This is a genomic window from Dethiosulfovibrio russensis (assembly GCF_021568855.1).
Lineage (GTDB): Bacteria > Synergistota > Synergistia > Synergistales > Dethiosulfovibrionaceae > Dethiosulfovibrio > Dethiosulfovibrio russensis.
Map to the genome: position 1 here is coordinate 230,687 of NZ_JAKGUG010000005.1, position 53,148 is coordinate 283,834.

Below are 53,148 nucleotides of genomic sequence, written 5' to 3' on the forward strand. Positions count from 1 at the left end.
CTGTCCGTTCCGATAACCCTGGTGAACGGAGAGAACATCGGGCAGTTCCAGGGGTGGAAATGATCGATGAAACTCCGCAAAATAGCTATTCTTTTCTGTGATCAGGACAACCCGTTCTGGTTGGAGACTATACGCATGTACCGGGAATCCCTCCCGGTACATGGTTTTTATGGAGACTTTCTCTTTCCCGAGGATCCGAGAGACGGTCTATGTCAGGCCGAACTCATGGGCAGATACCTGTCGGCGGACTACGACGGCATGATAATAAACCCCCTGACGGCGGAAAACCTCCTGCCCCCGCTTGAGTCATCGTCCAGAAAATTTCCCGTCTTCGACGTAGGCCCCAAGTGCGACCAAGAGATGGTAGCCGGCATATCCGGTTATATACCGTTACAGGCGGCCGACTTCGAGGAACAGGGCCGAATGTGCACGGAGGCCATACTGGGAAACTGCGACGGTCCTCTGGGCTGCATCGGCGGCCCCATCGACACCAGGCAGGGCAGGATGAGGATCGAGGGGGCCGTAAAGGCGGCAAGGCAAAGAGGCCTAACGGTCCTCGACGTGGAATGGAGCGACTTCACCAGAGAGGGCGGCAGAAGGGCGATGGAAAAGCTGATTCCCCTAAAACCCGGGGCCATCTTCTGCGCCAACGACCTTATGGCCCTGGGGGCCATAGAGACCGCCGCCGAAAAGGGCGTCGAAATTCCCATAGGCGGCGTAGACCTCATACCGGAGGCCCTTTCCGCCATAGAGGAGGGATCTCTGACCGCTTCCGTAGGGCTCGATCCGGCAGAGCTGGTAGATGAAATACTGAAATCGATCGGTTTATTTATGAGAGATAAACTTGTCCCCACGGGAACTCTTGCGAACAATATATTGAAAACTCGATAGCATAAATGTTTCGATCTTGTCGCGTAAATCCTCCACGTGTATACTGCTATTGGGCATAATTTTTATGCTTAATAGTTACAAGGGGAGGGACTACAAGATGGAGAAAGAAAATATGCTTAAAGAACTGGCCAGATCGGTGGTCGACATGGACGAGGAGACGTCGGCGGAGCTATCCAAAAGTTACGTCGAAGCGGGATTCGACGCCTACGACGGCATCTCCTCGGGACTTTCCGTAGGTATGGACGAGGCGGGAAGGCTGTACGAAGAGGAGGAGTACTACATACCGGAACTGCTGCTGTGCTCCGACGCCATGTACGCCGGTCTGGACGTGCTTAAACCCCACCTTCGCAGGGACGATTCGTCCGAGACCTACAAGGCGGTGGTCGGGGTGGTCGAGGGCGACACCCACGACATAGGGAAGAATCTTTTCAAGGTGATGCTGGAGACCGTAGGATTCGAGGTCTACGACCTGGGAAGGGACGTTCCCCCCAAGGAGTTCGTCGACAAAGCCATGGAGGTGGGAGCTCATCTGGTAGGGATGTCCACCTTGATGACAACCACCATGCCCAACATGCCGATTGTCATAGACCTGCTCAAGGCGGAGGGCATAAGGGATAAGACTATCGTCATGGTAGGAGGAGGCCCTATCTCCAGGAGCTTCGCCCAGAAGATAGGTGCCGACGGCTACGAGCCGGAGGCATCCGCCGGAGCCAGACTGGCCAGGGAGCTGGTGACGACGAAGCTGGAGACGATGTCCCATGCCGCAGTTTAAGGATTTAATGACCCCGCTGGAACGTGCCAAGGCTATGTCGACGGGACAGCCGGTGGACCGGTTACAGTGCAACCCCAACCTCTCCAACGGGATCGCCCGCATATCGGGATGCAGAATATCCGAGTTCAACCACGACCCGAGAGCCCTGGCCGACGCCGTCATCGCCACCCACAGGAGATTCGGAGGCGACGGAGCCAAGGTATTCACCGATCTCTTCACCGTAGCCGAGGCGATGGGAGCCAAGATCAAGTTCCCCGACGACGACACGGCGGACCTATTGGAGCCCGCCATAGACGACGTCTCCAGGATAGACGAGCTGGAGCCAATAGATCCGGAGAAGGCCTGTAGAATTCCGGTCCACCTGAAGGCGATGGAGATGGTGGTGGACGAGATAAGCTCCGAGGTACCCTGCACCGCCTTGGTGGTCGGCCCCTTCACCACCGCCTTCTTTCTGATAGGCGTAGAGAAAATGACGAGGCTGATGGTGCGAGATCCTCAGTCGGTGGACAGGCTATGTCAGGTCTCGCTGGAAAGCACACTGCGCTACGTGGACGCCGCCGCCTCCAGGGGCATGGGCATATCCATAGCAGAACCCCTCTCATCCTGCACAGTCGTCAGCCCCAAACACTTCAGGCGCTACGCCGCCCCGGCGGTAGAAAAACTGCTGAACCACATCAAGGACAAGGGCATGGGCACATCGATGCACATCTGCGGCAAGACCGATGGAATCTGGGAGGATCTGGCCGACATGGGGCTGAACGCCCTCAGCATAGACAACGTGGTTCCCCTGCCAGGTTGCGTATCCAAGGTGGGAGACAGGATGAAGATAATGGGCAAGGTGGACCCCTCGTCGGTTATGTTCGCCGGAACCAGGGAAGAGGTTCGAAAGGCCTGCCTGTCCGACATTCGAGACGCCTATCGATCGCCCAAGGGATTCGCCCTCATGTCCGGATGCGGCCTTCCGGTGGAGACGCCGATAAGGAATATCGACGCCATGATGGACGCAACCAGAGAGCTCGGATGGCCCATAACCGAGGAAAAGCTGGAGAAGGCTCTGGCGATCGACAGGTATGACGACTGAGATGACGGAGCTGAAAAGGTTGATCGATGCTCTAAAGAGGGAGCCGGTGGACCGCCCTCCCTGCATATGTCCAGGCGGGATGATGAACATGATCGTAGAGAACGTTATGGACCTGACGAACAGGACCTGGCCCGAGGCCCATCTCGACGGAGAGGCCATGGCCGAGCTGGCGGCGGGACAGCCGGAGAACGGAGGGTTCGAGAACTACGGGGTTCCATTCTGCATGACAGTCGAGGCCGAAGCCATGGGAGCGCCCGTATCGATGGGAGACAGGATCCACGAACCGAGGGTCACCGGATACGTCATGTCGAACTCCGACGACATGGCTAGCCTGAAGGAGATGGACCTATCCTCCGGACGTACGACCCAGGTATGTCGGGCGATTTCCCTCCTGAAAAAAAGAAACGGCGACATACCGGTAATAGCCAACCTAACCGGTCCGATAAGCCTCGCCACATCGCTCGTGGATCCCTCGCTTTTCTATAAGGACATGAAAAAGAGCCCGGAGAAAGTCCAGACTCTGATGGATTTCGTGGTGGAACAGCTCGTTCGATTCGGAAGGGCCCAGGTCGAGGCAGGAGCGGACGTCCTCACCATATCGGACCCAAGCGGAACTGGAGAGATCCTGGGACCCAAGGCATTCGAAAGATGGGCGATCCCCGCCCTCAACGGCATACTGGACCGACTCTCCCCCTCCGTGAAGGGCACCATAGTACACATATGCGGACGTCTAGGTGGGGTGGCCCATCTTCTGGACGACATAAGGAGCGACTGCATCAGTTTCGATTCCATAACCTCCGCCAAAGAATTGGCCCTCAGGTTGAGCACTAAATCCCTTATGGGAAACGTGAGCACCCTTGCCATAGAGACGGCCTCTCCAGAACATCTGAAACGGATGGCGAAGGTGTGCATGGACCAGGGAATCGATATTCTGGCCCCCGCCTGCGGCATTGGAGCGGGGACGGCACTTAGCCAGGTACGGACTCTGGTGGATAGCGCAAAGGAAAGGAAGTCTTCATGACGTCGAGAATTACCATCGATGGAGGCAAGGTCCTGGAGTTCTCTCCGGGGCCTACCCTGTTGGAGATATTGCGAGAAGGCGGAGTCAAGACAGAGGCTCCCTGCGGAGGCAAGGGAATCTGCGGAAAATGCCGGGTCAGCCTGAAAGGAGACGGAGGCCCCGTGACGGACGAGGAGAAGGCCTTTCTCTCGTCGGAGGACATCGCAGAGGGAGTCCGACTGTCCTGCCTGTGCCGCCCGGTCGGCGACGTCGCTGTGTCCCTGTCCGATCAGGAGGAAAAGGGTTCGGCCATCCTCACGGACGGGAACCGCCCGGATTTCGAGATATGCCCCGCCATAGGCTCCGTGCCTATCTCGATACCGAGACCGGAGATAAGAGACGGAATGTCCCTTCTGGACCATCTCGAATCGGTCGCAGGGCCGCTTAAACCGGACGCATCTCTGGTCAGGAGGATTCCCCAGGCGTTCAGATCGAAGGAAGTAACCGCGGTCTTCCACAAAGACAGCCTGATAGACCTGATACCGGAGAGAGACCCCGAGCTTTACGGACTGGCGGTGGATGTAGGTACCACGACGGTGGTCGTGTCGTTGATATCCTTGAAGACCGGGGAGACCGTCGGATCCGCCAGCGAGATAAACCCCCAAAAGGACTTCGGCCTGGACGTGATCTCCCGAATAGAGAGATGCGAGACCTTTCCTACTGGTCTGGAGGACCTCCATGACGCCATAATCTCCTGCCTGGACCGCCTCGTGGACAAAGTCTGTTCCGATAAAGGGACCTCCAGAAAAAGAATATACGAGATGGCGATCGGCAGCAACGCCACCATGACCTCTCTGCTGCTGGGGGTCCATCCCTGGTCACTGGGCAGGGCTCCTTTCAGCCCTGTTCTTCGAAGGGGGATGACCGTACCCTCGGTAGACCTGGGGGTAGAACTGGCTCCGGGAGCCAGAGCCTACGTCCTGCCCGGAGTCTCGGCCTACATTGGTTCCGATATAGTGGCGGGAATGGTGGCTACCGAGCTTATGGAAGACCGGGGCATCAGACTCTTCATAGACATAGGCACGAACGGTGAGATCGTCCTGTCCGACCGGGGCAGGCTCAGCGCCTGTTCTTGCGCCGCCGGGCCCGCTCTGGAAGGGATGAACATAAGCTGCGGCATGAGGGCATCGGACGGAGCGGTGGAGTCGGTTCGCCTGAACGAATCCTTCGCCGAACTGGGAGTCATAGGCGGAGGAACGCCCCGAGGGCTATGCGGCAGCGCCATACTGGACGTGTTATCCGAGGTGGTCCGTCTCGAGATGGTGGGTAAGACGGGGAGACTGAAACCGGGGCCCATGATCGCAGAGGAAAACGGGAAAAGGGCGTTGGTCCTGAGAGAGAGGGATCCTAGGCTCACCGTGACCCAGGGCGACCTGAGACAGGTTCAGCTGGCTAGAGGGGCCATTCTCTCCGGGTTCATATCCCTTCTGGAGGCCAACGACCTGACCATGGCCGACATAGATCAGGTACTGGTGGCTGGACAGTTCGGACGTCATCTGAGCGTCGACAGCCTGACGGGGTCGGGGCTCATTCCGATGGAGCTAAAGGAACGAATAACCTATTGCGGCAACACCTCCGGAGCCGGAGCCGCCATGTGCCTGCTTTCCAGGAAAGCCAGAGACGACGCAGAGAGGCTTTCCGACATGGTGGACTACGTCGAGCTGTCCGTGCTGGAGAGTTACGACCGCCTCTTCTCCAGATGTCTCCAGTTCGAGGTGTCGAGATGAAGGGCTGCCCTGTGTCGAAGAACGGGGCCATGCCGGACGCCATAGGCGCTCGTTATTCCTTCCCCCAGGTACACCGCAACGGGGAGCTCATGGCCCAGGTGGCGGAGGAACTGATGCGGGAAGAAGGGGACGTCTACTGTTCCGTGCCTTTCTGTTCCACCGTGGAGGCCGAGGCCTTCGGGGCGCAGGTCAGGATGGGGGACCACAGGACCACCCCCCTCATACCCAAGTGTCCATGGGACGACCCCGACATGATCCCGAAGGAGATCCCGTCGCCTGACTCCGGCAGGATGGGTGAGGTCATGAAGGCGGTGTCCATTCTGAGGGGAAAGGGATTCCCCGTAATATTGAAGGTTTCCGGGCCCTTCTCCACCCTGATGGGGCTGCTGGATCCAAAGGCCCTGTTCCGAACCGCCAGAAAAGACCCCGGCAGAATAGAGACCGTTCTGGAGAGGATCTCGGCCTACTCTCTCGCCTGTGCAAAGGAGGCGGCGAGACGGGATGTCTCGATAATCTCCCTGGCGGAGCCCTCTGCCACCCCCGACCTTCTAGGCCCGAAACGGTTCGAAAAGCTGGTCTCCCCCGCTCTGACCAGGCTGTTGAGGGATATGGACCGATTGGACGGACCGTGGAGCGGGTTTCTGTGCGGACGGCTCTCGTCGTCCATGGAGGATATAGGGGCCATATCGGGACATACCGTGGAGATGGGATCGGGAAGATACGGAGATCACCTCGAGACCCTCAGAGCTCGGGGGATCCGGTGGTTCGGAGGGGGCTGCGTGGCACAGACTCCCGCCGACGCCTGTAGGATACGGACCATAGACGTGACGGACTAAAAAAATCTCCGGGGCGCACCTAACGGCATTTCTGCTTTATACTTTAAGGACGTTAGTTAAACAGGAGGTGCGTCCTTTGCATTTAGACAGCTTTCAGATATTGGCGCTTGCCCTGTCGGGACTTATAGCGGGGCTTTCCAAGTCGGCTCTGCCCGGGACGGCCATCCTCATGGTCCCGCTCATGGCATCGGCCTTCCCGGCCAAACTGTCGGTCGGGCTGTCTCTGCCCATTCTGATAGCGGCGGATATCGTCTCCGCCCCGAGCTACAGGTTCGAGGCCGCCAAGGAAAGGAGACTGATCCTCACCCTTCTGGCTGGGGCGGTCGTAGGAATCGGCCTGGGATGCCTTTTGATGGAGAGGATAGACGGGGAGCTGTTTCGATCCGTCATAGGCTGGGTGGTTCTGTCCATGCTGGGGCTGAGGATTCTGTCGTCACGACGGAAAAAGGAGGGATCCACCTCCGAGGGGATGAGACCCTCCCTAAGGTTTATTTTCGGGCTCGCCGCCGGAACGGCGACGGCCCTGGCCAACGTGGCGGGACCGATCATATCGCTCCACATGATAATGTCCGGTTTGCCTAAACGACGTTTCATCGCCGCAAGCGTCTGGTTCTTTCTGGTGGCCAACGTCTTGAAAGTCCCGTTCTACTGGTCCATCGGGATCGTAAACCCGAACACCCTTAAGGCTGATCTTATCGCCGCGCCTTTCGTCGCTCTAGGGGTCTGGTCGGGGCTGAAGTTGGTGGGAAGAATAAAGCAGAATCTCTTCATAACGGTCGTGACGGTACTGACTTTCGTCGCGGCGATACGTCTAATACTGAACTGAAGCGACTTCAGCGCATTTCGACTCTGTTTCTGCCGTTTTCCTTGGCGTCGTAGAGTGCCTCGTCCGCCCTGGCGACAAACTCGTTTACCGGCTCGCCGATCCTGTACTGGGTAACCCCGAAACTGGAGGTTACCCTTACATTCTCTTCAAATACGTTGCACTCCACGGCACGCCTCATCCTCTCAGCGTACTCCAGGGCGCCCTTGACGTCGGTCTCAGGCAGAACCACCAAAAACTCCTCTCCACCCCACCTTCCGACCGAATCGCCTGCACGGGTGCAGTCCTTCATCAGAGCCGCGATAGAGCTCAACACAGTATCCCCCACCTCATGTCCGAAGTTGTCGTTGACGCTTTTAAAGTGGTCTATATCCACCATCACGACGGAAAGGGAGGCCCCATAACGGCTGGACCTCTCCGTCTCTGAAAGAAGAATCTGGTCCATCTTCCGGCGGTTCCAGAGCCCCGTAAGGGAGTCCCTGTTGGCCAGATATTCCAATCTGTCGCTGTAGGACTGGATGTTTTCCATCTTATCCTTCAGCACCAGTATCATGTCCTTCAGCGCCTCACATATGTAGGAGATCTCATAGTACGCCCCCGAGGATATCTCGGACACCACGTCCAGCAACCCATCCAGGTCGGTCTTTCTCTCCGAATAATCCACCAAGGCCTCTACCATCCTGGTATAGGGCTCGAATCTCTTTTTCAGAAAGTACAGCAGGAAAAAGACGGATCCTCCGGTCACTGCCAGAAAGGCGAGTATCAGGCTGTTCTGAAGCCTAAGCAGTTCCCTGTATTCGGGACTGGGCAAAAAGTCGAGGGAGAAGAAACCCCCTCCGACCTCTATAATACGATGGGCCTCCCGGGAAGAGCTATCTTCCCGGGATAGATCGGCACCCATATCTTCGGAGAAGGTCAGTTTCATGTTGTCCTGCGGGAGCAGCGCTTCCAGAAATGAGGAGGTTATGGTTTTGGACACGATCAGATAGCCTACCGGGACGTCGTCGTACTTGAGCACGGGACGACAGGCGACGAAGCTATCCCTTCCGTCCACCGGAGCTATTCCTAAGAAGAATCCCTTCTTCCCTGCCTCCTCGAAGTAGATATCAGAGTAAAGCGAATCGGCAAATCTGAACTCGTCGGGAGCCCTGGCGATGACGACCCCGTCCAGGTCGGTGAAGACCACGGAACTGACGGTCTTAGTGAAAGCCTTGCCCCAGTCTGACAGCACCTCGCTATCCGATTCCTCGATGGACTCCACGATATCTTTGGGACGGGACAGGTTGGTGGATAACTCCATAAGATGATCTAGTTCATAGGTCAGATTCCTGCGAACTATGGCAGTATATCTGTCATGATCAGCAATTCTAGATTCTCTATAGTCATCTATCACCAACTCCAGCAAAACGCCGTAGATCAGGCTTAAGACGGCGAAGGAGGCCATGACGATGGTCAAGATACCGTTTCTAAGAGAGGACCTTCTCCTAGAGGTCACGGTTCGCCACCTCCCTCACCGAATCGTAGAAGGGATCGTTCGACGGGGATACCCCTAGGAAACATTCCGCCTCATGGACGTCGGTAGAGATAAAGGAAGTACCTATTGTCTTCACGTCCACGCCCCCTTAAGATGACAAACTTTTCCATCATTTTAACACCTTAAAGGGCTTCTGAGAAAAGCATCCGTAATCAGCCTGATCGATAAATAGGGAAGATCAACGAGCCTCTACTCTGTCTCTTCCCTTTCTTTTAGCATCATAAAGGGCATCGTCAGCTCTGGCCACAAACTCGTTGATCGGCTCACCCGGACGATACAGAGTTACTCCGAAGCTTGAGGTTATTTTCATTCCGTCTCTAAAAGTATGGTTCTCCATCGTCGACCTCATCTTATCGGCATATTCCCATGCCCTCTGAGAATCGACTCCGGGGAGAACGGCTAGAAACTCCTCTCCGCCCCATCTCCCCGCCGAATCACACTTTCGGAGACAGCTTTTCATCAGTATGGAAATGGAGTTCAGGACGGCATCTCCCATTTCGTGACCGTAAGTGTCGTTTACTTCCTTAAAATAATCCACGTCCAGCATAATCACCGACAGGGGTGTGCCGTTAACTCTGGAGTTTTCCGTCTCGGTCATCAAGACCTGATCCATCTTTCTACGGTTCCAAAGCCCCGTCAAAGAGTCGCAATTCGCCAGATATTCGAGCTGTCCACTGTAGCTTTGGATATCATCCACCCTGTTCTTCAAAACCTTTATCATATCGGTCAGGGCTTCAGCTATGTGCCTGATCTCCTCTACTCCGTTGGAAGCGGCACCGGAGGTCACATCGAGAAGACCGTCCAGATCGATCCTTTTATCCGAATAATCGACCAATCCCTGCACTAACTTGGAATAAGGCTCAAATCGTCTACGAAGAAAAAAGATCAAAAAAATCATCGTAGAGATCGTTACGATCGCAAAAGTTATGATGATATTCCTCTGAAGCTTTATAAGCTCCCTCTCGCTTTCATCAGAGAGAAAATAGAGGTCAAACAGACCATCGTCGACGATTATAGATCGATATCTTCCAGAAGGAGAGTTCGCCCTCAGTCTTTCAGAAAAGCCCCGTCTTCCTTGAAAAGTCAGAGTCATATGCCCGACCGGTAAGAGGCTCTCCAAAAGGAAAGGGGTTATCGTTTGAGATACCGCCACAAAACCCACGACTAGATCGTCGTATTTACGTATGGGACTACAGGAGAGAAAGCTGTCTCGTCCGTCCACTGTCGTTATTCCGGAGTATGACCCTTTTTTTAGGACCTCGTCGAAAAACGGCTCAGAGCTCACGGAATCTCCGAAACGATATTCATCGGGAGCCCTGGCTATGACAATCCCGTCTGTATCGATAAAGAATACGGAGCTAACTGTCTTGCAGAAGGCCTTTCCCCAGTCGGACAGGAATTCGTTGTTCATCGAAGTCACGGCTTTTGAAACATCCTTAGGGAGAGATAGGTTTGTACTCAATACAACGAGGTTATCCAAAGCTACCTGAAGTCTATCGGTCACCGTATCGAAAATTCGACCTCGCTCATTCGCCCTCGCCGTTTGATAGTCGTCCACGACTTGTTTCAACATGACCCCGTACATCAGGCTCAAAAAACCGAAGGAAATCATTACGATTCCCAGCACATCCCTTTTTAAGGATCGTCTTTTAACCTTCAAAGTCCAGAACCTCTCGGGCCTTATCGTAAACGGAATCGTCAAGAACGCAGAAGCCCTCTACATACCAACCGAAAAGCTCCTCCATCTCGATACGGAAATCCGAATTCGACGATAATCGAAGCAGGGCCTTTACATATTCCTCTACCTTAGTCGCAGGCACTTTCTCCGAAGCTACAATTAAATCCAAAGGTATGGGGTCCGACACTGCCAGCACGGAAAATATATCGCCGTACATCTCCACCGCCTTACAGTACATACCGTCCGAGATAGCTCCACCGTCTACGGATCCGGCCAACAGAGCTTTCACGACCCTATCGTGACGGCTCAGATAATATACTTTCTTAAAAAAATCGTCAGGTACGATTCCCATTTTTCCCAACATATATCGGGGGTAGACGTATCCCGAGCTGGAGCTCCTGTCCACGAAGGCGAAACTTCCGTCCTTCAGATCCTGAACGGAAGAAAAACCTCGATTCTTCAAGGATACGATGTAGGAATAGTAGTAGCCTTCAGCGATATTCTTCGCATCCGTCCTCTTCATAAGTGTTACCATATACTTGACACCGAGCATCTTGTTTTTAAGCTCGATATAATTTACGGTGTTGATGAAGGCAAAGTCGAGGGAGCCCTCCAGCATTCGGCTCAGAAGCTCACCGTAATCTCTCGTCACTACTATCGATATATCGTCGTCTCCTACGCGGTTCATGCAATCCGCAAGATAGCCCATGGCTTTTTCTATTTTTGAAGGATCCGACCCTGGGAAGACGCCGAAACGATAATGGGCGCCGAAGGCCGGAGAAAGTATGGAATAAATAAAGACGAAAACAAACGACATCGCCGCAATCGCGACCTTTCCCTTGGTAAGGCTCATGTTCTCTCCTCCTTAAACCAATACATTCTAGCACCTGGAAAAGAGAAAAACGCGGGACGGAGACCCTATATCATATCGAGGACTCTAGTAAGGGAGTCTCTAAAAACGCTAGCCCTAGAACGTAAGTTTTTAGAGGTACCCATAGGCAATTTCAGGAGGGACGAAGATGGACGAAAAGGATTGGCTTATTGTAGAGGCGCTATGGAAGGAGAGGAACGTCACCCAGGCGGCGAAGAGACTGTATATGTCTCAACCCGCCGTGACCAGGAGGATACAGCATATGGAAAGCGAGTTCGGCTGTCGCATCCTGATCAGAAGAGGCAGGGGAGTGGATCTCACCCCTCAGGGAGAGAGGTTGGTGGACTACGCCAGAAAGTCACTGAAAGGTCTGAGAGACCTCAAGGACTCCTTGGACGGCGACGACTACCGAGTCAGAGGGACGCTTCGCATAGGATGCGCCAATATCTTCGCCAAATACAGACTCCCGGATCTGCTGAAGTCCTTCTGCGGCAAGTACCCCGACGTGGAGGTAAAGGTTCGAACCGGCCACAGCCAGAGGGTTTACGACATGCTGTTGTCCGACGAGGCTCAACTGATAATCGCCAGGGGAGATTTCAAGTGGCCGGAGCTCAGCCATCAGATGGACGACGACGGCCTCTATTACGTCGTAAGCTCCGAACCGCTGGACATTGACAGACTGCCGGAGATGCCGAGAATCCACAACCGCACCGACGGACCGCTGGAGACCGACATAAGAAACTGGTGGCAGAGTCGCTACTCCGTCCCTCCCACAGTTTCCATGGAGGTGGACACAGTCGATATATGCCTACAGATGGTCAGGAAAGGGCTGGGATATGCGATACTTTCCGGTCTATGCCTGGAGGAGGCGACGGAACTCCACGGAGAGATGCTGGTGTTCCCCGACGGAAATCCGCTCCGGAGAGACACCAGATTGTATTGCCGGGAGAACGCCGTAGGGCTCAAGGCCCTGGCGGCCTTCGTGGAATTCGTCAAAGGCGAGGTAGCGTTTAAACGCCCCCTCGCCCGGTAGGCTACTGTCTGTCCGAACAGTCTCTGTAGTAGTTCATAAGACATCCGGAGAGGATTATATCCCTGTCCTCCTTCTCCAAATCGACCAGTTTCAAAGTCACGGGCTCTCTGTCATGATCCCCTAGGAGAAACGCCTGAATCTCGGTAGCACCCTCTTTCACGGCCCTTCGGATTCCCGGCACGTAAAGCCAGTCTTCCGCACGGAATTTGCCCTGTTCCTCAGGCTCGACCACGTAGGGAACCATGCCCCAGTTTATGAGGTTGCTGCGATACCGTTTGGTGGCGAACTCCACCGCCACGTTGGCCTGACCTCCCAGCATCTTCTGGGACGAAGCCGCCTGTTCCCTGGCGGAACCGTCGCCGGGCTTCACGGCGAATACCGCCGACCCGATACCGATCCTTCCGACATCGACATGCTCTCCCACCAGAGATAGTATCTCGGCAAGATCATCGGACAGGGGAGTTCCGTCAGCGACAGACTTTTTGCGGCAATCCTCCAGGGCCTGAGCCACCTTGGCCCGGCCTACGAAACGGGGCTCCTTTCTGGATAGGGTGAACTCGGCCAGCTTCATCGGGTTGGAACGAAGCGACGACGTCTCGCCGGACGGTATCAACTCGTCGGTTGTCGTGACGGGATCTTCGATGACAGCTGCCATAAAAAGCAGCTGATCCTCGGGAAGAGGGGATATCTCCGGCCAGGGCTTTATGTTCGGCCCGTAGACCAATTCTTCCTCGGGATGGGGCCTGCCCACGCCGCGATATACTCTTTTGTCGTAGACCTCGCCGTCGAAACGGTAGGGAACGGGCTCGAGTCTGTCGGCAAACTCCGTTCCGGGGGTCAGAATTCCGCCGTTTGCCGCCGTGGCCGCTATGGAGCGAGAGTCCATGAGAGCCACCGCCGATATCTGTCCCTCTCCCGGCTTTGAGCCCTCACGGTTAGGGAAGTTTCTGGTCGTGTGACGGATGCTGAAACCTCTGTGACATGGCGTATCTCCCGCCCCGAAACAGGGTCCGCAGAAGGCTGTCTTCACTATGGCGCCGGCGGCCATGAGCTTTCCGATGGAACCGTTCGCCACCAGCTCCATGTTTACCGGCTGGCTGGCCGGATAGACGCTCAGTGAGAACTCACCGGCCCCGGTGTCGGCTCCGTCCAGTATCTGAGAGGCGGCGACTACGTTCTCGAAGGTTCCTCCGGAGCATCCAGCTATGATTCCCTGATCCACGGTGAAACGACCGTCCACAAGCTTATCCATGAGCCCCAGCCTCAGCGAGCTGTTCTCCATCACCCTGGCGGTCTCCGTCTCGACGGCCTCTATCATATCCACGGGGTTCTCGACGAACTCTCTTATGGTGACGGCGTTGCTCGGGTGATAAGGCAGGGCTATCATGGGCTCCACCTTGTCCAGATCCACCACCACTGCTCCGTCGTATAGGGCCACGTCGTCCGGATCGATCCTTTTATAGGCTTCGGGACGACCGTGTACGCCGTAAAACTCTTTTATGGCCTCGTCGGTACGCCATATGGAGCTCCAACAGGCTGTCTCGGTGGTCATGACGTCGATACCCAGCCGAAAATCGACGCTCAGAGAACCGACGCCGGGCCCGACGAACTCCATGGCCTTGTTCTTTACGAAACCGTTCTCGAAGACCGCTCCTATGATGGCAAGGGCGACGTCCTGAGGTCCGACGCCAGGACTGGGAGCGCCTTTCAAATATATGCACACCACGCCGGGCCGGGCCATGTCGTAGGTCCGACCTAAAAGCTGCTTGACAAGCTCCGGCCCGCCTTCGCCTACGGCCAGAGTCCCGAGGGCTCCGTAACGGGTGTGGCTGTCGGTCCCTAGGATCATGGCCCCACTCTCGGCCATCATCTCCCTCATGTACTGATGGATCACCGCCACGTGTGCGGGAACGTACTCGCCGCCGAATTTTCTGCAAGCGGAGAGGCCGAAAACATGGTCGTCCTCGTTGATGGTCCCCCCCACGGCGCACAGGCTATTGTGGCAGTTGGTAAGAACGTAGGGAACGGGAAACTCGGTAAGTCCGCAGGCTATGGCGGTCTGGACCACCCCCACGTAGGTAATGTCGTGAGAGGTCAGCTTGTCGAAGCGAAGCCGCAGACCGCCCTTTCCACCGCTAGTGTCGTGAGAATCGATGATACCGTAGGCCATGGTCCCGACTCCCGGCACGGTAGGCAGAGCTTTCGCATCGGGCATCAGCCCCGCCTTCGACATGAGACTCTCCACCTCTGCCTTCCCGACCTTTTCCGACCTCTCGCAAAGCACATCGCCGTTGAAAAGATATACCGGCCTATCCACCAGGGAAATCAAAATGCTCCAGCTCCTTCCGGGAATTATCTGTCTTTCTATTTGAGTATATCCCCTGCAAGCCATCACATCTAATGCCGTATTTTTATGCTGATCGATGCAAAGATATCATTGCAGGGGATGCCGATCCATAGTCCAGAGAAACGCCGTATTCCTTGAGCTTGAATTAAAAAATCCCCGACCATCTCTAACAGGAGATGATCGGGGACGTTTATAGATCGAGATGTCATTGCTTTCTACAGTATGGACAAAATCTTTCCTACGATAAGTCCGCCACCGGTTCCTACCACGTAGCCCATCATCGCCATGAGGACTCCGATCGGGACAAGTGCGTCGCTGTAGGCGGCAGCAAGGATCGGGGCGGAAGCCACCCCTCCGATGTTGGCCAGGCTCGCCACACCGCATGTAAACAGGTCGAGCTTGAAGAGCTTGGCTATTATGGAGAGACTCAAGGCGTGGATACCGAGTATGACGAATCCGGCGAGTATATACATGGGAGCCTCGGTGAGCTCGGCGAAGTTGGCTCTGGAGGCGATAAGCCCGACGATCATATAAAGCATGGTGTTCGCCATCTGAGAAGCACCGGGAAGACCGTACATGGGGGTCATGGCGCAGAGCACCCCTATCACCGTGGCCAGAAGAACCGTCCAGGTAGTACCGGACATGAAGGCCGATTTCGGAAGGAAACCGGAAGCCCACTGACAGGCGGCGGATACGGCCAAAGCGGCGCCGAGGAGGAAGATCATGTCGCTAAAGGTGGTCTCCTTGCGCAGACTTTCGTGATGCCTGGAGAGCTCGGCTCCCACCTGATCGATGGCGCTGGTGTCCGACTTTGTCCACTTGTTGAACTTCATAGCGTAGGGAACCATACCCAGAAGGACCATGACCCAGATCGAGTAGTCGATTGAGTCGATAAGAAGAGTATAGCCCATATCGGCATCGGCGATATTCAAGGCTCCCTGGATGGCCACCATGTTGCCGGTACCGCCCATCCAGCTTCCAGAGAGGGCGGCGAAGGCTCTCCAACCATCGGCGGGCAGGTTGCTCTTGAAAAGCAGATACATGACGACAAAACCGAAGGCGATGCTGGTGGAGGCGGCGAAAAATCCAAGCAGCATCTTCGGACCCAGCTTCATAATCTTCCTCAGGTCGCATCGAAGAAGCATGAGAAATATCATCGCAGGAAGAAGATTGCCCTTTACTCCTTTGTAGACTGCATTTACGCTGTCCGTCTTGCTCCACAGGCCGAAGGTGGAGAAAAGCATACACACGAAGTAGATAAGGACAACCGCAGGAACGTACTCGAAAAACTTCCCTTTCGAATGCCGCTCCGCCAAAACCACTAGCCCCGCGAAAAACAGGATAAAAGCGAGATAAGAAAAACCATTGGTGATCATAAAGTCCCCTCTCCTTCAGCATTAAATTCATCATATATTTTTTTGCCTATATCACGACAGAATTCAACCCCATGCTCGGGAGAACCAATCCCCTCCGTCAATACCACAACTATGACGGGATTTTCTCCCCGATGAAAAATCACGCCGCAGTCGTGCTCCGATCCTGGTAGCTCCCCTGTCTTGTGGGCCAAAATCCCCTCAAGATCGTCCACATCCGATACAGGGATATCGCCAGGTAGTTTAGACCTCAGCTTCTGACAGGACATCATGCTCAAGACCCTCTCCCTCGCAGAGAAATTACCGGTCAGGGAACCAATCAGTCTCTCCAGATCACGAGGAGATGTATAGTTATCCTTGCCCATTTTTTTTGCCTCGAAATCCATCATCTTACGGCCTAGAACTGTGTCTTCAAGCCCTAATGACGAGATATCCTCGTTGATCCTCTCCATGCCGATATGGTCTATAAGGAGGTTTGCGGCGGTATTGTCGCTCACCGCGATCATGAGCAGGGCCAGATCGTCGAGTCGAAGACGACCACCATGAGCCCAAAGGTGCAGAAGTCCTCCCTCCACAACCTGATCTTTAGGTATATCCACCTCATCCTGGAGGGACCAAAGCCCAGCATCGTCGCCCTTAAACAGGGACCACAACACCGCTAGTTTTATAAGGCTAGCGGATGGAAACTGACGAAAGTCGTTATGGCTCCACCTGAAATCGGACCCAGTGGCGGAGACCACCACCCCAGCGGTGGCCCCAATCCCCTCGAAAGACGAGACCAATGAAGCCAAATCATCCGAGATAGCCAACTACATCACCGTTATCATGGCTCTTATAATGACGTATATGGTGGTGCAGAGGACTATCAACCACCCGTTACACAGCACCGACTTGAGATCACTGGATCTTGCCAACCCCATCTGCCCCTGCATGTCCCCCTCTGGAATGGCGAAAGAGGTCATCTGAGACCCTATAAGGAGGACGGCGACCCAGAGGGTCATAGGGATGTTCAAACTCTGCACCAGAGGTAGGAACATTTTATTCAGCACCTCTGCCTGGGCTACGGCTGCTCCTGGAACCCCAAAGATACCAACCATGGTTGAGAAAGCGACGAAGCCCACCGTCCCACCATCCTGAACCATGGGCTCAAGAAGAGCAGCGAGGGCCTGGAAAGCACCGGTCTCCTGGATGAAGTTGATAAAAGGATCGAGAAGCACGAAGAAGAAGAAAAGCCATATGAAGTTCTTGGCACCATCGCATATAGAGTCAATGATTTCCACCGGCCCAAGCTTTGCAGCTATACCGGTCAAAGCGGCTGTAACGAGCATTATTGCGACGACAAAGGTCGATCCACCCTCTATCACAATACCGTAACCGACCATGGAGAACATGGTAACCAGAAAAACCAGGGTAGCCCTACGAACGGAGGCGTCGGGCTTCCAGTTAGCACTCTCTTTAGCGATATCCTCCTCAGAATAGCGATTCTTACCTGCCGAGATTTTTTGAACCCTCCTGGCCCAAAAAAAGGTAACAAACCACATTATTATCGAGACAGGTAGGCCTGCGTTCAATAGAACCTGAGGATAGGACAGCCCAGTGAACTCCATCAAGGCCACCATGGGAGGAGTGAAAGGTCCCAAAAAGAGCCCTGATGCACCGGCCCCGTGGAGGAGCACCGCCATAGCATTCGGTGTAACTCCGACCGCCGCCGCAATCGGGATAAGGATAGGCGCGAGTATGGCGTTACCGCCCGCCATAGTACCAAGAAAGCTCACTATGATAACGGAACAGGACATGACCACCAGGAAAGCCCTGTTTTGAGAGTTGATGTTCCATCTCTCAGTCACCATAAAGACCAGATGTCTGACTACCCCCGTTCTTTTCAAGACCTGCCCTAAGCCAGCCCCAAGGAGTATGATCATGCCTATATAGCCTAAAAACGAACCCAATCCGCCTCTCAGCGCCGCAGCGATGTCCATAATACCGTGATGACCTATAACTGCAGCCACCAGCATCCCCGCGATGACGGCAAATATTTGGCCAAATCTGGTAAAACAAAGAACGATGTAGACTGCCAGCGGTATAAGACCTAAAAGACTCCCCTGCTCCATAAAAAAAACCCCCTAATAATGAGATAAGAATAAAATCAATGCCACTTTATTTCGTCGAAGGACATCACCCCCAGACCGGGAGCTTCGGAGACCCCGATATCCGGTCCTTTGAAGTCCGCTCCGCCCACTATGGGGTCGGAGGCGCAGAGCAACGGACCGTCTATGTCTATTCTCGTTATCGCCCCATAAGCCGCCGCCAGATGCACCGCAGCGGAGGCGCATATTTTTCCCTCAAGCATACTTCCCAGCATGACCTGAGCCCCGAATATCTCCGACACCGCAACTATCCGTCTCGCCTCGGCTAGGCCGCCGCACTTCATAAGCTTTATGTTGACCATGTCTGCCGCCTTGCGACGGAAGATCTCCAGGGCATCCGAGGCGCTCCATATGCTCTCGTCGGCCACGACGGGGATGGACGTACGGGCCGTGACGTAGGCCATCCCGTCCAGGTCTTTGCCCTTAACTGGCTGTTCCACCAGTTCCAGGTCGAAACCAGCTTTCTCCATCCGATCGAGAATATCCACTGCCTCGGTCGGGGTCCATCCCTGGTTGGCGTCTATCCTTATTTCAACGTCCTGTCCGATTGCCTCTCTTATTGCCTTGAGACGATCGAAGTCCTTGGAAGACTCCTTGCCGACCTTTATCTTGATCACCCTGTAACCGCTCTCCACGGCGTTCAAGGCATCCTGAGCCATCTCGTCCGGCTCGTTTACGCTCACCGTGACGTCGGTCTCCACCGATTTCCGGCTCCCTCCGAAAAGCCTGTAGAGAGGGGCACCGATCGACTGGGCCCACAGATCGTGAAGGGCTATGTCGAGGGCGGCCTTGGCGCTGGTGTTGCCTACCATACAACCCTGAAGAACCTCTAAGTTTCCCTCCAGATCTTCTCCGTCGCGCCCTAGCAAAGTCGGCCTTATATGGTCGTCGATGGCTCCGAGAATGGCTCCCGTCGTGTCACCCGTTATGGCTCCCGTCGGTGGGGCCTCGCCGTAACCGATCGTCCCCGAATCGGTCTCTACCGCTACTATGACGTCTCTTACGGCATCCACCGATCTTACCGCCGTCTTGAAAGGTTTCTTCAGGGGAACCGATATGGTCCCTGTTTTAATTCCGGTTATCCTCACCTGATCATCTCCTCCGATCTCGTTTAAAACAAAAAGCGGACACGGACCTCGCTAGAGGTCTATGTCCGCTGGATTTCACCTTCCTCGCTGACCGGGAACACCGATCAGGCCGACAGGCAAAGCAGCTATTTAGTTGTCTCTCTCTTTACATGAAGGCGGCGACGAACTTCTTCACCGCATCCTTGTAGGCTACGGCAATGGCCTTCTGAGATGACCCCAGATATCTTGTCCTCACCGCCTCGAGAAGCCCCTCGTCCACGGCCGCCAGAGATCTGCCTAGGAACAGGTCTCTCAAAAACCTGTTGGTCAAGGACAGGGTGAAGGAGGCTTCCATGTCGAGTATCTCTCCCGTATCGGGGTCGGCGATGAAGGTTATGAAGAAATGAGAGTAAGTATGGGTGATCGGGTTATCGCTGGCACTTCTAGCGTTGCCTATCACGCATACCGGACAATCGCCAGACAGATCGCTCACCTCCACTTATCTTACTATTATAACTCTTTTCGTCGATTACCTCAAGTCTGTCTGACAGATTAGACCGTCTTTTTTCTCAGTTCCCTGTTTCTCATCCAATGCTGGAGGAAGAGAAAAGCGAAAAAGGCGAGACTCATCAGACGAACCGTCTTAAGAGGGTTGACCAAAGCTATACCGTTGGCGGCAAAAAGCACCCTCTCCCACAGGGGCATATGGGCCCTCAACATCCCTATGAGCCCGGCGGACAGAGAGAAAACCCCCACCACGGCACAGAGGATGGTCGGAAGAAACTTGGCCCATGTGAAGTCGACGAAGAGCAGCACCGGGTTGTAGACGAACAGGAAGGGCAGAAGCAACCCGGACATCGCCAGTCCGAAACCGACCACCGCCACCTTCGTCGGAGCTGCCTTGGCCAGTCCAGCGGCTGTATAGCTGGTGAGAGCGACAGGAGGAACCACCGCCGACATCGTCCCGTAGTAGAAGGCGAAGAAATGGGCCGCCAGAGCGGGAACCCCCATCTGCTGCAGGGCCGGGGCCGCGATGGTGGCGGTTATGATGTAACAGGCCGAAGCGGGAAGCCCCATGCCCAGAACTATGGATGCCAGCATACACAGTATCAAGGCCGCCCAGAGCTTGCCTCCGGCGAACATTATTATGTTCATCGCTATGACCTGCCCTACGCCGGTCATGCCGACGGCTCCAACTATGAAACCTACTATCCCGCAGGCTATTCCGACAGGAGCGGCGCTTCTGGCCCCTCCGTCCAGCGCCCCGATAAAATCCTTGACACCCATTCGGGTGGATTTACGGCAGGACGAGAGGACGATTATAGCGATCAACCCCAGAAAAGCGGAGAACAGCGGGGTATAGCCGGCGACAAGGAAATAGACTATCAGTACGAGAGGTATGGTCATGTGCCCCTTGTCCAACATGGTCGTCTTCATGGAGGGGATTTCCTCCTTGGGCAATCCCTCCAGGCCATTGCTCTTGGCCCTGAGGTCGACCATGGTCAAGATCGCACCGTAGTACAGCAAGGCGGGGAATACGCCTGCCAACATTATCTTGACATAGGGAATCCCCAGGAAAGTGCTCATTATGAAAGCGGAGGCTCCCATGATCGGAGGCATCAGAATTCCTCCGGTACTGGCGGCGGCCTCCACCGCTCCGGCGAAGAAAGGCTTATATCCTACCTTCTTCATGAGAGGTATGGTGAAGGCTCCCGTAGTGGCCACGTTCGCCTGGGAACTGCCGGAGATACTGCCCATCAAAGCTGACGCTATCACCGCGACCTTGGCAGGACCGCCTCTGTAGCGTCCCGCCAGGGCCAGGGCGAAGTCGTTGAAGAACTCGCTGGTCTTGGTGGCCGCCAGGAAGGACCCGAACAGTATGAACATGAACACGTAGGACGACGAGACCATTAGGGTGACGCCATATATCCCCTGGTCGGTGAGGGCCATACGGGTTATTATCCTGCTCCAGTCGAAACCTCTATGGGCGAAAAGACCTGGAAAATACGGACCGAATTTGGTGTAGACCAGGAAGAAAACGCACAGCAGGGTCAAGGGCAAGCCAACCGCCCGACGAGATGCCTCGACCAGAAGACACATGGTCATGACCGAAATTATGAGGTCCAGCTGGGTAACCTCCAGCTTGGTCGCCAAAAGACGGTCATAACACATGACCACGTAAAGACCGCCCAGCAAAGCGAGCCCGGTAAACAGCCAGTCAAGGGCGGTAGGTTGATCTCGTCTGGACCTGGCTGTTCCGGGGAAATAGAGGAACACCAATGCCATCATAGTGGCAAGGTGGATGGCGTTCATCTTTATGGTTATCATCAGACCTACGCTGTTCATCCAGCAATGTATAAGAGACGTGAAAACCGCCAGTGCGACGGCGAAGGTTCTGACATGACCGGAGAAATCCCTGTTAGGGATATGCTCCCCAGGCTTGAAGACACTCAGAATATTCAACTAAACCACTCCCTCCAAAATCCAAAAATGCGGTGCTGGCATGAGCCGGCACCGCACGGTGTTGTCTACGTGGGACCTATTTCGCCTCGGGCGGAAGAAGGGATCCGGGAATCTCGAAGCCCTGTTCCTTGAAGAACTTGACGGCACCGGGGTGAAGAGGAGCGCCGTAGAGTCCAGCCATGGGGTGGTCGTAGTCGACCTTGGTGAAGGCGGCGTGAGCCTGCTTCATAGCTTCGCGGTCGTTGTAGATGACCTTGAGGGTCTCGTAGACGATCTCGTCGCTGACCTTTTCGCTGACGATAAGGGCAGACTTGACTCCGACCAGGTTGAGAGGCTTGGTCTGCTTGGGATACACGTCGGCAGGGATTACCACCCTGGCATAATAGGGGGCCTCCAGCTGAAGCTCGTCAAGCTCGTCGTCGGAGAACTCCAGCATCCCCACTGGAACCCGTCCGGCGTAGAGCTCGGACACGGCGGAAACGGGGTATCCCGTCTCGGCGTTGAAGGCGTCGAGTCTGCCGTTCTGAAGAGCCTGAGCGGCCTCGCTGTAGCCGATGTACTCGGGCTGTATGTCCTCGAAGGTCAATCCGGCCACGGCTCTCAAAACCAGCTTGCTGGTGAACTCGGTCCCGGAGGCGGGAGGTCCTACCGCCATTCTCTTGCCCTTGAGGTCTCCCCAGGTCTCGATTCCCGCTTCTTTACGGACAACGATCTGGGTGACGTCGGGCCAAAGCCCCATAACGTAACGAAGGGACGGGATCTGATTTCCCTCGTAGGTGCCGACACCCTTGTAGGCGAAGCCGGTGAGGTTGGACATAGCTATGGCCATCTCAGCCTCATCGTTCTTGAGCATCTTGAGGTTCTCGATCGTACCGCCGGAACTCTGAGCCGAAGCCTTGACTCCCTTGGACATCATCTCTTTGTTCATGCTGTTAGCTATTATGGTCCCTACCGGATAGTATGTACCGCCGGTGGAACCGGTGACGATCGTCACGAACTCGACGGCCTGAGCCGTTCCAGCCACGGCGGCAGACAGTGCAAATACCGCTAGCAACGCTGCAATGAATCCCTTTCTCATCATGAAACCCCTCCTTGAAGTTTATATCGTAGGGTGAAACACCCTTTTTATATAATACATTCCCGTCGTATGGGATGTCAAACATTATAAAGAATACCTTGGTCTTCAGAAAAAAAAGAAGGTGGGCCCTTGGGGCCCACCTTCACGATGGTCTGTCTTTCGGGATAGGAACCGATTACTCCGTCTTGTCCCCGGAGGAGACCACGTCGGAGGAAACTGCTTCGGCCTTCATATCTTTAAGCTCGGAACGAGCCTGGGCAACCTCTTTCTCCATTACCACGAGCTTCTGTTCAAGGGCCTTCTGTCTCTCCTCGTGAGCCTTGATGCTGCTCACAGCCTCGACCAGTTCGGCCTGCTTGGCCTCTACCGCCTGTTTAAGGGCCTCGATCTCGTCGCTGGCCTTTACGGAGAGCTCGTCGGCGTTCTTGAGCTTTCCTGCGAAAGCGTCGATCTTGGCCTTGGAGTCGGCGATGAGCTTATCCTTCTCGGCTACAGCCTTCTCGAGCTGCTCCTTCATCTTGGAGGAAGCGCCCTTCATCTCCTCAAGGGCCTTTCTGGCACCTTCCAGAAGACCGGACTTCTCGGAAAGTTCCTTGGCCTTGATAACAGCTTCGTTCTTTACCTTGGTCAGCTCTTCCTTGACAGAGGAAAGAGCTCCTTCCTTTTCCTCAAGGGACTTCTGAAGCCCTGCGACCTTGGCCTCCAGATCCTTGACCTGCTGCTCTTTCTCGGCCAAAGAGGCGCGGAAACGATCGAGCTCGGCGGTCTTCTCGGTGAGGACCTTCTTGGTCTTCTCGATCTCTTCCCTCAAGGAACCCTGGGTCTTGGAGATCTCTAGTTTCAGGTCCGAGGCCTCCTTCTGGGTTACCGCAAGGTCGGCCTTCGTCTGAGACAGGTCGAGAGACTGATCCTTGTATTTTCTCTCCACCTCGGCGAGCTTGGCCTCCATATCGAGCAACTCTTTTCTAGCCATCCTGAGATCGGAGGTAAGGGCGGCGTTGTCCTTTTCCTTCTTCATCAGGTCGGCACGGGCCTTCTCGAGGGAATCCCTGGTAATGGCCAGGGTATCCCTGGTGATGGAAAGGCTGTCCTGGGTTAGCTGAAGAGTGCTCTTGACAGGTCCGACCGGCTCGGAGTCTCCCTGAGAGACCGCCGCTCTAACGACGGGGATCCTGGGCAGAGCCACAGAACCGCCCTCGGTCAGGAGAGCCTCGTAAACCCTGAGATCCCTGGCGTACCTGCGAATCTCGCTCTTCTTGTCCGAGATGGACTTACGCAGATATTCCTCGTGTCTAGCCAGGAGGAAACGGTCATCGCTGACCTTGCCCTCCAGTTGGGCCATGTCCTTCTCGAAGCCGGAGACGACTCCTTGGATTCCCTCGATAGCCGATCCGGCTCCCTTGAGAGCCTCGTCCATGGCGGCGATTTTATCGGCCATGGAAGACTTCATGGCGTCCAGGTCCTTTCTGAGGGCCTCTATCTCGGCGGACTGCTTGGAGATATCGCCGGAGACCGAGCCTATGCGGCTGTCCATCAACGTCCAAACCACGTTAAAAAGAATCAAAAGGACAAGACCTACTACAGCGTATTTTTTCCAGTGTTTTTTGAAATCAGGCATACCATTCTCTCCAGTTCCATCGTCCTTGGAGTTGCCGGAGCAACATCCCTTTCCCTCGTCGTCGTCACCGCCGTTCAGCCATTTGAGGCCACTGAACCAGTTAGTGATGGAGGCAAACGGAGACTCCTCCCCCTCGGAGACCTTTTCGCCACTATCCTGCGAGGTGGAGACGTTATCCTGCTCCTCCCAAACGGACTCCTGAAAAGAGTCACTGGACATGCCCTTCGGGGCTTTCTTTTCCTGTGCCCCTTCCTGCTGAGTTCCCTTCTTCCCGTCAAGACCGTCGTTTTTGTCCTTTTTCAACGAGAACTCTCCTCCTTCCGTCCTCTGTTACAGATGATTGTCTAAAGCGTCTCGTACAGCTTACCACTATACGCTTTATTTTACCATTTCGAACCTGACTTCTCCGATCCCGAGAAAAATTTTTCCAAAAACGGCGAGAGGTGGTGGTATTATCGGGACTTAGGGAGGTGTCTAGATATGGTGTCTATGAGAAAAACGATCCGAAAAAAAGCCCTCAGAGGATGCATCCCGGTGGTCGTTGTATTGACGATCATAACCGTCTTTATGTTTTTCAAGCTGACGGAACACCTGGTCGATGAGAGGGAAAAAATCATCTCCCAATCGATCTCGGGTTACTCCGATCTGGCCTACCAGACCTACGCCTTTATCGAAACCCATTGGGGAATGCACCTGTCGGCATTGATCCGTTCCGTCTCGAACGAACTTGACCTTAGAGATTACGACGATCGAAGACTTAGAGACGTCCTAAGAGAAAAGATCTCGGAAGACCAATATCTATTCCCCTACAGAGCCGACATAAGGGCCTGGATACTGCACGAAGAAAGCATCGTGGCCTCTACCGAAAAGGACGACTCGCCACCTCGGATATCGTCTCGATTCTCGTCAAGGCTACATCTTCTTGATAAAGACGAGATCCTGATGGACCCGCTACACTTAACGATAGTTACCGCCATGGGGAACGATATATACCTGCTGATAGAGACGGCGGAAGCGGCCATAGGAGGGGTCTCGGACCTGAAGACCATAGTCCGGGGACTCGCCCTTTTGCCTTCGGTGGAGGAGGTCCATCTGATCGACCCAGACGACCCTTCCGTGATACAAGGAACAGGAACCAAAGCGACGTGGGGTCAGAAGGCAGTGGTTCAAAGGCTTTTGGTGGACGACAGGGGAGGCTCCGAAAAATCCGTAAGCCCAAACCTGGTGCTATCAATCCTTCTGAATTTCAGACCGATATTCGCACTGGTCGGGCTAATGGCCCTTTCGATGATAGCCTCTATGGTTCTCATCGCATGGGCGGCTTTTGCCGCGGTAGGAAGGGCCTCGGACTGTATGTCGCGAGCCATCGGAGCCATGACGAGAAGAATAGACAAATTCACAGTCACGAATACACAGGAACAGACGGAACCGGTGAACACCGAGATAGAGGAAATCGAAAGGTTGTCTAACAGCTTCGATCATATGTCTCGGGAGCTAACCAAGTCCATAAGCGACCAGAATTATACGAGGGAGAAGATAGACGAACTATACTCCTCCCAGATGGCTCTAAGCGAGACGCTGGACAGGATAATTTCCCTCGGAACGGAGCTGACCGAAAGCGCTTTGAAGGACGATGAGTCCTTCCTGTCCCACCTTTTCAGAAGCGCTATGTCGTTGGTACCGGAAGCGAACGCCGGCTGCATATCGGTGCTAGAAAAAGACCGCTGGAGGTTCGTCGACGCGGTAGGGCACGATCTGGAAGGTCTCAACAGACTGAAACTGCAAAGCCGCTATATGTCGACGGAAGAGAGACCTATCGTGAAGGACCACCCCTCGGACAGATTTATCGGGGTTCCCGAGGAAATAGCAGACGAGATCAGGCGGTTGACCCTACCGGCGGTAAGCTCCTGCCGCTATACCATCCGTTCCGATGGAAAGGTCGTGGGACACCTGGCCTTGGACATCTGCGGAAATACCGATGCGAAGTTTCCCGAGTCGACCGTTCAGACCCTCGAGTCTCTTGGACAGATAGCCGGCATGTTCTTCTCCATGAGAAGGGTGTACAAGGCAAACCAGGACCTACTGGAGCAGGTCATCATGGTATTGGCCGAATTTCTGGACGACTACGACTCCTGCACGAGGGACCACTCGAAATCCGTGGCAAACCTGTGCAGAAAGACCGCCGAGGTCATGGGCCTTTCCAAGGAGGAGAGCACCAGGCTTTACTGGGCCGGTCTACTCCACGACATCGGCAAACTCACTATACCCAGAGAGATAATAATGAAGCCGGGACCTCTCACGGAGGAGGAATACGAGATAGTGAAGACACACTCCGAGGCGGGAGCCGCCGCCGTGACAAAATCGAAGACTCTCTCCGACATGGCGGAACCCATAAGATATCACCACGAGAGATGGGACGGCAAGGGATACCCCGAGGGATTGAGAGGGGCGAACATCCCCCTCTTGGCAAGGATAATCTCGGTCTGCGACGTGTACGACTCGATAACCGACGACAGACCCTACAGAAAAAGGCTCACCCCCGAGGAGGCAAGCCTTGAGATGAAGAGGAGTGCCGGAACCCAGCTGGATCCGGGCCTCGTCGCCACCTTTCTAGAAAAGGTGGCTCCCTATCTGGACGACCAGGATACGCCCCATCCTCTGGGATAGAGGCCGGGCAACTCCACCGGCAGACGTCCGGAAGGACGGATCTCCCCTAAAAGTATAGCGGCCAGAGCCTTCAACGTAGGTGGGGTATCTCCGTAACAGGCCAGGGCCGTCTCTGCCTCGGGCAACACCGTGAGGTCGTAGGGAGTCTTCATCGAAAGGGAAACGCAGTCGGGCCTCTCCTCGAGGATCTTCCTCAAAAACGACACGGAGGGCTCATCCCTTACGAGATCGTAACAGCCCATCAAAACCGGGCCCTTTATCTCGTCCACATTAACATCCGGAACGGCCCTACCTCCGAAGAGCTCTATACTGCCGGACACACCCAGGTCGGACAGCCGTCTCAGAAGGATCTCCGCCGCAACGGCCTTCTTCTCCGGCCATATCAACGTGACATGGTCTCCCTTCCTCAGAGGAGGGGGACCATCCGACCTGATAAGTGTCACGCTCCTGGAGGCTATCTCCTCCGCCAGGGCGGAGCCGTCCACCCAATCGGGACGATCCTCCCCGGAGGATAGCCCCATATCGTATTTCCAGCGCAGGATCCTCTCCACCGCATCGTCCAATCTGCCCTTATCCAGCTCGCCGGAATCGACCGCCTCTACGATCCTGTCTCGAACCTCCCTATGCCCTTCGGGAGGGAAGGCGGGGTCCGCCCCCAGAAGGACGAAATCCACACCGGCCCTCAGAGCCATCACCACAGCATCGGGAACTCCCCATTCGTTGGAGATAGCCCTCATTCCCATGGAATCGGACAGCACCACTCCCTCAAAGCCCAACTCTTCTCGAAGAAGCGACATCGCCTCGGGAGACAGTGTCGCCGGAAGCTCTCCGGTCAGGGAAGGAACCACTATATGGGCGGTCATGACGGCGGGAACTCCGGCCTCGACGGCACTTCGAAACGGCGGAAACTCTAGAGCCCTCATCGATTCGAGCGAACGATCCAGCACCGGAAGCCCCAAATGGGAGTCGATATCGACGTCTCCGTGCCCGGGGAAATGTTTCGCACTGCATCCCATTCGGGCCCTCGAGAAACCCTTTATTATAGAGGCTCCCATTGATGAGACCACGGCGACATCGTCGCCGAAGGAACGCACCCCTATTATGGGGTTAGAGGAATTGCTGTTTACATCCACGACGGGAGCGTAGTCCAGGTCGATCCCCAGGCTCTTGAGCTGCCGCCCCATGATAAAACCCTGTCTTTCCGCCAGATCGGGATCGCCGGTGGCCCCGAGAGCCATGTTCCCCGGGAAGTCCGCACCGTGTCCCCTTATCCTGGCGACCGTCCCTCCTTCCTGATCCACCGCGACCATTAAGGGAAGGTCCAAGCGGACCGTCTCCCTGATACAGGACAGGAGAGACCTGACCTGCGAAAGAGATTCGACGTTTTTCCCGTACAGAATGAGACCTCCGGGCTTAATCTCCTCCAATCGGGATCTGGTCTCCCCGTCGAGGGAGGTTCCCGAAAAGGAAAGGGCCAGAACCTGCCCCGCCTTCTCCTCCAGGGTCATGGCAAAGACAGGAGAGGACGCCAGCAAGGCCAAGCCCCCCAACGCCGCGGCGATTCGCCGAAACGTCATCGTCACAGGTCGTTCCTCTCGAACAGAAAACACAGACCTGCCGCCACAGCCGCAAGCCCGATTATCCATATCCACGGGCCGGTACCGGTGAATCCCGGCATCGTTACCTTGCCTATGTTCCCCCAGGAAAAAAGGGACAGCTTGGTGAAAGGATAGAGCTCGGCGAAAAGAACCGCTCCGAAGACCATGCCTATCATACCGACCAACGCGTCGACTTTCCCCTCGCCGAGAGCACCTACCGCCGTGCCGGGACAGTAACCAAGAAAAGCCCAGCCTATGCCGAACACTACCCCGCCGACTAGGTTTGTCCCCAGTACGGTTGATTTTATCGACAGGGACACCAGCCCCATGCCGAGAAGAGCGTATATACAGACGGACCCCACCACTATGGCGGACAGCATGAACTTGACGATGGTCATGTCCTCCAGCAGGAGAGCCCCCAGCTGCCGGTCGTACCTGAGCACCTCCGACCGCTGCATCAGGACACCGAAGACCGCTCCGGTCACCAGCGCCATTATCGACACGAACATGCGTCTCAGCTCCTTCCGTATATTATCCGAGCCATGGCGACACCGCCTACGAAGAACGCCGCCAACGATACGAAACCGCTCATGGAGAGCTGCATCACCCCGCTGAGGCCGTGCCCCGAGGGGCAGCCGCCTGCCATTCTGGCCCCGAAAGCCACCAGGATCCCTCCGAGAAAAGCGGTACAGAGCCGGGGCCATGTTCTGGCCCCGAAACGCTCTCTCCAAAGCTCGGGAACGGCATCTACGAAGAAGGTTCCGTTGACCGTGGAGGAAAGCAGAGACCCTATGAAGATCCCCACGAGAAAAAGCAACTGCCAGTCCACCGCGAAGGGATATCTGACGAAATAATCCAAAGACGCGCCGTGCTCGGGGGAAATCATATTTACCAAAGCTGCCCCGGCCCTGGCGAAGGTCGTGGAAGCCCCGAAGAATTTTCCCGTCGCCACCACGGACAAGGCCACCAGACCTCCGGTGATAGCTCCGGCCAGATAGGGGTTAAGGGGACGCTGTCCCTTCTCGAATGAATACACAAAAAGACCTCCTTCCGTTATAACCGTCGTTTTTTAGACGTTGATCTATGACGACCTCATGGACCCACCGAACTCCTCGTTTGAAAAAGCGCCGTAGATCCTCTCGAAAAAGCCATCGTTCTCCCTGAAGATATCCAGTACCTCCGGATCGAAATGCCCGGGCATGACCCTGCCGTCTCCCTCCAATATTATCCTCCGGGCCTTCTCGTGGGAAAAGGGAGGCTTGTAGCATCTCTCCCCTCTGAGCGCATCGTAAACATCGCAAAGGGCCACTATCCTCCCCTCTATGGGGATATCCGTTCCGACCAACCCACGGGGATATCCGGTTCCGTCCCATCTCTCGTGATGACAGAGACAGATGTTTCTAGCCATATCGAGCCACGAGGAATCTCCTATCACCTCCGCACCGAAGATCGTGTGTTTTTTTATCTCCTCGAACTCCGAATCCGATAAAGATCCAGGCTTTACCAGTATCTCCTTGGGGACCCTCAGCTTGCCTATGTCGTGAAGCTGGGCGTATATCCTTATATCCTCCACGAACCCCTCCGAAAATCCCAGCTGTCTGGCAAAGAAGGCGGCGAACTCCCCAACCCTGGCTATGTGCTCCCCGGTTTCCTCGTGATATATCTCCGTGAAGGCCTGCATCCTGAGGGCAAAGTAGTGAAAGGACGATCTGACCTCTATGAGCAGCTCGTTGGCGTGGAGAAGCCCTCCCAGGGTAAGGCCGAACCTCCTAAGCACCTCCACCACCTTCTCGTTCCCGTAGCTCGATATTCCCTCCATGACGACGTAACCCTGGACCCTTCCCATGAAGGATACCGGCATGGAGAGGCGCCCCTCCTCGAAGAAAGGATCCTCTCTGAGGTATGCCAAATCGGTAGAAAGCAACGGCGAACGGCGCTCTCCCGATTCCCCCCATATGTAGGGGGACGATCTATTGAAGGCGACAAAAGCCACGTAACCGCAGCGGAAGGTTCTACGCAGATTGGAGGCTATCGACTCGGCAACCCCTTGAAGGGTCTTACCGTCCGAGGCCCCCTCGGCAAGGCTCATTATGTTCTCCAGCTGGGCCATGACGAGCTCCAGCTCGTCGTTGGTCTGTTTAAGGCTTTCCTCCATGGCGGTAGTCTCCTCCAGAAGGGCCATAAGGGACTCTTCCTTGTCGCCGATGGTCCTTATGAGCCGCTGAAAGGCGTCTCCCAGACGAGCCTCCTCCTCGAAATGATGGTCCAGAGCACCCATCTGTCCCTCGAAATCCACCAGATACTCGGCAAGGGTGAAGGAGGATTGGCAGGATCCGATCCTGTCGGAGGCACCGGCCAGGAAGTCGACCCACCTCCCGAAGGATCGGCTGATCCTATCGTGTCCTATCCAAAAGACAAGAAACATCGCCGAACCTCCCAAAAAAATCAGGGCAGCTACGACGACGGCCTGGGAAAGGGCGCTCTCTATAAGGACCTTTTGTGGGTAGAAGGCGACCAGGAAAAGGCCTCCCACCAACCGCCTGGAGAAGGCGTTCACCTTCCCCATGGATAGGACGACCTCCTGATATCTGTCCCTCAACAAGACCTTAGGGAGCACCATGCCGACGGAGGCGAATTCGGTTTTTCCCCAGTTATGGATGACCCTGCCGTCGGCACCGGCCAGGGCCATTACGCTTCTGCCTTTGGATCTCAACCTCACGGAATCCAGCAATATAGACGTGTTTACGTCGCACAGAAGCCACCCGTCCGGAAGGGGCACGGACAACATGAACCCAGGGGAATCCATGTCCCCGAAAAGGACAGACGGAACCCACTCGCCCGAAAGGAGCTTAGGGGACACGGACATGCCGCCCTGAACGTAGGGAAGATTGCTCCAGCGGACCGTGCCGTTCCTGTCGCAGAACATAAGCCCTCGGAGCTCCGGAGAGGACATCATGAAATTCTCCACTCCCTTGGTCATGCCGGAGACTCCCCAGTAGCGCATAGTGTTCCTGTAGGAGGACAGCTTATCCTCCAGAAACTGGGAGAGATAATTGAACCGGCTCATTATAGAATCCTCGTAGATCTCCCGGGAGGAATTCAACTGAAACCAAAAGGCGATCGCTCCGCCGAACAGGGCGAGTCCCACCATTATGGCGCCTAGCAGGCGACCGTAGCTTCTTAACGACCTCAAGGCAGTATCACCTCTTCCACCGAGCCGTCCTTGAAGCGATAGACCCTGATCTCGGTCTCCACGTCGCCGTAACGATTAAGCTCGAATGTCCACCCTGGGCCTTTCACCGATCTGGGCCGAGCGAGCATAGAGCGAAGCTCTTCTCCTCTCACCCTCGGGTTTTCGTCAAAAACGGAGGAAAGATAAGTCATGGCGGCTACGGTATAGCGGGAAAAAATCCCCATGTCCACCTCTCTTTCATCCAACAGGAATCGAAGGAAATCGTCCTCCGGTATCGAGGTCGGATCGTAGACCGACGAAAAGTAGAAGTCCGCCCCAGCAATGTCGAAAAAGTACTGAAAATCGGAGACCTGGCTCCATCGGGAGAGGAATATGGGTACCGGAGGATAGTGAAGCAATACATCCTGCAATATCCAGTAACTTCTGGAGGGCTCGGCTATTATGACGACCCCGTCCCCGGACAAAGAATCTCCAGCCATATCGGGATAGACGACCACACCGGAGGGAGTCGTATCGGAAAGCCTCTCCAGATCTTCCACGAGACTGTTCACGTAGGCATCGTTGTAGGGAGACCTATAGACGATAGGCCCCTCTAGGTTCAAGAAGGACATCAACCTGGCCAGGGCTTTCCCTTCCTTATCGGTATCCGTTACCACACGAAAAAACCAGTCGTCCCTGCCGGACATGGCCGAAGATGAGGCCGCTGGAGAGACAACTGGAATATCGAACCTCTCCGCCGCCTCGGCAGCAGCGGCCGCCTCCGACGATAGGGGGAATCCCACCACCACGGCGACGCCTCTTCCGGATAGTTCCTTAACCGCCTCTGCTACGTCGTCTCCGAAGGTAGCTACCTCTACCTGAAGACGATAGGAGTCGCCTCTTGAGGAGTTATGCCAGAGAACGTAGCTTTTGATAACCGATAGCATCGCTCCTTCCGGGGCGGAAAAAGCGACCTTCTCGTTGACCGCCACGCCTATAATCACCACAGGGGTCGACAGCGTATAGAACAAAATACCGAATATCGCCACAAAACCGGCGATCGATATCCAAAGGCCCTTTTTCACGATACACCTCCTCCCCGACAGGAATAGGTCGGAATAGGCAATTTCACGGGAGCCCGTGAAAACGACATAGCATATAATGGCGAGGAAAAACAGACTCTACATAAGGAGGATACCACATTGAAAGCATCTATCGCCATGGCTCTGGCATCGACGGCGGCCATACTTATGACCTCCCCTCTATGGGCAGAGGGACGACCGCCCAGAATTCCGATGGAGGACTTCTTCAAGCTTCCCACCAAGACCGCCTACCGCCTCTCTCCCGACGGAAAGAGTTACTCGTTTCTCCAGCCCTGGAAGGACAGACTCAACATACACGTCGCCCCGGTCGGAGGCGAGGCAAAACGGATAACGTCCTCCACGGAGAGGGACATCCGGGCCTACACCTGGGTAAACGACGACACCCTGGTCTACCTTCAGGACAAGGGAGGCGACGAAAACTACCACGTCTACTCACTGTCGACGGACGGATCGGACGTTAGAGACCTGACCCCCTTCCACGGAGTCAGGGCGGGCCTTCTGGACGACCTGGATGACGACGACACCCACGTCCTGATAGAGATGAACCGCCGGGACCCCAGGTTCTTCGACGTCTACAAGGTAAACGTCCTATCCGGCGAGATGGAGATGGTCGCGGAAAACCCCGGCACGGTAGGAGGGTGGATGACGGACCACAGTGGAAGGATCCGCATAGCCTACGCCATGGAGGGACTGAAGCGGACCATTCTCTACAGGGACGACGAAGGACAACCCTTCCGCCCCATATTCTCCACCGACTTCACCGACTCGGTGATCCCGGCGGGCTTCACCGGAGACGACGAAAAACTCTACGTCATGTCCAACCTGGACAGGGACACAACCGCCCTATACCTGTTCGACCCGAAAAGCGGAAACTTCGAGGACATGCTCTACGAGAGAGACGACGTGGACCTCTCGGGAATAATCTGGTCCAGAGCCAAAAAGAAACTACTGGGAGTTTCCTACTACACCGACAAAAGGCAGCGCCACTTCTTCGACGAAGAGACGGAGAGACTTTTCGACAGACTGAAGAAGCGCTTTCCCGACTACTCGGTGGGAATCTCCAGCATGAGCAAAGACGAGAGGAAGATGATAATAGCCGTGGCAAGCGACAGGATGCCAGGAAGGCTCTACTACCATGACCTGGACAACCCGGAAAAGTTCGAACTTGTGGCGGACCTGTACCCATGGATAGACGAAAAGCAGATGGCTCCGATGAAACCGATCAGCTACGAGACCGAGGACGGCCTCACCATACAGGGCTACCTCACCCTGCCGGTAGATCTGCCGGAGAAGGGACTTCCCGTGGTGGTCAACCCCCACGGCGGACCGGAGGTCCGAGACACCTGGGGATATAACCCGGAGGTGCAGTTTCTGGCTAATCGAGGGGTGTCGGTACTCCAGGTAAACTACCGGATATCCACCGGATACGGCAAGAAGTTCTGGATGGCGGGCTTCAAACAGTGGGGAAGAAAGCAGCAGGACGACATAACAACCGGGGTAAAATGGCTCGTAGATCGAGGGATCGCCGACCCAAACAGGATCGCCATATACGGGGCCTCCTACGGAGGATACGCCACCCTTATGGGGCTGATACGGAACCCCGACCTGTACCGCTGCGGCATAGATTACGTCGGAGTCGCAAATCTATTCACCCTTCTGGAATCCATACCTCCCTACTGGGAACTCGCCAGACAAAAGATGTACGAGACCATAGGGCATCCGGAAAAGGACGCAGAGCTGTTCAGGGAGATATCCCCGGTCTTCCACGCCGACGAGATAAAGGCCCCCCTCTTCATAGCACAGGGAGCCAACGACCCCAGGGTGAAAAAGGCCGAATCGGACCAAATGGTGGAGGCGATGAAGAAGAGGGGCATCACGGTACAGTACATGGTGAAGGACGACGAGGGACACGGCTTTCACAACCAGGAAAACCGCTTCGACTTCTATCGGGCCATGGAGAAATTCCTGACGGAACACCTCGAACTGGAGTAAAAAGACCGACAAGATAGAACCTCTAAAACCCATACGCGCGCCTCCTCGGCGAGGAGTCCGACGGGGCCCGTTCGAACCCGTATTTTCGACCTGCCGTCGTGTAGAATGGATGGGGCGACAGGACGTCGCCCCAAGCCGAGGGGGAACAGGACGTGCCCTCCGAGGCGGTCCGTTCGGAACAGGCAGATCGAAAATACGCTCGGGCGAGACAGGGCCCCGTCGGATTCCTCGCCGAGGACTTGTGATAAAGTGACAGGACTACCGAAGAGGAGGAAAACTGCCCATGTTCTTCGCTCAGACACTGTCCCGTCGCCCCTATCTACTGGTATGGGGGGCCTTCGCGGTCCTCGCCGCTCTGCCCTGGATCTACCTCTACTGCCGCAGGAGAAACGGAAGATGACACTGCAATCCCTTCTGTACCGACTGGTGGCCTTCGGAGGCTACGGAATGGCTCTCATCCTGCTGGCCGGTCGAGCGTTCCAGTGGAACGAGACTAGACGATCCTTCTACCTGGGAGGCAGAGGAATAGCCCTTTGGCCCTCTGTGGGCACCTTCGGAGCCACCTGGATGAGCGCGGCGTCACTGTTGGGCTACACGGTGCTGCTGTATCAGGAGGGATACGCCGCCTTCACAGGATCGGTCATAGGGTGGATGCTGGGCCTTCCCTTGCTCCCTCTGGCGGTTATAAGGCTGAGAAAGAGCCGGGCCCTGTCCCTACCTCAGTGGCTGGAGGAGCGTTACTCGGACGACAGGCTCCGATCCCTGTCGGCCCTCTGTCTTCTGGTGGTCTACACTGTCTACCTGATAATACAGTTTAGAGCCTTCGGAGCCATCGTCGGATCCATGCTGGACATAGAGGGCTTCATGGCCTCCATCCTGGTATACCTATTCGTCCTCTACACCACCTTCGGAGGCCTTCCGTCGGTCGTAAGAAGCGACGGCCTCAATCTCATGGTAATAGTGGTCTCAGTCACAGTGGCGGCCTGGAGCATAACATCTCAGACCGGAGGGTTCCCCTCCATACACGAGAGACTGCTGGACCTCAGACCGGAGCTGCTCCAGCCCTGGCCGAAGGAGGGAATCTTGGCCTCCATGACGATGGCCCTGGGCTGGGGACTGGGGGTGGCGGCCAACCCTCAGTACTGCATAAGGATAATATCCTGCAAAGACAGATGGACCGCCTGGCTGACCCTGGCGATAACGTCTCTCACCGTGTCCTGGATCTACATCTGTCTCACCGCCCTGGGGCTGGGGGCCAAGGCCCTCCATCCCTTCGTAACCGGCGGATCCCAGGAGGTGCTGTTCTCCCGTCTCATGGAGGCGGGGCTCTCGCCCCTTCCTCTGGCCCTGTTGATGGTGGGAGTACTCGCCGCCGCCGTCAGCACCGCCAACTCCCAGCTACTGCTGGCCGCCTGCTCTTTCTGTTACGACCTACAGGGAGAGAAACGCATGCCCTCCAAAGACCCCCTGGAGGAAGACGGCTTTCTCTTCAAGAACAGGATCGCGGTGGCGATAATAGCCACAGTGACGCTATTTCTCAGCTACATGCCCCTTCCGGGGATACTCCAGCTCGGTCGCTACAGCTGGAGCATGGTGGCTCTGTGTTTTCTGCTTCCCCTGTACCTTCCCAGAACGAAGGGGCGAAGAGGGCTGTTCGGAGCCATGTCCGCCGCCCTGATCGTCTACAACCTCCTGGTATGGTTTTCCGGCATGTCTCCCGAGACGGCGATGCTGCCGTCCCTGCTGATAGAGGGAATCCTATGGTGGATCCTGGGAGTCAGGCGATGATAGCCCCCGATCTGGAGACCCGGGTAAAGGCGGTCGTCACGGGCCTGACCTTCTGCCTTACACTCGTCCTGATAACCATGTCTCTCTCCATAGACTTTCACGAAACCTACCTGTCCGAACAGGGAAAGATAGACGAGCTGTCCAGTCGATCTAGCGACCTGACGTCCCGACAGGTAATGGAGATCATAGACAGAGAGGGAGAGGCCTGGCGGATAACCTCCGAGGGGGACGGAACCTCCGTGACCACCTCCGACGGAGCGAGCTGGAAGGTGAGCCTGAACGGGAAACACGTTCTGACCTCCATACTGCACAGACGACGACATCTTCTGGTGGCGGGGATGATATGTCTGCTCCTCTCGGCGGAGATGGCCGTCTTTCTGGCCTACTGGCTGACGAGGCCCCTCAAGAGGCTGGCCTGGGGTTGCGCCAAGGTCGGCAGAGGGGACCTATCGGATCTCCCCGTCGAGAGATCCGGATCCTACGAACTGGAGATACTTCAGGAAGCGTTCAACGCGATGGTCAGAGGCCTGAGGGAAAGGCAGAGTCTGGAACGTCGGATCTCCAGGATGGAGAGATTGGCCGCTCTAGGACAGGTGGTGGCCGGAGTATCCCACGAGATAAAGAACCCATTGGCGGCCATGAGGATCCACCTGGACCTTTTGAGCGAATCCAGAAACGGCGAAGAGAAGGACGAGGAATCACTAAAGGTCCTCAGCTCGGAGCTGGACCGACTCAACCGGGTGGTGACACAGCTGCTATCCTTCGCCAGGCCTACCCCGACCGTACCGGGCCCTATAGACCCCAGTGAGCTTTTCCGTTGGTGCCACAGTATGGTGAAGGTTCGACTCTCCCGAAAATCGATCGGCTGGCACGAAACTGTGGACGACGGAACCGAGCTTTGGGGAGACAGAGGACAGATGCAGCAGCTGCTGTTGAACCTTGTGTTGAACGGCATAGAGGCCATGGACGGAGAGGGAGATCTGTACGTTTCCTGCAGTAGTTCCGACGACGGTACGTCTATATCCGTCGAGGACACCGGCGACGGCGTTCCGGACCGTGTGGCGGAGAGGATATTCGACCCCTTCGTGACCTCGAAACCGGACGGCACTGGGCTCGGCCTGTCGATCGTCTACAGGATAGTGGAGGACCACCGAGGAATCATGGACCTGAAGACATCTCCCGATGGGACCAGACTGGACCTCTGGTTCCCCGGTCCGACCGAAAAGGGAAACGAGGAGGATGGGATATGAAAGTCTGGATAATAGAGGACGAAAGAGCCCTGGCCCAGGGGCTCAAGACCGCCTTCGAGAGAAAGGGCTACGAGTCCCGCACAGCATCGGGGCTCAAGGGGCTGAACTCGATGATGGATCAGGAATCCCCGGAGATAGTCTTCCTCGACGTCAGGCTCGACGACGGAGACGGTCTCAAGGGACTTCCCCACATACTTCAGGCGTCTCCGGAGGCCAAGGTGATAGTTATGACAGCCTTCGGCGACTCGGCCCTGGTGGTACGGGCCATAAGGGAGGGAGCCTTCAACTATCTGGACAAACCCTTCCCTCTGGAGGCAGCCATGAACATGGCCCAAAGGGCGTCGGAGGCCATAGCCCTTGCCAGACGGGTCTCCCGGATGGAGACGTCCAGGGCGGTCTCCCTGATAGGCTCGTCCCGAGCGGTGGAAGAGATCGGAGGCTTCGTAGAAAAAGTCTCGAGACACGAAGACGTCAACGTCCTGATAAGGGGAGAAAGCGGCACGGGGAAGGAGGTCGTGGCCAGGATGATCCACGGCGCCTCGGGAAGCTCCGGCGAGTTCGTCGCCATAAACTGCGCCGCCATACCGGAAAGCCTTCTGGAAGCGGAGCTGTTCGGGTCTAGAAAAGGAGCCTACACCGGGGCTTCCGCCGACAAGAGAGGGCTGGTGGAGCTGGCCGACGGAGGCACCCTCTTTCTGGACGAGATAGGAGACATGCCGACCTCGCTCCAGAGCAAGATGCTCCGCTTTCTGGACTCCCGGTCCCTCAGGCCTCTGGGATCCTCCAGGGAAATCCAGGTGTCCCTGAGAGTGGTCTGCGCCACCTGCGCAGATCTGGAGAACAGAATCTCCTCCGGAGCCTTCAGAAAGGACCTGTACTACAGGATAGCCATGCTCCCCATAGAGCTGCCCCCTCTTAGAGAACGAGGCAGAGACGCTCTGGAGCTCCTGGAACACTTCATAGTTCTGTACAGCGACAGGCTCGGGCGGGCACCTCTGATTCCCTCCTCCGACGTAGAGGAAGTCTTTCTGTCCTACAGATGGCCCGGAAACGTCAGAGAACTCAAGAACCTGGTGGAGCGGCTTTTCATACTCAAGGACCAGAGGGACCGCACCATATCTCTGAAGGACCTTCCTCAGGAGATGCTGGACGCCATGCCCACCGACAGGGATGCCGAATCGAGGCACGAGACCGACGGCAGGCCCCTTCAACGACAGCTGGACGACTTTGAAAAAGAGCTTCTGACACAGGCGCTGTCCGACTCGAGAGGCAACAGGACCAGGGCGGCCTCCTCTCTTGGACTGTCTCGATACGCCCTTTTGAGACGACTTCAGAAACATGGCCTGGACTGACAACTCGCCGAGGCTGACCCAGCAGGTAAGGCCCGAGCTGCTCCACCTACCCATCCTTATCCAAAACCTCAGGCTCCTGACCATGCCGGTGCAGGAACTGGTGGACGCGGCCATAGGCGAACTGGCCGACAACCCCCTCTACGAGGTGAGCCCTCCCCGATCCTGGAGGGAGTCGGGTATACTGGACGACCTCCCGGAAGAGCCGTCCCTGGAGGAAGACCTTATCCGTCAGATGGCCCAGTGTCGCCCCCTTCGGGAGGAAAGGGACTCTCTGCCGTATGAACTGGTCCGCTACCTGGATCACAGAGGCTACCTGACCGACGACCAGGAGGCCATTGCCAACCAGCTGGAGCTGACCGCAGAGAGGCTCGACTTCCTGCTGGAGAGAGTCAGAGAGGTAGTAGAGCCCCCTGGACTGTTCGCAAGAGATCTGATCCACTGTCTGTCGCTGCAACTGATCAGATCGGAAAAGGAAGAGTCGGACGGGGCGAAGATCCTTGAGATGGCGGTGGACCTGCTGGGAAAGGGAGACCCCAAAAAAGATGCTATGGAGAGGCTCGGATGGAGCCGAAGCAGATTCGACCGGGCCATGGAGGAACTATCGCGCCTCGACCCAGCCCCGGGGCGCCGCACGGCGGCACAGGCCGTTATCCCCGAGCTGGAGCTCTATCCCGACCCCGACAGACCTGCGGTCGTCCTGGCCGAAAACCTTCCCAGGATATACATGGCCCCTCTGACCTGGGAGGACGACAGGGTGGCATCCATGAAGGACAGAGGACTCAGCATAATTCGATCCATAGCCAGGAGAAACGCTTCCAAGCTATCCCTGGCCATCGAGATAGCGAAAAGACAGAAAAATTACCTCATCTCCCGAGAAGAGGCTCCCTATCCTCTGACCATGACGGAGATGGCCGACAGACTGGACAGATCGGTCTCGACGGTGCAGAGAATCGCCTCCACCACCTGGGCTCTGACCCCGGTGGGGACCGTGCCTCTGGACCGTTTCTTCAGCCGCCCTCTGAGATCCCGTCCAGACATGTCGGTGGCACAGCTGAGGTCGAGGATAGAGGAGGCGAATAGAAGGGGAATATCCGACTCGGAGCTGTCTCGAAACCTGGGAATACCTAGAAGGACAATCTCCTGGCACAGGCACAGACGAAGATAGGACAGACCGGAACGGACGCTTTACAAACCCTCTCTTTGATGTATGATCGAACCATAGAATTTAATCATACGGAAGGATCACGGAGGGTGTCATGAAAAAAGTTTTCATGCTGTATCTGGCGTTATGCCTCGCATCTATTTCGAGTTTTGCCTCCCCCTCTCCAGGTCAGACAAGGGGAGACCCCTACCTGGAGGGCAAAAAAGTGCTGATGATAAGCTCTTACCATCCGGGTTTCACTACCTTCTTCCCACAGGTAGAAGGTGTCAAGTCCGTGTTGGACCCGGAAAGGATAGCCCTGGACGTCGAATTCATGGACACCAAAAGGTTCGACGACGAGGAAAACCTGGCGAGATTCCGCTCTCTCATCGAGGCAAAACTTGACCAACTTCCCCGGTACGATGCGGTCCTTACAGCGGACGACGCCGCTTTGAGGTTCGCCCTGGAGCACGGAAAAAAACTTTTCCCGGATACTCCAATGGTGTTCTGCGGGGTCAACGACATAGACCTGGCCTCGAGGCAAAACTCCGACCCCCTGGTCACAGGGGTAGTCGAGGACGTCTCCATGAGGGGTACGCTGGAACTGATCAAACTCCTACAGCCAGAGGTCAAGGAGATCGTGGCCATATCGGACGGAACCGTATCGGGAGTAGCGGACGCCAGGAAATTCCGCTCCATAGGCTTCGCCCTGGAAGGGGTAGAGTTCTCTCTTATCTCCCTCAAGGACCTGTCCTGGAAAGAAGCCCGCGAAAGGCTGAAATCCTTCGACGACGAGGCAGCGGCCTTGCTCTTGTCTGCTTACCTCGACTACGAGGGAATCTCCAAATCCTTCGAGGAGGGCCTTGAATACCTCACGGACGGACTGAATATTCCCGTTTACCACCTCTGGGCCCACGGCATAGGGAAGGGCCTGTTGGGCGGACGGATAATCTCCCAGAAAGAGCAGGGCCGAAACGCCGCCAAGATGGTCGTCCAGATACTTAAGGGAACCTCTCCGAAGGATATACCGGTACTCACGGAGAGCCCTAACAGCTACCTATTCGACCACGCCCAGCTCGAACGTTTCGACATCCCATCCTACAGGCTGCCTGAAGACTCCATCGTCATCGGAAAACCCGTTCCGTTTTATGAATGCGAGCCCATCGTGTTCTGGGCGATTCTAGGATTTGCCGGTCTACTAACCCCTATCTCGCTTCTAACCACCTATCTGTTTCTAAAAGGCAAAAAGGACTCACTAGCTCTGAGGGAAAGCGAAAAACGATACAGATCACTCATAAAGAACGCCTCGGAGGGAATACTGGTGACGGCCCTGCCGGACAGAGAGATACTGTACGCTAACCCTGCCATGACCGAGATGTTGGGCTACCCCTACATGGGAATAAGGGGCAAAAACGAATCCGAGATCCACCCCGACCGCTCAGCCGGAGTCGACCCTCACGGCAAGCCCGGCAAAGCAGAGATCGACTTCATGAGATCCGACGGATCGGTATTCGTCGCCGAGGAAAACTGGACCAAGATAGCCGTCGACGGCAAACCCGCCCTTCTGGGATTCGTGACTGACGTCACGGAGAGACGCAGGATCGACGAGGAACTGAGAAAACACAGAGAAGAACTGGAACGGACGGTAAAGGAGAGGACTGCGGAGCTCGAGCAAGCCAAGGTGGACGCGCTGTCTCTGGCCGCCAGAGCTCAAGAAGAGAACAGAAAAGCCAACGAGACCCTGGAGAAACTGGCCAGATCGGAAAAGATGATCATAGACGCCAAGGACGCCGCCGACGAGGCCAACAGGGCCAAAAGCGACTTTCTGGCTACCATGAGCCACGAGATAAGGACCCCTCTCAACGCCATCATAGGGCTCAGCCAACTCCTGTTAAGGGAGGATCTCTCGGAGAGACACAGAGACAGGATAGCCAAGATAGACTCGTCCGGCAAGACACTGCTGGCCATAATAGACGATATATTGGACTTCTCGAAGATAGAGGCGGACAAGCTCGAGATAGAGAGGATCCCCTTCTCCCTGGAGAGAATTGTCTCCGAGACGGTGGACGCTTTCTCACTGGAGGCGGAAAGAAAACGGGTGGAATTACACATGGAGATCTCTCCGGACCTTCCGTCGTCCGTTCTGGGAGATCCCTTCAGGATAAGACAGATACTGAACAACCTCATCAGCAACGCCATCAAGTTCACCGAAGAGGGAGACATAATCGTATCCCTAAGACAGGGCAGCCGATACGAGGACAAGATGGAGCTGATATTCTCCGTCTCCGACACAGGGATCGGCATGACGGACGAACAGCTGAAGCGAATTTTCGACCCATTCATACAGGCCGACAGCTCTACCACCAGGAAATACAGGGGAACGGGCCTCGGCCTCTCCATATCCCATAAATTATGCAAGCTCATGGGAGGGAATATAAGGGCAGAGAGCCGTCTCGGAGAGGGCAGCGCTTTCACATTCTCCATCACGGTAGGCATCATGGACGGAGAGAACAGAACGATATACAGACCTCAGGATAAAACCCTGTCGGCATTGACGAACCTGAGAATACTCGTCGTGGACGACAACCCCATAGCGAGAAAGATCCTCCGGGAGATGCTAAGGTCCATGGCCTTCGACGTTGAGACGGTCTCCTCCGGAGAGGACGCTATAGCCAGACTTAAAGCCTCCGAAGAGGAGGGCCTCTCCTTCGACATAGTGATAATGGACTGGAAGATGCCCCGGATGGACGGAATAGAGACAGCCATAAAAATCTCGGAATCCGGGTTGAACGAATCTCCGAGGCTTCTCATGGTGACAGGTCATCGTAGAGCCGAGATACTGGAAAAGGCCAGATCGTCTGGATTCATCGACGTCCTGTCCAAGCCTGTCCAGCCCTCTTCCCTGTTGGACTCCATAATGGAGTCCATATCGAAAGGACACCCCGACAAAACCTACGGCAACGATGCAGGACCGACGGACTTTATCGAGGAAAAACTCCGGGGAGCCAAGATCCTCGTAGTGGAGGACAACGATCTGAACCTGGAGGTCGCCACCGGAATTCTTCAACAAGCGGGAGCGATGGTGATACCCGCTAAGAACGGACGAAAAGCGGTCGAGAGCTTCTCGAAAGACCACTTAGACCTGATACTCATGGACGTTCAGATGCCGGAGATGGACGGTTTCGAGGCAACAGAGATAATCAGAGAAAAAGAAAGCGAGGAGAAGAAACGGAAGAGAACCCCCATCGTGGCCATGACAGCCCATGCCATGTCGGGAGACAGAGAGAGATGCATAGAGGCAGGCATGGACGACTACGTCACCAAGCCCATAGATCGGGATATACTGATAGACACGTCCTGCCGGTGGATATTCGGAAAATCTTTTAAAGGAAGGGACTATCCCACCGCCCCTGCCGACGAAAAGATCCCGGAGAAACTCCGGATAAAGGGAATAGACCCAGAGATGGGAATATATCGGACGGGATCGGACCTAGAGGGATACGTTCGATTCCTCCGAAAGTTCGTGGAACAATTCCACGACACCGCCTCCGACGTAGCGAAAGCCATCGACGCCGACGATGACGGAAGAGCCGCCTGGGAACTTCACTCCCTAAAGGGCACCGCCGGCAACCTAGGACTGATAGAGCTCCAGGAGATATCGGAACTGCTGGAATCGGCGGTCCGAAAGGATAGGGAAAACATACCACCCGTACTTGAGGCTTTCGAAAAGGTACATAGAAGAACGCTGGAGGATCTACAGAAGGCAATACCCTCTGAAACGGAAGAGGGTAAGAAGAGAAACGACCGAAACGCCTCGACCGACGGAGCATCGAGGATAGAGGATCTGAAATCGCTGCTCGACAGGAGACAGCCTCAACCGGCCCTCTCCATACTGGAGGAAACCGTCTGGCCCGAAGAGATAAAGGAGGAGATCGAAAGGATATCGAGTGCCGTAAAGAGATATCGTTTCGAAGATGCCATTCCCATTGCTGAAAGGCTGAGCAAAAAGCTCGAGGCTATCTCTGAAGGAGGGCTCCCATGATCGACAACAGAAAGACCCTTTTGGTTGTAGACGACAGGGAGATAAACATAGACATAATGCTCTCATTCCTGTCCGATGAATACCAGATAAGCGTCGCCATGGACGGAGAGACTGCGCTGAGCCTGGCCCGGGAGGTCCATCCCAACCTGATTCTACTGGATGTCATGCTTCCAGACCTGGACGGTTTCGAGGTATGCAGACGACTTAAAACCGACGGGAAGACCGATCGAATACCGGTAATCTTCGTGACTTCCCTCAACCAGGAGATGGACGAAGCCCGAGGGTTGGAACTGGGCGCGGTGGACTACATAACCAGGCCCTTCAGCCCTCCTCTCGTGATGGCCAGGATAAGAAACCATCTGGAACTGGAAAGACATCGAAACAACCTGGAAAGGCTGGTCAGGGAGAGGACAAAGGATCTTCAGATAGCTCAGCTTGCCTCGGTCCACTGTATGGCGACTCTAGCCGAGGCGAGAGATCACGACACCGGAGCCCATATACAGAGAACTAGAAAATACGTCTTGCTCCTAGGCAACGACCTTGCGAAAACAAACAGGAGAGATAGACGGATCACGGAAAGAGAGGTCGACCTAATGGCCCAGACGTCTCCCCTACACGACGTGGGGAAGATCGGCCTACCGGACAAAATCCTGTTGAAACCGGGTAAACTAACTCCCAAGGAGTTCGACGAGATGAAACGACACACCATATACGGTGGAGACATCCTACGAAACGTCGAGAGAGAGATGGGCTCCGTGCCTTTTCTGGTTATGGCCAGGGAAATAGCGGAAAATCATCACGAAAAATGGGATGGCTCTGGCTATCCCAGAGGCCTGTCCGGACCACAGATACCGCTCTCTGCCAGGATAATGGCCGTCGCCGACGTGTACGACGCACTGAGAAGCTCCCGCCCCTACAAGGAAGCTTTCTCTCACGAAAAAGCGGTATCCATAATGACCGATGGGTCGGAGGGGCATTTCGACCCAGTCCTGATAGAGAGATTTCTCGAGTTGCAAGATCAGTTCGACAGGGTCTCCAGACAGACGAAATAGTTTCGGCCCCCCGACCACAGCACCGACCGTGCGAAAACCGCACGGTCGGTGCGCTTTTCGCACCCACTCCAGTCGAACGGACCCCGGGCACACAAAGTAGAAGACAGCACAAACGCTGGAATAGCCGCATTTTTCCATCTTGAGAAAAAAGTAGCATCTGGCAACTTTTTTGCTTTTACCCCTATAGAGAGCCATCATCTTTATATCGGAGGTGCTTTTATGTCCACGGAAAAGATCACTTTAGGAGACGAAAAGGCGAAACAGGGCAGCACTTTAAGCGTGCTGATGGGGGCAGCCTTCCTCATGGCCACATCCGCCATAGGGCCGGGATTCTTGACCCAGACGGCGGTGTTCACGGAGAAAATGCAGCTGGCCTTCGCCTTCGCCATTCTGGCGTCGGTGCTGATCGACATAGTGGTCCAGATGAACATATGGAGGATACTGGCCGTATCGGGAATGAGGGCCCAAGACGTGGCGAACAAAGTGCTCCCGGGCCTGGGATATTTCATAGCCTTCGCCGTAGCCCTGGGCGGTCTGGTGTTCAACATAGGCAACGTAGGAGGGGCGGCCATGGGAGTCAACGTCCTGACCGGCCTTCCCATACCGGTCGGAGCTAGTATCAGCGCCCTCATAGCCATCTTCATCTTCCTCCGCAAGGAGATGGGGAACGCAATGGACAAGTTCACCCAGATCTTGGGTTTCGTTATGATAGCCATGGTGCTGTTCATGGTCTTCAGGACCCATCCTCCCGTAGGAGCCGCCCTTAAAGAGGCCGTGTTACCCTCACATATCGACTGGATGATCGTCCTCACCCTTGTCGGAGGAACCGTCGGAGGATACATCTCCTTCGCCGGAGCCCACAGGATAATAGACGCCGGCCTCACCGGCGAGGAGAACATCGGGGCCATAAGCAAGGGATCCATCAACGCCGTCGCAATAACCGGCATCATGAGGTTCCTTCTCTTCCTGGCGATCCTGGGAGTCGTCATGATGGGGCACCCCCTCGACCCGACCAATCCCCCCGCATCGGCTTTCCAGATTGGAGCGGGAGACCTGGGCTACAAGATCTTCGGAATAATCCTCTGGGCCGCCGGGATCACCTCTGTCATAGGGGCCTCCTACACGTCCATATCCTTCCTCAGGACCCTCTTCAAATCGGTAGGCGATCACTACAGGGCCTGGATGATAGGGTTCATAGTGTTCTCCACCGCCATACTCGCTACGATAGGCAAACCGGTCGCCCTTCTTATCTTCGCCGGATCGATCAACGGTCTCATACTGCCTCTGGCCCTGATATCGGTGCTTCTTGCGGCGCATAGAAAGGACATCGTAGGAACCTACAGACACCCCATGTGGATGTCCATCATAGGCTACGTCATGGCGGCCTTCACCATGTGGATGGGGGTCAAATCACTCAGCAAGATTATGGCGCTGTTCTCATGATAGGACTCAATCGACCGTAAGACTATAATGAAGCCGGGAGCCTACGACGCTCCCGGCCACGTCGATTAGGAGGGAACGCCGATGAAAGAGACAGAACCAAAGATACGGCCAGCCGGAGACTCCTGCCTGGTCGTCGATTTCGGAAACGCCATAGCCCTGGAGATAAACGCCAAGGTACAGACCCTTAGATCCAATCTGGAGGCCCGTCCCGTTCCGGGCATCATGGAGCTCATGCCCACATATCGATCTCTCGCCGTCTATTTCGATCCGATGGAGACGAATCTGGAGGGGCTTCGAGAGACCATATCGGCCGAAATAGGATCGATAGACGAGCAAGTCGAGATAGGATCCAAAGAGGCCGTCATTCCGGTATGCTACGGCGGCGAATACGGTCCGGATCTCGAATCGGTGGCGAAACACCACGGGATATCCGAGGAAGAGGTCATACGCCGTCACTGCTCCAACAGCTGCTACTGCTACATGCTGGGCTTCACCCCCGGATTCTCCTATCTGGGAGGAATGGACGAATCCATAGCCACCCCCAGGTTGGAGACCCCCAGAGAGCTGATACCGGCTGGCAGCGTCGGCATAGCGGGCAAGCAGACCGGGATCTACCCCATAGACAGCCCCGGAGGCTGGCAGCTTATAGGGCGCACTCCCCTGGTGATGTACGACCCGGCCAGAGAGCCCGCCACCCTTCTCGACGCAGGGCTCTGGATTCGATTCCGCCCGGTCCAAAAGGACGAATATCTGGACATCAGGGAAAAGGCAATTAAAAACGCCTATGAGCTGGAGATAGTCGAGAAGGGAGATGGGACACTATGAAGCTGCTCGTCCGATCTCCAGGCATATTGACCACCGTGCAGGACCTGGGCAGATGGGGACATCAGGCCATAGGCATGCCGGTCGCCGGAGCGATGGACCCAATGGCGCTTCGCAGAGGAAACATCATGGTCCACAACGACCCCGGAGCTGCCGCCCTGGAGATAACCGTCGTAGGGCCGAAATTGGCGGTTCAGGGAAGTGGAATCGTGGCCCTCGCCGGAGGAGACCTGGGCATGATGGTCAACGGAACCCACGTACAACCCTGGACGACCGTCGCGGTAAAGGACGGCGACGTCGTCTCCTTCTCCGGGATGAAAGACGGCCTGTGCAGAGGCTATCTATGCGTAGCCGGAGGAATAGACATACCGCCTCTCATGGGAAGCCGCTCCACCTACCTGAGGGGTAAGATAGGCGGCCTCCAGGGCAGAGCCCTCAAGGCCGGAGACGAGCTGGAAACAGGCTCTCCCTACATCCTAGGGAAGAGATGCATCGGCTTCGTGTGTCCCGAAGATCTCAGGCCGGACTACTCCCCCTCCCGCCGAATGGACGTGGTTCCCGGCCCTCAGGACGACCTCTTCACCGACGAGGGAATAAAGACCTTCCTATCCGAGGAATACGTCGTCTCCGCCGCCGCGGACCGCATGGGCTACCGCATGGAGGGACCGACCATAGAACACGTCGACGGGGCGGATATAGTCTCCGACGCCATATGTCTAGGGGCGGTCCAGGTTCCGGGACACGGTCAACCGATCGTCATGATGGCGGACAGACAGACCACCGGGGGCTACACGAAGATAGCGGTCCTCACTGCCAACTCGGTGGCCAGACTGGCCCAGAGGCTCCCGGGACAACCGGTACGTTTCTCCGCCATGAGCCAGGATCAGGCCATAATCGAGGCCAGAGAGGAAAGAGGTCGACTGGAATCCCTCAGACTGGCCCTCGAAGGCTGGATAGCCGATCCGGCGAGAGACGAAAAGGAACTGGTCGAACCGGCAACGGAGGGACAATGTCGCATCACCGTCGACGGCGAAACCTACGAGGTCCAATGGGAGAAAATCTAGAGGAGGCATGACGTAGATGTACAAGATAGATCTGAACAGCGATCTGGGCGAAAGCTTCGGCGCCTACACCATGGGAAGGGACGGCCAGGTTCTGGACAGCGTCTCCTCCGCCAATGTGGCCTGCGGCTTTCACGCAGGAGACCCGTCGGTCATGGTCGAGACGGTGAAGATGGCCTCGTCCAGAGGCGTCGCCATAGGGGCCCATCCGGGCTACCCCGACCTGGTCGGATTCGGACGGAGAAACCTGAAGTGCACTCCCGACCAGGTCTACGCCGACTGCCTCTACCAGATAGGGGCCATTTCCGCGACCTGCAGGGCTACGGGAACCTCGCTACAGCACGTCAAACCCCACGGAGCCATGTACAACACCGCAGCCAAGGATCTAGAGATGGCCAGAGCCATAGCCGGTGCCGTGAAGGACGGAGGGGATAACCTGATCCTCATGGGACTGTCGGGATCGCTGTTCCAGAAGGCGGCGGAGGAAACGGGAGTTCCCTTCGCTTCGGAGGCCTTCGCCGATCGAGCCTACATGGCCGACGGAACCCTCGTCCCCAGGAGCATGGAGGGAGCGGTTATACACGACCCCGACGAGGCGGCGTCCAGGGTGGTCAGGATGATAAAAGAGGGCATCGTCACGACCCTGGCCGGAGAGGATATAGAGCTTCGCCCCCACTCGATCTGTCTGCACGGCGACACCGCCGAGGCGGTGGAGATGTCCAGAGAGCTCAGGAAGACGCTGGAGGCGGAGGGAATAGAGATAGCCAATCTCAGGGAGGTGCTGAAACTATGAAAGCCACGGACTACAGCGGATCGACGCCTCAAGAGGTCAGGGAGATAATCAGAAAAGGGGAATGGACCAAGCCCACCCCGGGAATGTGCAAGGGAAGGGTTCAGGCCAATCTGATAGTCCTCCCCAAGGACTGGGCCTACGACTTTCTCGTCTTCGCCCAGAGAAACCCGACCCCCTGCCCCATACTGGACATCACCGAACCGGGCGACACCGAGGCCAGGATAATGGCCCCCGGCTCGGATATATCCAGAGATATTCCGAGATACGTGGTCTGGGAAAACGGCGTCAATATCGACGAACCCACCGACGTAAGCTCCTACTGGCGGGACGACCTGGTCGGCTTCCTTCTGGGCTGCTCCTTCTCCTTCGAGAGCGCCCTCATGGAGGCGAATATTCCGATAAGGCACATCGAGGAAAACCGCAACGTCCCCATGTACATCACCTCCATGAAGTGCCGTCCGGCCGGTCGGCTGTCTGGGCCTATGGTGGTCAGCATGAGGCCCATCCCGGCGAGACAGGTTCCCAAGGCGGTTCTGTGCACAGGACGCTTCCCGGGAGTACACGGAGCCCCGGTTCACGTAGGAGACCCTGAGGCGATAGGGATAAAGGACATCTCCAAACCCGACTTCGGCGACTCGGTCACGATCCGTCCCGGCGAGGTCCCGGTCTTCTGGGGATGCGGCGTGACGCCCCAGGCGGCGCTGATGGCCAGCAAACCTCCCTTCGCGATAACCCACGCTCCGGGGCACATGATGATACTGGACCCCAAGGACGCCGATCTGGCGGTGTTCTGATCTCTCGAAAACGCTCCTAAAGAGGGACCTCCTTTGCGAGGTTCCTCTTTTTTGTCAAAAAAAGATAAAGAGTATCATTTTGATAATACAAAATTTCAAATATATCGAAATAGATTATCTTGCTTGATATCCTCAGCAAATAAACCTATACTGAAAGATAGTTTCAATTCTATCGGGAAGGGAATGGTGCCATGATGGGGTTTAACGAACTCATATCCGCCTTGTCCAACTGGCTTTGGGGATGGCCCATGCGGATACTCCTGTTCGGAGGGGGCGTCTGGCTGACGGTCTCCCTCGGCTTCTTTCAGTTCAAGTACTGTCGCAGAATACTGAGAGAGACCTTCGGAAAGATCTTCTCCTCCAAAAAGGACGGAGAGGGAACCATATCGCCGTTTCAGGCCACTACTGCGGCCCTGGCCTCGACGGTCGGAGCGGCCAACATAATAGGGGTATCGGTGGCAGTGGCCTTCGGTGGCCCAGGGGCGATCTTTTGGATGTGGGTAGTAGCGGCCATAGGCTGTGCATCCAAATTCTCCGAGATAGCCCTGGGAGTCCATTACAGGGAAAAAAACGCCAGAGGAGAGTTCGTCGGAGGCCCCATGTACTACCTGAAGAAAGGCGTCGGAGGAAGGATCGGCAGATGGCTCAGCCTGATATTCTCCTTCTGTCTGATGCTGGAGATCATACCGTCCATAGCCACCCAGTCCCTTTCGGTGGTTCGATCGGTTAACGAGTTAGGAGTGTCCAGCATAGCAGCAGGAACGGTACTGGCCGTGCTGGTTGGACTGGTCGTCTTCGGAGGAATCACCAGGATAGGGAAGGTGGCCGAGGTCATGGTTCCAGCCATGGCCGTATGCTTCATAATCGGCGCCCTGATGGTGCTGGCGGTCAACCTGTCCAAGATACCCGAGGCCCTGTCTCTGATATTCCGTTCGGCCTTCACCCCTGCCGCCTCGATAGGCGGATTCGGCGGTGCCGGGATAATAGCGACGCTGCGATGGGGAATCGCCAGAGGAACCTACTCCAACGAGGCCGGGATGGGGACCGCTCCGGTAGCCCACAGCACTGCCGTAACCGACCATCCCTGTAGACAGGCCTGCTGGGGCATATTCGAGATCGTGGCCGACACTATGATCATATGCACCGTAACGGGACTGGCCATAATAGTGTCCGGAGCCTGGACCGCCTTGCCGGCGAAGGACGCGGCCACCATGCCTCTCTACGCTTTCTCCTCCGTCTTCGGCGACAAAATAGGCTCTACGGCTATATCCATATCCCTGACTCTTTTCGTAATATCGACCATAATAACCCTGGTGTACTACGGAGAAAAACAGGCCGAATTCCTCTTCGGGTATCGATTCAGCCTCTTCATGAGGACCGTCTACGTCGCCGCCATCTTCTGGGGAGCCCTGGGAGGCCTGTCGTCCCTCTTCTACGTTCTGGACATACTGCTGGCCATGGTGATAATTCCCAACATGATCGGCCTTCTGACCCTCACTCCGGAAATCAAAAAGCTCAAAAACGACTACTTCTCCGGAGCCATGAGATGGAGGGAAGGGAAATTTTCCTAGCCCAAGACCCCACTTGACATGAGGTAAAAGCTTGTCTATATTTAAATTTAGAGTTATATAGACCTGCTGTGTCATCACATCTAGGTCCTTAAAGGATCTAAAAATCGAATAAGCTCAGTTTTCTAGGGTTCCGCGACCTTCGGTCGGCAGGTCCGAGAGAAAACGCACGACTCGTCGTGTACACGGAAGGATAAAAGCCTGGGAGATTCGGTCCCCAGGCTTTTTTTATACCCGCAAAAGGAGGTTAATCCAAATGAAAAAGTTTATCGTAGAGGACGACTTTAGGCAGGTCTTCCCCGATTCTGTCATAGGAGTCGTGGTCTGCCGCGGCCTGGACAACTCGATCAGGGATGAAGAGGAATACCGGGAGATGCTCAAAGAGGCGGAAAGGGAGGCACTCAAACACCTGACGGAGAGCGAGTTCTCCGAAAACGGCCCCGTGAAGGCATGGAGAGAGGCCTTCAGGAAGTTCAAGACCAAGAAGGGGGCCAGATCGTCCATCGAGGCACTGCTGAAAAGGGTCCAGAAGGGACAGGAACTGAGGACCATAAACCCTCTGGTGGACATCTACAACTCCATCTCTCTGAGATACGGTCTACCCTGCGGAGGCGAGGACATAGACACCTTCGTGGGCAACATAAAACTGACCAAGGCGATCGGCGACGAGGATTTCATCGTTCTCGGAGAGGACAAGTCGTCCCCTCCCTACGAGGGAGAGATCGTCTATAAAGACGACCTAGGCGCCATCTGCCGTTGCTGGAACTGGAGGGAGTCGGTCCGCACCATGTTGACCGACAAGACGAAGAACGCCTTTCTATGTATCGAGCTGGTTGACGACTCCAGGAAAAACGACCTCGAAAAAGCCCTGAGAGAACTGGCCGATATGGTCAAAGAGAAGCTGGGCGGCACCTGCGAGACCTCGATTTTAGACGGTGAAAACGGGGAAGCCGCGATAGAGCCTTAAGGGCATCTCTAAAAACGTCACTCCTCGGAGAGGCCGTTTCGGCGGAGCCCATTCGAGCCCGTATTTCCGACCTGCCGTCGTGTAGTACGGATGGGGCGACAGGACGTCGCCCCAAGCCGAGGGGGCACAGGACGTGCCCTCCGA

Annotated in this window: 42 protein-coding genes and 1 riboswitch (1 of these 43 running past the window's edge); of the genes, 24 read left to right on the forward strand and 18 right to left on the reverse strand. The window is 55.8% G+C overall.

Going from position 1 to position 53,148, the window contains the following annotated elements:
- From L2W48_RS07725 to L2W48_RS07760, 8 genes are all read left to right on the forward strand, one after another.
- Positions 1 to 63: the final stretch of a sugar ABC transporter substrate-binding protein gene (locus L2W48_RS07725; RefSeq protein WP_236099300.1), read on the forward strand. It extends 954 nt beyond the left edge of the window; the window shows 63 of its 1,017 coding nt (coding positions 955-1,017); the start codon falls outside the window, past its left edge; its stop codon occupies positions 61 to 63.
- 3 nt (positions 64 to 66) lie between these two features.
- Positions 67 to 891, forward strand: coding sequence for a substrate-binding domain-containing protein (locus tag L2W48_RS07730; RefSeq protein WP_236099299.1), 825 nt, complete (start codon positions 67 to 69; stop codon positions 889 to 891).
- A 97-nt stretch (positions 892 to 988) separates the two neighbouring features.
- Positions 989 to 1,663, forward strand: coding sequence for a corrinoid protein (locus L2W48_RS07735; RefSeq protein WP_236099298.1), 675 nt, complete (start codon positions 989 to 991; stop codon positions 1,661 to 1,663).
- Positions 1,650 to 2,744, forward strand: coding sequence for a uroporphyrinogen decarboxylase family protein (locus L2W48_RS07740; RefSeq protein WP_236099297.1), 1,095 nt, complete (start codon positions 1,650 to 1,652; stop codon positions 2,742 to 2,744). The genes L2W48_RS07735 and L2W48_RS07740 overlap by 14 nt, the downstream gene beginning before the upstream one ends.
- A 1-nt stretch (position 2,745) precedes the next feature.
- Positions 2,746 to 3,765 (forward strand): uroporphyrinogen decarboxylase family protein, encoded by a 1,020-nt coding sequence (locus L2W48_RS07745; protein WP_236116525.1) that lies wholly within the window; start codon positions 2,746 to 2,748, stop codon positions 3,763 to 3,765.
- Complete coding sequence (locus tag L2W48_RS07750; protein ID WP_236099295.1) at positions 3,762 to 5,531, forward strand: ASKHA domain-containing protein; 1,770 nt, start codon at positions 3,762 to 3,764, stop codon at positions 5,529 to 5,531. Before L2W48_RS07745 ends, L2W48_RS07750 begins: the two co-directional genes overlap by 4 nt.
- Positions 5,528 to 6,367, forward strand: coding sequence for a uroporphyrinogen decarboxylase family protein (locus L2W48_RS07755; protein ID WP_236099294.1), 840 nt, complete (start codon positions 5,528 to 5,530; stop codon positions 6,365 to 6,367). The genes L2W48_RS07750 and L2W48_RS07755 overlap by 4 nt, the downstream gene beginning before the upstream one ends.
- A 76-nt stretch (positions 6,368 to 6,443) precedes the next feature.
- Positions 6,444 to 7,193, forward strand: coding sequence for a sulfite exporter TauE/SafE family protein (locus L2W48_RS07760; RefSeq protein ID WP_236099293.1), 750 nt, complete (start codon positions 6,444 to 6,446; stop codon positions 7,191 to 7,193).
- Positions 7,194 to 7,200: 7 nt separating this feature from the next.
- Here L2W48_RS07760 and L2W48_RS13100 read toward each other — a convergent pair whose 3' ends face one another.
- The 4 genes from L2W48_RS13100 to L2W48_RS07775 form a co-directional block, all read right to left on the reverse strand.
- On the reverse strand, positions 7,201 to 8,685 hold the full coding sequence (locus L2W48_RS13100; protein WP_236099292.1) for a sensor domain-containing diguanylate cyclase: 1,485 nt from the start codon (positions 8,683 to 8,685) through the stop codon (positions 7,201 to 7,203).
- Positions 8,675 to 8,800: a hypothetical protein gene (locus tag L2W48_RS13025; protein WP_268906587.1), complete on the reverse strand. Its 126-nt coding sequence runs from the start codon at positions 8,798 to 8,800 to the stop codon at positions 8,675 to 8,677. The genes L2W48_RS13100 and L2W48_RS13025 overlap by 11 nt, the downstream gene beginning before the upstream one ends.
- Before the next feature lie 102 nt (positions 8,801 to 8,902).
- A complete protein-coding gene (locus tag L2W48_RS07770; protein ID WP_236099291.1) occupies positions 8,903 to 10,135 on the reverse strand; it encodes a sensor domain-containing diguanylate cyclase in 1,233 nt (410 codons plus the stop codon).
- 238 nt (positions 10,136 to 10,373) lie between these two features.
- Positions 10,374 to 11,255, reverse strand: a complete 882-nt coding sequence (locus L2W48_RS07775; protein ID WP_236099290.1) for a phosphate/phosphite/phosphonate ABC transporter substrate-binding protein — start codon at positions 11,253 to 11,255, stop codon at positions 10,374 to 10,376.
- Positions 11,256 to 11,421: 166 nt separating this feature from the next.
- On the opposite strand from L2W48_RS07775, the gene L2W48_RS07780 reads away from it, so the two are divergent.
- On the forward strand, positions 11,422 to 12,306 hold the full coding sequence (locus L2W48_RS07780) for a LysR family transcriptional regulator (RefSeq protein ID WP_236099289.1): 885 nt from the start codon (positions 11,422 to 11,424) through the stop codon (positions 12,304 to 12,306).
- Position 12,307: 1 nt separating this feature from the next.
- Here L2W48_RS07780 and L2W48_RS07785 read toward each other — a convergent pair whose 3' ends face one another.
- From L2W48_RS07785 to L2W48_RS07825, 9 genes are all read right to left on the reverse strand, one after another.
- Entirely contained in the window at positions 12,308 to 14,635 is a 2,328-nt protein-coding gene (locus L2W48_RS07785) for a hydratase (protein ID WP_236099288.1), read from the reverse strand.
- A 233-nt stretch (positions 14,636 to 14,868) separates the two neighbouring features.
- Positions 14,869 to 16,029, reverse strand: a complete 1,161-nt coding sequence (locus L2W48_RS07790) for a DUF819 family protein (RefSeq protein ID WP_236099287.1) — start codon at positions 16,027 to 16,029, stop codon at positions 14,869 to 14,871.
- Positions 16,026 to 16,817, reverse strand: a complete 792-nt coding sequence (locus L2W48_RS07795; RefSeq protein WP_236116526.1) for a serine hydrolase — start codon at positions 16,815 to 16,817, stop codon at positions 16,026 to 16,028. The genes L2W48_RS07790 and L2W48_RS07795 overlap by 4 nt, the downstream gene beginning before the upstream one ends.
- Before the next feature lie 18 nt (positions 16,818 to 16,835).
- On the reverse strand, positions 16,836 to 18,137 hold the full coding sequence (locus tag L2W48_RS07800) for a GntT/GntP/DsdX family permease (RefSeq protein WP_236099285.1): 1,302 nt from the start codon (positions 18,135 to 18,137) through the stop codon (positions 16,836 to 16,838).
- A 35-nt stretch (positions 18,138 to 18,172) separates the two neighbouring features.
- A complete protein-coding gene (locus tag L2W48_RS07805; RefSeq protein WP_236099284.1) occupies positions 18,173 to 19,261 on the reverse strand; it encodes a dipeptide epimerase in 1,089 nt (362 codons plus the stop codon).
- Between the two features lie 145 nt (positions 19,262 to 19,406).
- Positions 19,407 to 19,733: a DUF3870 domain-containing protein gene (locus L2W48_RS07810; RefSeq protein ID WP_236099283.1), complete on the reverse strand. Its 327-nt coding sequence runs from the start codon at positions 19,731 to 19,733 to the stop codon at positions 19,407 to 19,409.
- A 59-nt stretch (positions 19,734 to 19,792) separates the two neighbouring features.
- Entirely contained in the window at positions 19,793 to 21,703 is a 1,911-nt protein-coding gene (locus L2W48_RS07815; protein WP_236099282.1) for a TRAP transporter permease, read from the reverse strand.
- Positions 21,704 to 21,779: 76 nt separating this feature from the next.
- Positions 21,780 to 22,784, reverse strand: coding sequence for a TAXI family TRAP transporter solute-binding subunit (locus L2W48_RS07820; RefSeq protein WP_236099281.1), 1,005 nt, complete (start codon positions 22,782 to 22,784; stop codon positions 21,780 to 21,782).
- A gap of 172 nt (positions 22,785 to 22,956) precedes the next feature.
- A complete protein-coding gene (locus L2W48_RS07825) occupies positions 22,957 to 24,702 on the reverse strand; it encodes a coiled-coil domain-containing protein (protein ID WP_236099280.1) in 1,746 nt (581 codons plus the stop codon).
- A gap of 186 nt (positions 24,703 to 24,888) precedes the next feature.
- Here L2W48_RS07825 and L2W48_RS07830 point away from each other — a divergent pair, with 186 nt between their 5' ends.
- Complete coding sequence (locus tag L2W48_RS07830; protein WP_236116528.1) at positions 24,889 to 27,066, forward strand: HD-GYP domain-containing protein; 2,178 nt, start codon at positions 24,889 to 24,891, stop codon at positions 27,064 to 27,066.
- Here L2W48_RS07830 and nagZ read toward each other — a convergent pair.
- The 5 genes from nagZ to L2W48_RS07855 are packed head-to-tail and all read right to left on the reverse strand — an operon-like array spanning position 27,027 to position 32,921.
- Positions 27,027 to 28,643, reverse strand: a complete 1,617-nt coding sequence (gene nagZ / locus L2W48_RS07835) for a beta-N-acetylhexosaminidase (RefSeq protein WP_236099389.1) — start codon at positions 28,641 to 28,643, stop codon at positions 27,027 to 27,029. The genes L2W48_RS07830 and nagZ overlap by 40 nt on opposite strands.
- Positions 28,644 to 28,645: 2 nt before the next feature.
- Positions 28,646 to 29,173: a DUF6691 family protein gene (locus tag L2W48_RS07840; RefSeq protein ID WP_236099278.1), complete on the reverse strand. Its 528-nt coding sequence runs from the start codon at positions 29,171 to 29,173 to the stop codon at positions 28,646 to 28,648.
- Positions 29,174 to 29,178: 5 nt separating this feature from the next.
- Positions 29,179 to 29,700 (reverse strand): YeeE/YedE thiosulfate transporter family protein, encoded by a 522-nt coding sequence (locus L2W48_RS07845; RefSeq protein WP_236099277.1) that lies wholly within the window; start codon positions 29,698 to 29,700, stop codon positions 29,179 to 29,181.
- Between the two features lie 45 nt (positions 29,701 to 29,745).
- Entirely contained in the window at positions 29,746 to 31,857 is a 2,112-nt protein-coding gene (locus tag L2W48_RS07850) for an HD domain-containing phosphohydrolase (RefSeq protein ID WP_236099276.1), read from the reverse strand.
- A complete protein-coding gene (locus L2W48_RS07855; protein ID WP_236099275.1) occupies positions 31,854 to 32,921 on the reverse strand; it encodes a type 1 periplasmic-binding domain-containing protein in 1,068 nt (355 codons plus the stop codon). The genes L2W48_RS07850 and L2W48_RS07855 overlap by 4 nt, the downstream gene beginning before the upstream one ends.
- A 117-nt stretch (positions 32,922 to 33,038) precedes the next feature.
- Between L2W48_RS07855 and L2W48_RS07860 the strand changes: the two genes are divergently transcribed.
- The 14 genes from L2W48_RS07860 (at position 33,039) to L2W48_RS07925 (ending at position 53,004) form a co-directional block, all read left to right on the forward strand.
- Positions 33,039 to 34,931, forward strand: a complete 1,893-nt coding sequence (locus L2W48_RS07860; protein WP_236099274.1) for a S9 family peptidase — start codon at positions 33,039 to 33,041, stop codon at positions 34,929 to 34,931.
- Positions 34,932 to 35,327: 396 nt separating this feature from the next.
- Entirely contained in the window at positions 35,328 to 36,719 is a 1,392-nt protein-coding gene (locus tag L2W48_RS07865; RefSeq protein ID WP_236099273.1) for a sodium:solute symporter family protein, read from the forward strand.
- On the forward strand, positions 36,692 to 37,969 hold the full coding sequence (locus tag L2W48_RS07870) for a sensor histidine kinase (protein WP_236099272.1): 1,278 nt from the start codon (positions 36,692 to 36,694) through the stop codon (positions 37,967 to 37,969). Before L2W48_RS07865 ends, L2W48_RS07870 begins: the two co-directional genes overlap by 28 nt.
- Entirely contained in the window at positions 37,966 to 39,321 is a 1,356-nt protein-coding gene (locus L2W48_RS07875; protein ID WP_236099271.1) for a sigma-54-dependent transcriptional regulator, read from the forward strand. The genes L2W48_RS07870 and L2W48_RS07875 overlap by 4 nt, the downstream gene beginning before the upstream one ends.
- On the forward strand, positions 39,308 to 40,486 hold the full coding sequence (locus L2W48_RS07880; RefSeq protein WP_236099270.1) for an RNA polymerase factor sigma-54: 1,179 nt from the start codon (positions 39,308 to 39,310) through the stop codon (positions 40,484 to 40,486). Before L2W48_RS07875 ends, L2W48_RS07880 begins: the two co-directional genes overlap by 14 nt.
- A gap of 208 nt (positions 40,487 to 40,694) precedes the next feature.
- A complete protein-coding gene (locus L2W48_RS07885) occupies positions 40,695 to 44,504 on the forward strand; it encodes an ABC transporter substrate binding protein (protein WP_236099388.1) in 3,810 nt (1,269 codons plus the stop codon).
- Positions 44,501 to 45,556: an HD domain-containing phosphohydrolase gene (locus L2W48_RS07890; protein ID WP_236099269.1), complete on the forward strand. Its 1,056-nt coding sequence runs from the start codon at positions 44,501 to 44,503 to the stop codon at positions 45,554 to 45,556. The genes L2W48_RS07885 and L2W48_RS07890 overlap by 4 nt, the downstream gene beginning before the upstream one ends.
- Before the next feature lie 219 nt (positions 45,557 to 45,775).
- Positions 45,776 to 46,999, forward strand: coding sequence for an NRAMP family divalent metal transporter (locus L2W48_RS07895; protein ID WP_236099268.1), 1,224 nt, complete (start codon positions 45,776 to 45,778; stop codon positions 46,997 to 46,999).
- 81 nt (positions 47,000 to 47,080) lie between these two features.
- Positions 47,081 to 47,824 (forward strand): 5-oxoprolinase subunit PxpB, encoded by a 744-nt coding sequence (gene pxpB / locus L2W48_RS07900; protein WP_236099267.1) that lies wholly within the window; start codon positions 47,081 to 47,083, stop codon positions 47,822 to 47,824.
- The gene (locus L2W48_RS07905) at positions 47,821 to 48,885 is read left to right on the forward strand and encodes a 5-oxoprolinase subunit C family protein (RefSeq protein ID WP_236099266.1); all 1,065 of its coding nucleotides are present in this window, start codon (positions 47,821 to 47,823) and stop codon (positions 48,883 to 48,885) included. Before pxpB ends, L2W48_RS07905 begins: the two co-directional genes overlap by 4 nt.
- Positions 48,886 to 48,901: 16 nt before the next feature.
- On the forward strand, positions 48,902 to 49,675 hold the full coding sequence (locus L2W48_RS07910) for a LamB/YcsF family protein (RefSeq protein ID WP_236099265.1): 774 nt from the start codon (positions 48,902 to 48,904) through the stop codon (positions 49,673 to 49,675).
- The gene (locus tag L2W48_RS07915; RefSeq protein WP_236099264.1) at positions 49,672 to 50,469 is read left to right on the forward strand and encodes a putative hydro-lyase; all 798 of its coding nucleotides are present in this window, start codon (positions 49,672 to 49,674) and stop codon (positions 50,467 to 50,469) included. Before L2W48_RS07910 ends, L2W48_RS07915 begins: the two co-directional genes overlap by 4 nt.
- A gap of 191 nt (positions 50,470 to 50,660) precedes the next feature.
- Positions 50,661 to 52,040 carry an alanine/glycine:cation symporter family protein gene (locus L2W48_RS07920; protein WP_236099263.1) on the forward strand — a complete coding sequence of 460 codons (1,380 nt, stop codon included), beginning with the start codon at positions 50,661 to 50,663 and terminating at the stop codon, positions 52,038 to 52,040.
- Positions 52,041 to 52,151: 111 nt separating this feature from the next.
- A riboswitch (guanidine-I (ykkC/yxkD leader) is annotated at positions 52,152 to 52,247 on the forward strand.
- Positions 52,248 to 52,293: 46 nt separating this feature from the next.
- Entirely contained in the window at positions 52,294 to 53,004 is a 711-nt protein-coding gene (locus L2W48_RS07925) for a B3/B4 domain-containing protein (RefSeq protein ID WP_236099262.1), read from the forward strand.
- Positions 53,005 to 53,148: the final 144 nt, after the last annotated feature.

What these genes read in the sequence shown, in the direction of transcription:
- L2W48_RS07730 (WP_236099299.1), top strand. Translation starts at nt 67, where the DNA reads ATGAAACTCCGCAAAATAGCTATTCTTTTCTGTGATCAGGACAACCCG.
- L2W48_RS07735 (WP_236099298.1), top strand. Translation starts at nt 989, where the DNA reads ATGGAGAAAGAAAATATGCTTAAAGAACTGGCCAGATCGGTGGTCGAC.
- L2W48_RS07740 (WP_236099297.1), top strand. Translation starts at nt 1,650, where the DNA reads ATGCCGCAGTTTAAGGATTTAATGACCCCGCTGGAACGTGCCAAGGCT.
- L2W48_RS07745 (WP_236116525.1), top strand. Translation starts at nt 2,746, where the DNA reads ATGACGGAGCTGAAAAGGTTGATCGATGCTCTAAAGAGGGAGCCGGTG.
- L2W48_RS07750 (WP_236099295.1), top strand. Translation starts at nt 3,762, where the DNA reads ATGACGTCGAGAATTACCATCGATGGAGGCAAGGTCCTGGAGTTCTCT.
- L2W48_RS07755 (WP_236099294.1), top strand. Translation starts at nt 5,528, where the DNA reads ATGAAGGGCTGCCCTGTGTCGAAGAACGGGGCCATGCCGGACGCCATA.
- L2W48_RS07770 (WP_236099291.1), bottom strand. Translation starts at nt 10,135, where the DNA reads ATGAACAACGAATTCCTGTCCGACTGGGGAAAGGCCTTCTGCAAGACA.
- L2W48_RS07775 (WP_236099290.1), bottom strand. Translation starts at nt 11,255, where the DNA reads ATGAGCCTTACCAAGGGAAAGGTCGCGATTGCGGCGATGTCGTTTGTT.
- L2W48_RS07780 (WP_236099289.1), top strand. Translation starts at nt 11,422, where the DNA reads ATGGACGAAAAGGATTGGCTTATTGTAGAGGCGCTATGGAAGGAGAGG.
- L2W48_RS07790 (WP_236099287.1), bottom strand. Translation starts at nt 16,029, where the DNA reads ATGATCACCAATGGTTTTTCTTATCTCGCTTTTATCCTGTTTTTCGCG.
- L2W48_RS07800 (WP_236099285.1), bottom strand. Translation starts at nt 18,137, where the DNA reads ATGGAGCAGGGGAGTCTTTTAGGTCTTATACCGCTGGCAGTCTACATC.
- L2W48_RS07820 (WP_236099281.1), bottom strand. Translation starts at nt 22,784, where the DNA reads ATGATGAGAAAGGGATTCATTGCAGCGTTGCTAGCGGTATTTGCACTG.
- L2W48_RS07830 (WP_236116528.1), top strand. Translation starts at nt 24,889, where the DNA reads ATGAGAAAAACGATCCGAAAAAAAGCCCTCAGAGGATGCATCCCGGTG.
- nagZ (WP_236099389.1), bottom strand. Translation starts at nt 28,643, where the DNA reads ATGACGTTTCGGCGAATCGCCGCGGCGTTGGGGGGCTTGGCCTTGCTG.
- L2W48_RS07840 (WP_236099278.1), bottom strand. Translation starts at nt 29,173, where the DNA reads ATGTTCGTGTCGATAATGGCGCTGGTGACCGGAGCGGTCTTCGGTGTC.
- L2W48_RS07865 (WP_236099273.1), top strand. Translation starts at nt 35,328, where the DNA reads ATGACACTGCAATCCCTTCTGTACCGACTGGTGGCCTTCGGAGGCTAC.
- L2W48_RS07870 (WP_236099272.1), top strand. Translation starts at nt 36,692, where the DNA reads ATGGTGGATCCTGGGAGTCAGGCGATGATAGCCCCCGATCTGGAGACC.
- L2W48_RS07875 (WP_236099271.1), top strand. Translation starts at nt 37,966, where the DNA reads ATGAAAGTCTGGATAATAGAGGACGAAAGAGCCCTGGCCCAGGGGCTC.
- L2W48_RS07880 (WP_236099270.1), top strand. Translation starts at nt 39,308, where the DNA reads ATGGCCTGGACTGACAACTCGCCGAGGCTGACCCAGCAGGTAAGGCCC.
- L2W48_RS07885 (WP_236099388.1), top strand. Translation starts at nt 40,695, where the DNA reads ATGATAAGCTCTTACCATCCGGGTTTCACTACCTTCTTCCCACAGGTA.
- L2W48_RS07890 (WP_236099269.1), top strand. Translation starts at nt 44,501, where the DNA reads ATGATCGACAACAGAAAGACCCTTTTGGTTGTAGACGACAGGGAGATA.
- L2W48_RS07895 (WP_236099268.1), top strand. Translation starts at nt 45,776, where the DNA reads ATGTCCACGGAAAAGATCACTTTAGGAGACGAAAAGGCGAAACAGGGC.
- pxpB (WP_236099267.1), top strand. Translation starts at nt 47,081, where the DNA reads ATGAAAGAGACAGAACCAAAGATACGGCCAGCCGGAGACTCCTGCCTG.
- L2W48_RS07905 (WP_236099266.1), top strand. Translation starts at nt 47,821, where the DNA reads ATGAAGCTGCTCGTCCGATCTCCAGGCATATTGACCACCGTGCAGGAC.
- L2W48_RS07910 (WP_236099265.1), top strand. Translation starts at nt 48,902, where the DNA reads ATGTACAAGATAGATCTGAACAGCGATCTGGGCGAAAGCTTCGGCGCC.
- L2W48_RS07915 (WP_236099264.1), top strand. Translation starts at nt 49,672, where the DNA reads ATGAAAGCCACGGACTACAGCGGATCGACGCCTCAAGAGGTCAGGGAG.
- L2W48_RS07920 (WP_236099263.1), top strand. Translation starts at nt 50,661, where the DNA reads ATGATGGGGTTTAACGAACTCATATCCGCCTTGTCCAACTGGCTTTGG.
- L2W48_RS07925 (WP_236099262.1), top strand. Translation starts at nt 52,294, where the DNA reads ATGAAAAAGTTTATCGTAGAGGACGACTTTAGGCAGGTCTTCCCCGAT.